Origin of the sequence: Bacillus sp. YKCMOAS1, assembly GCF_030268125.1 — a bacterium.
Lineage (GTDB): Bacteria > Bacillota > Bacilli > Bacillales > Bacillaceae > Bacillus > Bacillus safensis.
In genome coordinates, this window is sequence record NZ_BSEI01000001.1 from 169,829 (window position 1) to 227,335 (window position 57,507).

Consider the following 57,507-nt stretch of genomic DNA (forward strand, 5'->3'; position numbering starts at 1 on the left):
ATGAAAATTACAACATGCTTGTTTTTAATAATAGCATCAGCAAACCTCCTAATTAATTTGCTGATCTTAATCAAGCAATTGTAAGTTCATCTAGTCTGAAGAATGGTCCAGTTGGGCCATTTTTTGTTTTTCCTCCGTCTTCAAATTAGAAGACCTCATCGGATATATATGTTATTTGTCGTTTATTAACGCATTGCTTATTTCTTCTCTTCCGTTCTTTATCGATGGAAAACGACCAGAAACACAAGATTAGATGTGTGTTATTTGTTATTTATTAATGCCATACTTACGCTTTTATTTCACCCTTAGCTTCAAAAAACAAAATGTAAACACATCATTTTGTAATTATTTATTGCGCCTCGTGTATAATCTTTCGTTTAATACCGCCATGCTGCCGCCTTCTCACCGTCCTTTATCGATGGAAAACGACCAGAAACCCAGAGAAGATGTGTATTAATTGCAATACTTTTGTTTAATGCTGTGCTTTGTGTATAATTTTTATTTTAATGCTCTAATTCATTGCAATGGTTTTGTTTAATAAAATTTTAAAAAAACTCGTGTAACCTCGTGTAGTACACTGCAATTCCATTATACTGTAATTACAGTTTGCTGTATATATCATATTCCTGTATACATGTACTCAGAAGTATGACATTCCCGCCTCAAATCATCAATTGAAATAAAAATCACAAATACATTTCTTCCGCATATGCAACCTCACTTTTATTGATCGTTTCAAATGCCCCCATCCACTCATCAAACAAACATTCAATAGAAATTTTTGCAGTACGCCTGTAAATATCCTTGAATAAGCACTGACCTTGAAACATAGATTCAAGCATTTTTTTGTTTTCCTCACTCGGTTCAAGATTCATCCATTTCAAGACTTCTTCACGTTGTTTGGCTCATCGAAAGCAAAATCGACACCGAAATTCCCTGTGTCATCTTCATGTAGTGCGCCCTTAGTGGATTGAGAGATAAAGAACTCAGCATTCGCATAGGGTAGGACCCCAAACAGTACAATTTCACATCAAAGACACAACGATCTGACTACATACTTTTTATCCCACACTCTCATCTGCTAGTACGCTATTTTTTATGACCAATGCTGCCGTTTCACTCGGATGGCTAAGAGGAAAATGATGGCCATATGGAACAAAATCAACCTTACCAAGATGCAATGGAGCAGAATAGCCTTTGTCATACTCCCCCCAAATCATATGAAGATTATGCTTTGTTGCTTCATTGAAATCACCGTGATCGTTTTTCAATAGTAAATGGTTAAGTTGAACCGTCGTATTTAAAATTCTAGGAGAAGTAAAGCTGTTTCTGATTTTTTCAATATAATATTCAGGGATGCTCTCCATCCTTTGAAACAAACCATTACTTAATAAATAACGCTCTATCCTATTAGGAGTTGCTAATTTTAATGTCCATTTGTTCATCCATTGTGGAAGATTTAGCGATTTTGCATTTTCTTTAGCAACAGGCGGCTGAAGTAAAGTGATTGAATATTTCTTATCATCTATATACCCTTGTCCCAATGCTTCCAGTAAGATAAACGCACCGAATGAATGACCAATGAGATGTGCACCATTTGTCGCTTTCTCCAATAACTTTTTCACTACATTCAAGTAGATATCTAGAAGATGTTTCTCTCTTTTAAATGGAGAACGCCCCAAGCCAGGAAGATCCAAGATCCATACAGGCTGACCCGTTTTTTCATGAAGCTCTTCTGCTAAAGGGAATAAATCCTCTCCATCACTCAATAAACCATGTAATAAAATAAACGGTTTCCCCTCTCCTTGTAATTGGTAAAGGGTATTGTTATCGCATAATGTTCGCTCAAATAAATGATGATGCTCACCATGTTGATCCATCATTCGATAATCCAGATCAGCTACTACGGCAGGGAAAAAGTTCATGACACTCGTCTTCTTAAACCAATCCCCTCCCATTATGTTTTTCACTGAAACATTTGAAAATGTTCGTTTTGTCATAAAATTCAATCCATCAGAAGGAATGTTTGTTATTTTACTTACTCCACTTTTCATTATTGTTTTCATAAGCGGCAATGGGACAGAGATTTTTGGTGCTCTCATATTCATACTTTCCGACATCACACTTAATAATTCAGCAATGTTCTGATCATGCTCTTTGTCTTCAACAAGAGTATATGTTTGAATAGCCGGCTGTTCGATCCTGAGAACCTGCACAATAAATTTTGCAAACTCATCGTTTGAAATCAGTGGCAGCCTATATCCCTTACCTCCAGGAATCACCGGCATGAGCCCTCTTCGCATACTACTCACAAGCAAACCTAATCCTGCTATCTGCTCTGTACTCCCTGTTTTACTACTGCCGACGACAGTTGGCGGATTAATGACAGACAGCGGATAACCTAGTGCTGACGCCTGTTGACGGATATAAAGGTCTGCTAAAAATTTTGTTCTCTCATATGGATTTTTGATTTTCAAATAATTGTTTCCTTCTTTAAACACATCAATGGCAATTTTGCTATTTTCATCATCAAAGGGACTCATATAACCGACAACATGAATAAAATGCTGCAAGCCCTTCAATTGATGAATATTTTTAGCTAATTCACCAATATATTTGGCGCCATTTAAAAAGACAGAAGCTGCCTCGTTACTTGTCGCTTGAATATCCATGGGTCCTCCTGCGTGAATCATCACATCCGTTTTCAACACCATCTCCATATCTTTAGCACTTAGACCTAAATCTATTTTCGTCAAATCACCTTCAATAAAGTGCATCACTTCCTGTTTTAAAATGCCTCTTTCTTGAAAAATACGTGTTGCTTTACTTTTCGACCTCACTAAAAGAAGAATGTTCACATCCTCTTTGGCTAATTCTTCGACTAATTGCTTTCCGATAAAGCCTGTTCCACCTGTTAAAAATACTGTTTTCATATGAAGTCTCCTTTTAGTACTATTCAGTACTAATTTGATGTAAAAAAAAAAGCTTCTATTATCGAAGCAAGTTAAATAAATGATCTGCTGTTTTCGTGATGACAGTTGCATCCTTCAATGTTTCTGAAATAAATAACGCTCCTTCAAGATTTGTAATAAAAAGTGATGCCACCTCATCAATATGAATCGTATTTCGGAATTCCCCGTTCTCTACACCTTGTTTCAGTAATAGAGAAACTTTCTTTTGTAATCCTGTGAAAAAAAGACCTATTTTTTCTTTTATTTGCGTGGCCTGTGCAGGACTTTGAATATAAAGAGTAATAAATGGACAGCCGCCCTTATACTCTCTCGACTGAACTCCTTGTGATAATTGCTTTAAAAACAGTTGGATACGATCTTCAACTGAAAATTGGGTCTGAGAAATTACGTCGTCTATTGCAACTTGATACATGTCAATCCAATAATCAACGACCCCTGCTAATAATTCCTCCTTGTTAGAAAAGTGATAATACACATTAGACTTTGACACTTTGCTTACACGTACCAATTCATCCATACTTGTATAAGCGAACCCTTTTTCTAAAAATAATGTTGCAGCTACTTCAAGCACACGTTTTTGATTCATTAATTTTACCTTTGTCATAATTAGAACTATACAGTACTAATTTAAATGTTGCAAGTATTTATGTTCATTTAGAAATAAGTTTGATTCCACAGAAAAATATGATGGCTTTAATGATGATGATATTGGAGGGATGGATCTGACTTCACGAATTAAATACATCTGTCGTTTCATCATGAATGTGAGTAAGAGCCATTTGTTGAGGATGATGAACACTGTATACTTCTCCACATTCACATAAAAAAACACAACGCCATGAAGGCTTAATTAACAAGTGGTATCACTCGAAATTAAATGCCTTCAAAAAGCGTTGTGCATCAATGTTCTTTATTAACCAATAGAACCTTCCATCTCAAACTTAATCAAACGGTTCATTTCAACGGCGTATTCCATTGGCAGTTCTTTTGTGAATGGCTCAATGAAGCCCATGACGATCATTTCTGTTGCTTCTTCTTCAGAAATTCCGCGGCTCATTAAGTAGAATAGCTGTTCTTCTGATACTTTTGATACTTTCGCTTCGTGCTCTAATGAAATGTTGTCGTTTAAGATTTCATTGTAAGGAATTGTATCAGATGTTGATTTGTTATCCATGATGAGTGTATCACACTCGATGTTTGAGCGTGCACCTTCTGCTTTGCGTCCGAAGTGAACGATTCCACGGTACGTTACTTTACCGCCTTGTTTCGAAATTGATTTCGATACGATCGTTGAAGATGTGTTTGGTGCAAGGTGAATCATTTTCGCACCTGCATCTTGGTGCTGACCTTTACCTGCAAGGGCAATACTTAATGTCATACCACGAGCTCCTTCACCTTTTAGGATGACTGCTGGGTATTTCATTGTCAGCTTAGAACCGATGTTTCCATCAATCCATTCCATTGTTGCATTCTCTTCACAAATCGTACGTTTTGTCACAAGGTTGAAGACGTTGTTTGCCCAGTTTTGAATCGTCGTATAACGGCAGTAGCCGCCCTTTTTGACGATGATTTCAACAACCGCACTGTGAAGTGAGTTTGTTGTGTAAACTGGAGCTGTACAGCCTTCTACATAATGCACATGTGCGCCTTCGTCAACGATGATCAGTGTACGCTCGAACTGACCCATGTTTTCAGAGTTGATACGGAAGTATGCTTGAAGTGGAGTATCTACTTTTACGCCTTTTGGTACGTAGATAAATGAACCACCAGACCATACAGCCGAGTTAAGCGCAGCAAATTTGTTGTCAGTCGGAGGAATGACTTTTGCCCAGTGCTCACGGAAGATGTCTTCGTTCTCTTTTAATGCGCTGTCTGTATCTTTAAACACAATTCCTAGATCTTCAAGGTCTTGCTTCATGTTGTGATACACAACTTCAGATTCATACTGAGCAGATACACCAGCTAAATACTTTTGCTCTGCTTCTGGGATACCAAGCTTATCAAAGGTTTGTTTGATTTCTTCTGGTACTTCATCCCAAGAACGCTCAGAGCGCTCAGATGGCTTTACGTAGTACGTAATTTCATCAAAGTTTAATGCATTTAAATCTCCGCCCCATTGTGGCATCGGCATGTTGTAAAAGTGCTCAAGAGATTTCAAACGGAAGTCGAGCATCCACTGAGGCTCTTCTTTCATACGAGAAATTTCTTCAACGATCTCTTTTGTCAGTCCGCGCTCTGAACGGAAAATGGAAACGTCTTTATCAGAAAAGCCGTATTTATATTCACCAACATCTGGCATTTTTTTAGCCATCCATTTTCACTCCAATCTTATGATTTGCCGTTATCTTCGGCAGATGCGCCTTTTTCAAGCGCCTTCCAGGATAATGTTGCACATTTGATGCGGGCTGGGAATTTTGCCACTCCCTGCAGCGCTTCAATGTCACCAAGATCAATGGAATCGTCGTATTCTTTTCCTTGCATCATATCGGAGAAAATCCGAGACATTTTCAAAGCAGTTTCAATATCTTTCCCTTTAATCGCCTGCGTCATCATTGAGGCAGATGCCATCGAAATCGAGCATCCTTCTCCTTCAAATTTCGCATCAGTGACTTTTTCGTCTTCGATTTTCATCGTAAGACGAATACGGTCACCACACGTTGGGTTGTTCATATCGACGACAATACTGTCGTTTAACACACCTTTGTTTCTCGGATTTTTATAATGATCCATAATCACTTGTCTGTACAGTGTGTCTAAGTTTACATTAAAAGACATTCGTAAAATACTCCTTTGTCTTACGGAGCGCTGCAATAAGTTGGTCAATCTCTTCTTCTGTATTATACAGATAAAAGCTTGCTCTTGCAGTCGCTGATACACCAAGCCATTTCATAAGCGGCTGTGCACAGTGGTGTCCAGCACGAATGGCGACACCTTCCGTATCTAGAACAGTTGACGCATCATGCGGATGGACGTCGTCTAAGTTAAACGTCACAAGCCCAGCTCGGTGCTGCGGTCCATAAACAGTCGCACCGTCAAGCTCCTTAAAGCGCTCAAGCGCGTAAGTCGCAAGCTGATGCTCGTAACGGCTGACTTCCTCCATACCAATGTCATTTAAGAAGTCAATTGCTTTTCCTAGTCCAACTGCTCCAGCAATAATCGGTGTTCCCGCTTCAAATTTCCACGGCAGCTCTTTCCATGTGGAATCATATAGATCCACAAAGTCGATCATTTCACCGCCAAACTCAGCAGGCTCCATATTATTCAACAGGTCCTTCTTCCCGTAAAGCACACCGATGCCAGTCGGTCCACACATTTTATGCCCAGAGAATGCGAAAAAGTCACAATCTAGATCCTGAACATCAATTTGCATGTGCGGAGTGCTTTGTGCACCGTCGACGACAATGATTGCCCCATGTTCGTGGGCAATTTTGGCGATCTCTTTAATCGGGTTGATGGTTCCTAATACGTTTGAGACATGTGTGACAGCGACGATTTTCGTTTGATGTGTGATCGTTTGCTTCACATCTTCAAGCGATAGCGTGCCGTCTTCCTGTAACGGAATGTATTTCAATGTGGCGCCAGTTGCTTTCGCTGCTTGCTGCCAAGGGATGATATTCGCATGATGCTCCATATGCGTAATGACAATCTCATCGCCTTCTTTGAGGTTGGCTCTAGCATAGCTGATCGCCACTGTGTTTAGTGCAGTCGTTGTACCTCTAGTAAAAATAATCTCCTGGACAGATGAAGCACGGATGAATGCACGAACTTTCTCTCTCGCACCCTCGTATGCGTCCGTTGCTCTTGTGCCAAGGGTATGAACACCCCGGTGGACGTTCGAGTTGTAAGACCGGTAATACTCATTCATTGCATCAATGACCACTCTTGGTTTTTGAGAAGTCGCTGCACTGTCCAAATACACCAAATCATGTCCGTTCACTTGCTGATGAAGGATTGGAAATTGCTCACGAACGTCTTTGATATTCATTATTTTACTTTCCTTTCAATTACAGAAATCAGCTGCTTTTTAACTCCTTCAATCGGCAGTTCTTTCACAACTGGATTTAAGAAGCCGTAAATCACAAGTCTTTCTGCATCTTCTTTGGAAATTCCACGGCTCATGAGGTAGTACAATTGAATTGGATCGACACGTCCAACAGAAGCAGCGTGCCCTGCTGTCACATCATCTTCATCAATTAATAGAATTGGGTTTGCGTCACCGCGTGCTTTCTCACTCAGCATGAGGACACGTGATTCCTGCTCTGCATTTGACTTAGTTGCGCCATGCTCGATTTTACCAATTCCGTTAAAGATAGAGGATGCTTGATCCTTCATCACACCATGCTTCAAAATATATCCTTCAGAGTTTTTACCGAAGTGGATGATGCTTGTTGTGAAGTTTTCAGTTTGGTTTCCTCGGCCGACAACAACTGATTTCGTATCACCGAATGTACCGTCGCCCATTAGTTTTGTGATGTTTTCAGACACGACGTCTCCATCATTCATCAGGCCAAGCGCCCATTCGATTTTACTGTCACGGCCATTTGCCATACCACGTCTGTTTACATATACTGTGACACCTTCTGCAAGGTTATCTACAGCGCCGTATGTGACGCGGGCGTTTGCGCCTGTGAATACTTCAGAAACGATATTGAAGATTGCTTCTTCTGGTTTTGCTGTACTGATGTAGTTTTCTACATATGTCACAGCACTATGATCGTCTGCTACGACGATGACATGGTTGAACAATGTCGTTTCGTCATTTTCATGAAGATAAACAGCTTGAATTGGTGCTTCAAGCTCAACGTTTTTCGGAACATAGAGGAAAGCTCCGCCATTGACTAAAGCAGCGTGTAAAGCTGTTAGTTTATGCTCATCCACTTTCACTGCATCTGTCATGAAGTATTGTTTCACTAAATCTCCATGCTCACGAATCGCTGTATGAAGATCCGTGAAGATCACACCTTTGTCTTTCGCTTCAGCTGAAAGAGACAAATAGGCCGGCGTTTGATCACGCTGAATGTAAACTGTCTTATCTGTGTCCTCTAAATCAATAAGAGATTTCACTTCTTCTGGAAGCTCTTCTAATGATCCAAATGGTGCACTTTCGACTGTATGCTGTTTGAAATTCGTTAAATTCCATTTTGAAATATTCGTTTTGTCAGGCTTTGGCATTGGGAGGTCTTCTGCTTTTTCAAGAGCCTGTAAGCGAAGGGAGCTCATCCATGCCGGTTCCTGATGCTTCTCGGAGAAGCTTTTGACATAATCTTGATCTACTGATAATTTCGTTTCTAATGTCATCAATAATCCTCCTAACGCTTACGCTTCTTGACCAACAGTTTCGTCTTCAATTCCTAACTCTTTTTTAATCCAATCATAGCCTTCTGCTTCTAGACGCTGTGCGAGTTCTGGTCCGCCAGATTTCACGATACGACCTTGCATCATGACATGAACGTGATCTGGTGTGATGTAGTTCAGTAGACGCTGATAGTGAGTGATCATTAAGCAGCCGAAGCTTTCGCCGCGCATTTTGTTAATTCCTTTAGAAACAACTTTCAGGGCATCGATATCAAGACCAGAATCGATTTCGTCAAGGATGGCGATCTTTGGTTCAATCATCATTAATTGAAGAATTTCGTTGCGTTTTTTCTCCCCGCCTGAGAAACCTTCGTTTAAGTAGCGCTGTGCCATATCTGGGTCCATTTCAAGGAACTCCATGTTTTCGTCCATTTTGCGGATGAACTTCATAAGAGAGATTTCATCGCCTTCTTCTCTGCGTGCGTTAATAGCAGAACGAAGGAAGTCAGCATTTGTGACACCGCTGATTTCAGATGGGTATTGCATCGCAAGGAAAAGACCAGCTTGAGCGCGCTCATCTACTTCCATTTCAAGGACATCTTCGCCATCAAGCAAGATGCTACCTTTTGTTACTTCATATTTAGGGTGACCCATAATTGCAGCAGATAAAGTAGATTTACCTGTTCCGTTTGGTCCCATTACTGCGTGGAATTCTCCACCTTTTATCTCGAGGTTTACACCCTTTAAGATTTCTTTCCCTTCAATCTCAACGTGCAAGTCCTTAATTGTTAATGTCGAAGCAGTCATATATCGATACCTCCAAAATAATCATTATTCTCAATTTATTCTCATTCTAATTTTATAACAAATTAAAACTGAATACAACACATTCACGATAAGCGTGAGAGGATGCTCTCAAAATTCTAACAAAAAAAGCAGGTAGATAAAAGGATTTATGTCGAAAAGACTGTTTTCATAAAGAAAGGGCGGGAAACTGTTCTCCCCGCCCCTCAGCTATTATTAGCCTCTTATATTCATTTTTGCGAGCTGTCTTTTCTCATCTCGATAGGACTGCTCTCGTTTATATTCCACTTTCATCCTTAAGTCATGGTCTCTTTCGTACTCTGCATAGCTCATGCCATGAGCTTGATGCATGGCCTTTTCCATCTCGGCGGTATAGTCCAATCCCAGTGTACTATGGTCCGAACAAATAATAAACCATTCCCTTCCTTGAGTGTAGCTTTATTGTAGCAAACGTATGCGGCTTCACTCAAAAGGGATATGACGCTCTATGACGTCATATTTTCTCACACATTCGGTTGAGAAGTACTCAACTCTTTGATATGGAAAAATACCTTGTTTTCCTTCTTTTAATGCGTCTGTCCTCCAAATTCATCAATACATTGCTGAACGACAGTGATTCCTTGGCTTAGTGCTGCCCCGCCGCCAAAAGCTGCCGCCACGCTCACAACCTCTAGCAGATTCTCTTCTGTCGCCCCTTGATCGAGCGCTCCCTTTGTATGATAAATCATGCAGTATTCATCCTGCGCGTGAATACTGATGCCAAGGGCAATCATTTGTTTTTCCTTTTGCGTTAATGAATCGCTTTGAAAGCACTGCTCCGTAAATTCATTGAATTTCTTTCCAAACACCGGCATTTTCTTCTGGAATTCACCCATTGCGGTTTTATAATCAGTCAGTGATTGCTGCATGGATCCGCTCATATGCTGTTCATTCATTTTGATTCCATCCCTTCAGGTCATTTGTACGTTTTTATTATGAGCGAGATTTGAAAAAATACACAAAAAACCTCGCTTTGATAGAAGCGAGGTTGAAATGTTGTTATTCAGATACAGGCAATACTGCACCGTCATATTTTTTGTCGATGAATTCTTTGATTTTATCAGAGTGAAGAACTTCCATTAATGCCTTGATCTTATCTGATTTTTCGTCACCTTTGCGAACTGCAACGATGTTTGCATATGGGTTGTTCTTTGTTTGCTCAAGTTCGATTGAATCTTTTTTCGGATTCAATTTATTTTGGATCGCATAGTTGACGTTGATAAATACAGCATCGCCTTCACTGTTTTCATAAGCTTTCGCAGTTAATTCAGGTGCGATTTTTTTGAATTTTAGGTTCTTTGGGTTTTCTTTAATGTTCTTTACTGTTGCGTTGATTGTATCAACCTTTGGATCAAGCTTGATGACACCAGCATTTTGCAGAAGGGCAAGCATACGGCCTTGTTCAGCTACGTTGTTTGTCATGATGATTGTTCCGCCGTTTGGAATATCTTTTACTGATTTGTATTTCTTAGAGTAGATACCGAAAGGCTCAAGGTGAACCGCACCAGCACTCACTAGGTTATAATCTTTGTTTGATTTATTTTCTTCGTTTAAGTAAGGGATATGTTGGAAAAAGTTCGCATCCACTTCTTTTTCAGCTAACGCTTTGTTGTACATTTTATAATCGCTAAGCACTTTCACTTTTAAATCGTAGCCTTTTTCTTTTAGAAGTGGTTTTGCTTCTTCAAGAATTTCGGCATGCGGCGTTTTTGATGCGGCAACCGTAATGGTTTTGCTTTCACTAGCGTTATTAGATGAACCGCACGCAGCTAAAATACCTGCAAATGCTAGAAATAGTGCACTTAAAATCAATTTCTTCATGAATAAATCCTCCCTTAACGTTTATCAATTTTATTTGTAATCAAATCACCGATTATTTGAATAATAAAGACGATGATCAGAATAAATACAGTGGCTACAAGTGTGACATCTGTATTACCAGATTGGTACCCTTCCACATAGGCGAGGTCACCAAGTCCGCCTGCTCCAATTGCACCTGCAATCGCAGTAGAGCCAATTAGAGCAATGGCTGTTACGGTAATACCTGAAATAAGGGCTGGCAATGATTCTGGCAGCAATACTTTGAAAATGATTGTCGACGTTTTCGCTCCCATTGATCGTGCTGCTTCAATGACTCCTTTGTCTACCTCACGCAGTGCAATTTCGACAAGACGTGCATAGAATGGAGCTGACCCTATGACAAGGGCAGGGAGTGCTGCATTTGGACCTAGAATCGTATGCATTAAGAATTTCGTAAACCCTAGTAAAAGAATAATTAAAATAATAAAAGGAATCGATCTGAAAATGTTGACGACAGCGCCGATGACAGTATTAATCGGTTTATTTTCCCAAAGACCGCCTTTTCCTGTAAGGAAGAGCAGGAGCCCTAGGATAATCCCAATGACAAAGGCAAATGCCAATGAAATCAGTGTCATATACACCGTTTCACCTGTTGCACTCCAGATGACGTCTAAATCAACGTTCGGAAACCATTTCTCAAACATGTGTCATCACCTCGATTTCAACCTGTTTGCTTTGGATATAGGCGATGGCTTTTTCTACCTCAGTCTCTTCTCCATTAATGTGGATAAAGAGTGTTCCAAACGCGCCTTCCTGCGTTTGAGAAATCTTCCCTTGAAGGATATTCACATCGACATTGAAGGATCGAATGATTTCAGTGATCAGCGGCTGCTCGGCAGAGTCTCCAATAAAGGACAACCGTACGACCTGACCTTCTTTTACTCGTTCTAAGACGTGCTCGATTGTTTCTTTCGCTTCTTCTGGTTCCGCAAGCTGTTTCACAAATCGCTTCGTCATTTCTTCCTTCGGCTGTCTGAAGACGCGCAATACTTCGCCTTCTTCGACAATACGTCCATTTTCCATGACCGCGACTCGATGACAAATTTTGCGAATGACGTGCATTTCGTGTGTAATGAGCACAATCGTGAGCCCTAGCCGTTTATTGATATCCGCCAAAAGCTCAAGGATTGAATCGGTCGTTTGCGGATCTAGCGCAGATGTCGCTTCGTCACATAGAAGAACCTTTGGATCATTCGCTAATGCTCTCGCAATGCCGACACGCTGTTTTTGCCCACCGCTTAGCTGAGACGGATACGCATTTTCTTTTCCTTCTAAACCGACCAATTTAATCAGTTCATTCGCACGTTCTCTCCGTTTTGATGTCGGTACCCCTGCGATCTCAAGCGGGAACATAATGTTTTGTCTCACCGTTCTTGACCAAAGTAAATTAAAGTGCTGGAAGATCATGCTGATTTCTTGTCTTGCTTTCCGAAGTTTCGCATTCGATACTTCATTGATCCGGTTGCCTGCCACTTCAACAATTCCTTCTGTTGGCAGCTCCAGACCGTTTAATAGGCGAATAAGCGAGCTTTTTCCTGCACCGCTATACCCGATAATTCCGAATATTTCACCTTTATCAATATCCAAGTTGACGTCTTTCACGGCATCAACATTTCCGCTTTTTGAATGATACGTTTTTGATACATTCTGTAAATGGATCACAGTCTGATCACCTGCTTTCTTGCTGAATCTATAGGTTTCCATCACATACGTTATTTATTCTTCTTTCTGTCATGACTCTAGCCTGACGCCAGGTCAGTAAAAAAGACCTAACTGCAACGCAAGCAGAAAGGCCTTTTATGTCAATTACGCCTTTCTCTCATCTTTCAAAGCGCTGCGGCTTTGAGTGAATTGGCACCAATTTCAGCTATGCTGACGGTTGCCGGGTTTCATAGGGCACGTCCCTCCACCTCTCTTAATAAGAGAAAATATGTTGTTTTATGTGATGTTCATGTTTTTACTAACGTAGAATATCATGCTATCTGAGATATGTCAACGCTGTAAATCGCTAATTTCCAAGTAAACAACTACGTTATCATTTTTCGAAAAAAACCGTTCGTCAGCCAAAGCACTGCCTCTAGTCTAAGGAGCGCACGGAATGACCCTTTGACTTTGACTTGTCCCCTGCTGATTAACTGCTGTAAGGACATATCTCCATCTAATAATTGTAGAATCTCTTTCCTCTCACCATAAAAGATGAGATCCGATAACTCAATTGCAGGTAGTTTCTTCACTTCACCACGTTCATCCACAATCAATGTACAAGAGTCAGTTTCCGCCTCAAATGTAATCTTCAAGGATGATGATGAGAGCAGCGGTTTTAATAGTAAACGCTGCCCTGTGTTACCATGGGCTTTCACATTTTCCACATGTATAACCTCCCTGTCATTTGGTTATACATAACATTTCTCTACAAACATCTTCTTGTCCTTTATAAATAACTCGACAAATTTTCAAATGAATTTCTTGAAATATGACAAAAAACCGCTTTATTTAGCGGTTTCAATCATTTCATGAAGATATGGAACTGAGTGAAAGGCATAGCCTTTTTGCACCAATTCTCCTTTTTTAAACAGTAGAAAGCAAGGAACACTCTCGATCTCAAATGCTTTTGCAAAACCTGGTGAATAGTTTAAATTGTTTTCGTAAAATGGTACATCCGGCTGCATGGCGTCTACGACTGCCAGCATTTTCTTTGCCAGCTGGCATGTTCCGCAAAACGGTGTATATAAGTATAAAAGAAATAAATCGTCCTCTATCTCTTTGAATTCGTGTTCTTCAATCTCTTTCATAATACGTCCACCCTCATAAATATTTCGAATGAACATCAATGTTTGCAGCTAATAGGATAGATGCAATGTGGGCTGACGGTGAAGCGGCCACTTCGCGGTACGTTCTGTCGACAAAAAGATGAAGTGCTTCAGGGAATTCTTTTCGAAATTGCTTCCGCAGTTTGTCGCCTGCATCGTCACTGTCTGCTAATATGTAAACGTCTTTCCCCAATAAATCGTCCACAAGCTGGTCCAGCTTCGATGTACTGATCGTGCCATTGGTGCAAATGATGGTAACAGGTTCACTTATGACTTCTTTTAGCTTTTGTTTATCTGTTTTACCTTCTACAATGATGACCTTTTCAATCTCGACATTCATCACGATCACCCGGCCCTTTTGACGTTGATTCACTTCTTCCTTAGATTACAATCTTTCATTCAGGTTGTAAAGATTGGGCGCCTCGTCATCAAAAAGACTGCAGTTTTTGTTCACTGCAGTCTCCTCTGTGATTAGCACCATCCATTTTCATCGTCACAGTCTACATATTTTTCTGTCCCATCGGTCAATGTATCCGTTAGACGATAAAAACGATTTTGATCATAGGAATATCCCGATTTCAGCTCATATTGGTTTTCACTAATCATTGTGCCAATCTCTTCATTTTGATGATAAAGCACCATGCCGCTTTCTTTGAATCGTCCAGTGACATGCTCTGTTATATCCACCTGTTCTTTTTGAAAAGACAAATTGGACACCCCCCATAAAGGTAGAGTGTCCAATTTCACATGAATTAGTCTTCTTTTGTCATTTCTTCATATTGCTCAGCAGTCATTAAGTTCTCGATTTCAGATGCATCAGCTGGTTCTACAACGATCATCCATGCTTTTTCATATGGAGAGTCGTTGACGAATTCTGGGCTGTCGTCCAGCTCATCGTTCACTTCGACGATTGTGCCATTGATCGGTGCATAAAGTTCAGAAACTGTTTTCACTGATTCTACACTTCCGAAAGGCTCGTCCGCTGTGATTTTGTCTCCTACTTCAGGAAGCTCAACGAACACGATATCGCCCAGCTCAGATTGAGCAAAATGCGTAATACCGATACGCACCTTATCTCCTTCTACTTTGACCCATTCATGTTCTTCTGAATAACGTAAATCTTTTGGTGTGCTCATTCAATACCCCTCCAGTCTTTTCTTACAATCTATATTGAAGATACCACAATTTGAATGAAAGTTACATCATTTCCAGACGCTTTTAAATGTATCTTCGTTAAATCCAACTGTTACTCGTTTACCGTCTGTTGTAATCGGGCGCTTGATCAGCATTCCGTTAGACGCGAGTAATTCTAGCTGCTCGTCCTCTGACATTGCAGGAAGTTGATCTTTCAGCTGCAGCTCCCGGTATTTTTGTCCGCTTGTATTAAAGAATTTCTTCAGCTCTAAACCGCTTTTTTCGTAAAGGGCTTTTAATGTTTCTTTATCAGGCGTCTCTTCGACGATATGTATGCTGTTGATGTCTTTATTGTGTGCTTCAAGCCATTTTTTTGCTTTTCGGCATGTACCGCAAGATGGGTATTCGTAAAAATCTAAAGCCACCATTTTCACCTCCTGCAAATTGTGACAACATTTTATCACAAAATATTTTAAAAACCTAAATGTATGCTTACAAAAAGGTGCGGAGTGATATCCGCACCTTTTAAGCCATCCTTATACGATATATTTCTCTGCTTCAAAGATTCGTTTTGCCACTTCACGCTTTTTGGCGATGACATTGATTGGAGTAAATCTTGTCAGCTTGCGAAGGGCTGACAGGCTCATGCGGAGTGAATCTCCTTCCTCCATCGCAATCAAGGATTCTTTTGCATGGGCTTCAATCTTTAAGAAAGCCTCCTGCGTGAAAATTTGTGTGTAAGCCAGCTTTTGAGCGTTCTTTTCTGCGCCTGATGCAGCGATTGCCTTTTCCGTACGCAAAATTGCTGATTCAGCAGCAAAAATTTCATTGACGATATCGGCTATGTTCACAAGAATTTCTTGCTCTTTGTCTAAGGCTTTCCCGTATTTCATGGCTGCCATACCAGCTACCATTAAGGCGACCTTTTTCGCATGGGCGAGCAAATATTTTTCTTGATCGAGCGGCTGATCGCCTGGCTCTTCCGGCATCATCATCATCAGCTCTTCCTGTAAGGTCTGCGCTTTTTGAAGCAGCGGAAGCTCTCCTTTCATCGCTTTCTTCAAGAATGTACCTGGTACAAGCAAACGGTTGATTTCGTTTGTCCCTTCAAAGATCCGGTTAATTCGTGAATCGCGATAGGCTCTTTCGACCTCGTATTCTTGCATGAATCCATATCCGCCGTGAATCTGCACGCCTTCATCCACAATATAATCTAACGTTTCAGAGCCAAGGACTTTACAGAGAGAGCATTCAATCGCATATTCCGCAATGGATTGAGCAATTTGTTTGCCGTCTTTTTGCTCTTCGTCACTTAATAGACCCATCCGCTGTTCAAATAATCCAACCGTGCGGTAAACAGCACTTTCCATCGCATAGAGCTTTGCTGACATATTGGCTGCTTTTTCACCAATTAAGCTGAATTGAGAAATTGGTGTTTTGAACTGCTTACGCTGGTTCGCATATTCGGCCGACAATTGAATGACGCGCTTTGATGCACCGATTGTGCCGACTGCAAGCTTATAGCGTCCGATATTTAAAATGTTAAAGGCAATCACATGTCCTCTGCCGGCTTCACCAAGCAAATTCTCCTTCGGTACTTGGGCATCTTCAAGAATTAATGTTCTTGTCGATGACCCTTTAATGCCCATCTTTTTCTCTTCAGGTCCCGTTTTGACACCTGGAAAATCCTTTTCGACAATAAAAGCAGAGAAGTGTTCACCATCAATCTTCGCATACACAACAAAGACATCGGCAAATGCGGAGTTTGTGATCCACTGCTTTTCTCCATTGAGGACATAATGGGTACCTGCTTCATTCAGAACCGCAGTTGTTTTTGCTCCAAGAGCGTCAGAGCCTGATCCTGGCTCAGTGAGTGCGTACGCCGCAATGGTTTCACCAGAGGCGAGTCCTGGCAGGTACGTTTCCTTTTGCGCTTGATTTCCGAAGAGCACGATCGGCAGAGAACCAATACCGACATGAGCGCCATAGGAAAGTGAGAAGCTGCCTGCTCTAGCGAATTTTTCAGTAATGATAGCTGAACTGATTTTATCCAATCCAAGCCCGCCGAATTCTTCAGGTACATCGGCTCCTAAAAGTCCAAGCTCACCAGCCTTTTTGAGAAGCCTGACCGAATGCTCGAACTCATGATTTTCAATTTGATCTATATGCGGAACCACATCTTGTAAAATATAATCCTCTGTGGTCTTTCCAATCATTTGATGTTCATCAGAGAAATCCTCCGGTGTAAAGATATGCTCATAATTCGTCTCATCAATTAAAAAGCTTCCACCCTTTTTTACATCTTCCAATGCTTTCATCCTGATTTCCCCCTTTAGATCAATTCAAAAATTCCTGCTGCTCCCATGCCCCCGCCGATACACATTGTGACAATACCAAATTGCTCGTTTCGCCGTTTCATTTCATGAATAAGTGACAGCGTTAGTTTTGTTCCTGTACAGCCGAGCGGATGTCCGAGCGCAATTGCCCCGCCGTTGACATTCACTTTTTCTTCATCAATTCCTAAATGGCGAATGACTTGAATTGCCTGAGAGGCAAACGCTTCGTTTAATTCAAACAGTCCAATATCCTTCAGCTCAAGTCCAGCAATCTTCAGCGCACGCGGTATGGCTTCAACCGGACCGATCCCCATCACCTCAGGCGGTACACCGCCAACAGCAAATGCTCTGAATTTAGCGAGCGGCTGAAGAGAAAGTGATGATGCTTTCTCGCGGTCCATCATCATCACACACGCAGCCCCGTCACTTGTTTGAGACGAGTTCCCTGCGGTCACCGTGCCTTTTGTCGAAAAGGCTGGACGCAAAGTGGAAAGAATCTCTTCCGTTGTGCCTGCTCTCACACCTTCATCCTGTGAGAACGTGAATTGATGCTCTTCTAATTGATATTGCTCTCCTACCCGTCGCTCTGTTACATCAACGGGCACAATTTCATCAGAAAACTTCCCTTCTTGAAGTGCCTTTGCTGCCTTTTGATGACTCCTCACCGCAAAGGCGTCCTGATCTTGACGTGTGACCTGATACTTTTGCGCCACTTGCTCTGCCGTGTGCCCCATGCTCATGTAGTATTCAGGTGCTTGCCCTGCCAAGAGAGCATTCGGACGAATGGAATGCCCCATCATCGGCACCTGCGACATCGATTCGACTCCTCCGGCTAAAATCGTGTCTGCCTGACCGAGCATAATTCGTTCACCCGCATAAGCGATAGACTGAAGACCTGACGAGCAGTAACGGTTTATGGTGATGGCAGGTACCGTATAAGGCAGTCCCGCTAGTGCTCCAATATTTCGGGCTACATTTAACCCCTGCTCTGCTTCTGGCGTTGCACAGCCGATGATCAAATCATCTATTTGACCGTCGTATTCACCGGCACGCTTTAACGTTTCTTTTACACATAATGCGCCCATATCATCAGGCCGGACATGTTTTAACGATCCCTTTTTCGCCTTCCCTACTGGTGTTCTTGCGCCAGCGACAATGACTGCTTCTCTCATTTTGACTCCCCCTTAGTTACGTAAAGGTTTTCCTTTGACGAGCATGTGCTGCATACGTGCCTGTGATTTCACTTCTCCTACAAGACTTAAAAAGGCTTCTCTTTCAAGCTCTAATAAGTATTGCTCTTCTACCTCTGTTCCAAATGGCAGTTTCCCGCCGGAAATGACATGAGCTAATTTTTTTACGATGGTCATGTCATGCTCTGAAATGTATCCTGACAGTCTCATATTTTCAGCAGCCAAAATCATCGCTGCATAGCCTGTTTCTCCCATGACCGGCACCTTTTGCTTGAGCGGCGCACGATAACCGGCTTCATCAAGAGAGAGCACCAGTTGTTTTGCATCATAGATCAGGTGATCCCCGTTCATACTAATCCGGTCGCTCACGCGGAGCATGTTCATATCCTGCGCTTCCTCAGCTGAAGTTGACACTTTTGCCATTGCAATTGTTTCAAATGTTTTCAGCGTGGCATCCTGTATAGCCGTCTGCGACGGCTTCGCTGACCCTTGCAGGTGACGAAGATATAATTCTTTATTTCCACCGCCTCCTGGAATCAGTCCTACTCCCGCTTCCACGAGTCCCATGTAAGTTTCGCTGGACGCCTGTATAGCCGCTGCCGGAAGACAAACCTCCGTTCCGCCTCCTAATGTCATACCAAACGGTGCTGCAACGACTGGACGCTCGCTATATTTCACCTTCATCATCGCCTGCTGGAAGCGCCTGATCACAAAGTCAATTTCAAAGAAATTATCGTCCTGTGCTTCCATTAAAATCAGGGCAAGGTTGGCACCAACACAGAAGTTCTTCCCTTGGTTTCCGATGACAAGTCCTTTATAATTCTTTTCCGTTTCATCTACAGCGCGATTGATCATATCAATGACATCAAGCCCAATCGCATTGCTTTTTGAATGGAATTCAAGCAAGGCGACATCATCACCAATATCAATCAAGCTCGCACCCGTATTTTTGAAGATGACACCATGTTTCTTTTTCAATCTAGCTAAAAAAATATGTTTGGCGTTCCCTTTTTCCTGTTCATAAGCGCCATTCTGATAAAACGCTCGCTCTCCTTCCGCATTCTCTTGATAGAATGTATCGTGTCCTTTTGAGAGCATGTCTTGCACCCACGCCGGGATGCTGTGACCTTCTGCTTCCATGCGCTCTACCGCTTTTTTCACACCGATCGCATCCCACAGCTCGAATGGGCCGTGCTGCCAGCCAAATCCCCATTTCATCGCAAGATCGATAGACTGAATATCATCCGCAATTTCACCTTTTAAATGGGCTGAATAAAGAAGAACAGGCGCTGTCATATTCCAGAGCAATTGCCCTGCACGGCCATCCTGATAAATAAGCGCTTTCAATTTCGCTTTTGTTCCCTTTTGCTGCTTTGCCAGCTCAATGCCCGGATCTTTTAGCTTCGTGCGCTCTCCATATGTGAGCGTCACAGGATCAAGCTCTAAAATGGCCTTCCCATTTTTTTGATAAAATCCTTGTCCCGCCTTGCTGCCAATCCATCCTTTTTCGAGCATTCTTTCAATAAACTCAGGCAGCTGGAAAATCTCTTTTTCCTTCCCTTCTACTTGTTCATATACGTTTCGGGCCACATGAAAAAACGTATCGAGCCCGACGACATCAAGCGTACGGAAGGTTGCACTTTTCGGTCGCCCAATGAGAGGGCCTGTGACAGAATCCACTTCTCCGATGGTGTATTTGTTCTCAAGCATTTCACGTACTGTGACAAGAAGCCCATAAGTGCCAATGCGGTTTGCAATAAAGTTCGGTGTGTCTTTTGCTTCAACCACACCTTTGCCGAGTACATCCTCGCCAAATGTTTTCATAAATGAAAGTACTTCTGGATCTGTTTCTTGAATAGGAATGATTTCTAAGAGCTTTAAATAACGAGCTGGGTTAAAAAAATGTGTGCCTAAAAAATGGCGTTTAAAATCATCTGATCGGCCTTCAGCCATCTTTTCAACCGAAATACCAGATGTATTGCTTGAAACGATGCTTCCTTCTTTGCGGTGTTCGTCGATGAGAGAAAATACGTGTTGTTTGATGCTGAGTTTTTCAGTGACGACTTCAATGATCCAGTCAGCATCGTGTAATAAGGAAAGGTGGTCTGTGAGATTTCCCGGTGTGATGTATGATAGGTTTTTTGCTGAAGTAAGAGGTGCTGGCTTTTGCTTTAACAATTTTTTCATCGCTTCTTGACTTAGTCGATTCCGAACACTAGGGTGATCAAGCGTTCGCTTTTTCGCCGTTTCTTCTTTTGTCAGTTCATTTGGCACAATATCTAGCAGTGTTACTGGTATCCCGATATTGGCTAGATGCGCAGCTATGCCTGAGCCCATGACACCTGAACCAATGACAGCCGCCTTGCGAATATGTTTGCCCATAAATATCCCCCTAAACATTTTGAATGAACAGTCATTCATTTTTTGTCCAAAAAAAAGCAATGCCTCTTTCTTTATCTTAAAAGATTTTCCGAAACAGTTCAATAGCGGATTTCAAAAATTTACACATTCTCATGTGCCTTATTTTGCGGCGTATGAATTAAAGATCAGAGGGAATTGTAAGAATGGAGGTGATGTCCACATGTCTCGTTTGAAGAAAAACCCATCGAAAGCAGGCGTAAGTGCTGCAAGTGTAAAAGGAAACGCAGGTCCATCACAGGAAGCAGACCTAGGCGGGAAAAAAACTAGTCAAAATCAGCAATATAAAAAGAATCAGTAAGGAAACAAAATCGTAAGGAGGGACACATGTTGAACAATCAGCCAATGAATATGCCCCCAGAAGTCATTTCAGTGAAGGATTCCTTGTACTTAGAGGATATGCTCAACTGGAACTTGATCGCCATGAAAAAGGCTCATTTTATGGCCGAGCATTGCCAGGACCAAACATTGAAACAAGAATTAAATCAAGTTGGCCAAATGCATCATCAGCATTACACACAAATTCTTCAGCATTTAGGCAGCTCAGGGCAAGGCCAGTCTACTGGCTTTATGCAATAGGAGGAAAAAACATGGAACAGCAAAACCAACAAAAAATCGGGAATCCACAAACTCCGGTTCCCACTACTACAAACATGAATGATCGTGATTTCGTTACAGATCTCTTGTCGACTGAAAAATATATGACAAACGGATACAACACAGCGCTCAATGAATTCAGTCATGAATCTCTTTACCAGGATATTCAGCGAATTGCGCTCGAAACACAGAAAACACAAAGACATTTATATGATGTCATGTTCCGATATGGCTGGTATTCTGTTGAAGCCGCAGATCAGCAAAAGCTCCAGCAGGCACACCAGAAATTCCAGCAAACACTGACAGATCAATCTCCGTACGGATCATCACAAATGTCATAAGAAAAAAACTGCCAGTCTGATGCTGGCAGTTTTTTAACGGTCTTTATTGGCGCGATGAGCTTCGTTCAACTGTTTGATTCGTTGAATTGTTTCTTTGATTTCTTCTTTTGCTTCTGGATACGTTTCATTGAAATGCTTTGCTAGCGGCGGCATGCTCTTGGCAATATGAGAGTAGATCACCCATTGTTTCACATCTTGTTTCAGCTCGTCTGTTGATTCACCGAGCAGCAGCTCTGTATATTTATCAAGCAGGCCTTCCAGCTTTTCTTCTAATTCTTTTCCCATTGACATTCCGCTCCTTTTTCAGAAAAAAGCCTGACTCTGTGAGACACAGATGTCAGGCTTTTGACATACGATTATCTTGCAGCAAGAAATGTTTCAGCTTGCGCTTGCTGCACAATACAGCGTCCTCTACCGTGCGGAATACATAATGGTGTTCCAAATAGAGGATCTGTTGTCACTTGGCAATTCATATCAAAGACATTTTTCACGAGATCACAATTAATCACTGTTTCTGGTCTGCCTTCTGCATAGATTGACTTGTCTTTAATCGCGACAAGATGATGAGCATACCTGCATGCGAGATTGAGATCATGAAGAACCATCACAATCGTGCGCTGCTCTTTCTCATTTAAATCAAACAGAAGGTCCAAAATTTCGATTTGATGCGTCATGTCTAAATATGTCGTCGGCTCATCTAACAAAATGATATCGGTCTCTTGGGCCAGCGTCATCGCAATCCATGCACGCTGCCTTTGTCCACCTGATAATGAATCAACGGTCCGATCAGCAAGGTCTTCCATCTTTGTTGACTTCAATGCGCGATTCACTGCTTCTTCATCTTGCTTCGACCACTGCTTCAGCCAATTTTGATAAGGATATCTTCCTTGCTTCACTAACTGATGCACAGTTAATCCTTCTGGCGCTTCTGGTCCTTGTGGAAGAATAGCGAGCTGTTTCGCTACTTCTTTTGTTGGTAATTTTGCAATGGAATGACCTTCAAGCAGGACAGAACCACCCATTGGCTTCATAAGACGCGCCAAAGAGCGAAGTAGCGTGGATTTACCGCATCCATTACTGCCAATAAATACTGTGATTTCACCCTTAGGGATTGATACATTTAGTTCATCGATGATCATTGTTTCTCCGTAGCCTAAGCTTAAACCTTCAGTAGAAATGGCACTCATTCCGCTCAAACGCTCCTTTTCTCATCCAAATTTTTATATGAAATATCGTCTATGTACAGACGTAAAAGATCACTTATCTCAATTTAGTGTATCAGATTTAAGTGATCTTGAAAATCATTTTCAATTAAAAAATGAGAAAGTCTCGTTTATTTCTTCCTTTGGAATGTACGTTTGGTCCCATCCTCGAGCTTCAGATCGATCTGAATCCGCTGATAATCATCATCTAAATTAAAAGCAGCTAATAGTTCATTTACATACGCTTCATTGATCTTTGCACTAGGAATCGACATATCATTCAGCTTCATCTTCATCTCGCGCAAGGCTTCTTCCCCTTCATAGCGGACCCCATTCATATGATCACGAATGATTGCTTCCTCTTTGCCTCTTGCCTGACGGTAGGTCGCTTCGTATAATTCGTTTTTCTGTCCATATTGTACATGGAGATGCATATGCTGAAATGGCAGTTTCTTCATTTGAACAACTGACAGACTTTCTGCCTCTGCTTCATGTGTTTGTTGTAACGGTTCAATTGATTGACAGCCGGACAGCATAAAGAGTAGCACTCCTATTTGTCCCGCCTTCTTCCAACACATCATGTGCTTCCTCCTATTTCACAGCATCGCTTTTTATTCTTCTCCAGGCTCCTTTTTGTTATTCAATAAAACATCTCACTATGATAAATTTAAACAAAAAGGAGAACCGGATGATGAAAAAAACAGCCATTGTAACTGGTGCCAATAGCGGCTTTGGCAAGCTCATCACGATACGTCTCGCCAAGCAGGGCTATACAGTGATTGCCGGCGTCAGACAGGAAGCCAATGCAAAAAAGCTTGCTGAAGAAATCGAGCAAGCCTCTTTATCCGGCATGATACATATTGAAGCATTAGATGTGACTGATACGCAGTCGATCCAAGCATTTCAGAAGAAACTTCATGCCTATGCACCCATTACCCTGCTTGTGAACAATGCGGGAACAGCCTTTGCTGGTTTTGCGGAGGAGGTTCCTGTTGACACGTACCGCCAGCAATTTGAAGTGAATGTCTTCGGTGTGATGGAAATGACCCAAGCGGTGCTGCCGTTTATGACGAGCGGCGCAAAGATTTTCAATATGAGCAGTATCAGCGGATTAATGGGAATGCCTGCACTTTCTCCATATGTATCCTCTAAGTTTGCGTTGGAAGGCTATACAGAAAGCCTACGGATTGAACTAGCTTCGTTCGGTATCCAGGCGGCTTTAATTGAGCCAGGCTCTTTCCAAACAAATATTTGGAACACCTCCATGAACGAGCAAATGATTCAGCCAGCAGAAGGATCGAAATACACAAAACTCTATCAAAAGATGATGGCCCATATTGATACCCAGAAATCAAACTATGGAGATCCTTGTGAAGTGGCGGAGCTTGTTGTTCGGTTAGCAGAGAAGAAGCGGCTGAAACGGCTGAGATATCTTGTTGGAAAAGGCGTACGACTTTCATTCACAGCAAAACAGCTTCTGCCGTGGAACATGTGGGAACACCTCATACTGCGTACACTCTCTTCAAAAAAATAAGCACAAAAAAACAGGTGGATATGTTAACCTCCACCTGTTTTTTTCATTTATTCGCTATCTGACTGTCCAAGGGTAATATCTAGATTTTTGTTCTTTCCTTCACGGATGACAGTCATTGTGGTTTTATCGCCGACTTTTGTTTCTTTGTAAAGAATTTCTTTCAACTGAGAGCTGTTCACTACATCTTTCCCTTTGAACTTGATGATGACATCCCCAGATTTCAAGCCTGCTTTTTGAGCAGGTGAACCTTTTGAAACATCCTTTACGTAAATGCCTTTGCCAATTTGTTTATCAAATAAGCCGAGCGTATTTTCCTGATACGTCTCAGGCACTTGCTCAAGGTCAATCATTTGTACGCCAAGGTATGGACGTTCAACTTTTCCATTTTTCAACAGCTCATCTACAATCGGTTTGACATCGTTACTTGGGATCGCAAATCCGAGTGATTCCACACCGCTTTCGCTGATTTTCAAGCTGTTAATACCAATGACTTGACCATCTGTATTGATCAGTGGCCCTCCGCTGTTTCCTGGGTTAATGGCTGCATCTGTTTGCAGTACATTCATCTCCACTGTACCAGATGACGTATTTGCTTCAACAGTACGATCAAGACCACTAATGATTCCTTCTGTCACAGTACCTGAAAACTGTGCACCTAGAGGATTCCCAATGGCAATGACTTTATCTCCAGCACGAAGCTTAGAAGAATCACCAAAGCTCGCCACTTTATCAATGCCGTCTGCATTGATTTCAACAACGGCTAAATCTGTCATGACATCACTGCCGACAAGCTTTGCGTCTTTTGTTTTTCCATCGTATAGTGTGACCTTTAATTTATTGGCCCCTTCGACAACGTGGTTATTTGTAATAATGTACGCTTTTTTGCCATCTTTTTTGAAAATGACACCAGAGCCTGTTCCAGCTTCAGCTTCTGTTTGATCACCGCTCAAGCCAAACGAATTTTGTGTAGATTGATAGTTTGAGACCCCTACAATAGTGGGCTCTAAATCTTCTACCATATCAGCAACATTTGTGGCATTGGTGATTTGTTTTGTCGAGAAATTATCTGAGGCTGCCGGCTCACTTGATGCGGTTTGCGTTTGCGTGTTGGCAGCTGTATCCTGTGACTGCGGCAAAAGCGGTGTAATGCCAAGTACAAGACCCCCGCCAATAATTCCTCCAAGAATCGGACTGAGCCATGCCGCCTTCCGCTTTTTCTCCTTTTTTGACGCACGGTCATCCACCATTTGAGGAGAATGATTCGTCACACTCTCCTGCGCGGCAGATGCTTCGTTTTCATGCTGGTGTAAAACGAGTTCCTTCTCTTTTTCTGGTGCGTCTATTTGTTTCTCATTCTCTTGATGGGTATCTTCTTGATGATTCATTTCATTGTCTTGATTCGTGTTTTCTGGATGATTCATCTTATTCTCTTCATCTTCTCTTCGGAAATCCATCGCTTGCACTCCTTTACATCATGTTTCATTTCATATGTCTAGATAGGACTCAGGTCCTCTTAATGGAAAGATCATTGAAAAATACTTTATGGCAATATGTCAAATTATATAATACTTATTCATAGAAAAAAAGCAAGGTGCGCACATTGATGAAAAGCACCTATTCATCCGCCTTTTGTCTATGCCCTTTTTTCCCTTGACCTTATCATAATCAAACATTATGGGATAATGATGAGAAGAATATGTGAAATTGTGAAAAAAGCGTGTGATTGTTGACATGCCGCCTTTGTATCCCGTTATAATGACGTTGAGAGGATGTGGAAGACTTTGTCGTACACCATTTATTTAGTTGAAGATGAACAAAACTTAAATGAACTGTTAACCAAATATTTAGAGAGTGAGGATTGGAATGTCTCCTCTTTTTTAACCGGAGAAGCGGCACGCGAGGCAATGAACAAGCCGCCGCATCTATGGATTTTAGATATCATGCTGCCTGATACAGACGGCTACACCCTCATTAAAGAAATCAAAGCCGCATCACCTGACGTACCGGTCATTTTCATTTCAGCACGTGATGCCGATATCGACCGTGTCCTCGGCTTAGAGCTGGGAAGCAGTGATTATATTGCGAAGCCGTTTCTTCCGCGTGAGCTGATCATTCGGGTACAAAAGCTGCTGGAGCTTGTGTATAAAAACAATGATACTCCGCAGCAGCAAAGCGTCACAACCGTTTCTTCTTATGTCATTCATGAGGATGTAAGAGAGGTGTATGAAGAGGGTCAGCTCATTAACTTAACTTCTAAGGAATTTGACTTGCTGCTTTTATTTACACATCACCAAGGACATGCTTTTTCTCGTGAAGATATCCTCGTCAAAATTTGGGGACACGATTACTTCGGGACAGATCGTGTAGTCGATGACCTTGTTAGACGGCTGCGCAAAAAAATGCCCGACTTAAAGGTCGAGACCATCTATGGATTCGGTTATAGGATGCTGAAAGGATGAAGAACAAACCGCTCGCTTTTCAAATTTGGGTTGTGATCTCTGGCATTTTGCTCACCATTTCCATTGTCCTGATCATTCTATTTTCTAATACATTACGTGACTTCTTCACAAATGAAATTTATAAAAATATTGAAAATGAACAGCAAGTGCTGACAGAATATCCATTAAACCGAGACGGCTCGCCAAAGTCGACACCGGAAAACCGCTCCGTGCAGCACATTTTAATTCCGTCAAATGAATTAGATCAAATGGCGCAGTTTTTTCCGCATGCCTTTATTGAGAAAATCCAATCGTTTGTGAAAAAACAAAAAAGCGCAACGAAACGTTATTCTGAAGAGGTGAACGGCCAGCATATCTTTTTTGTCATCAAAAAGGTATCATCAGGCAATACACCATATATTCTTCTATCCTATGCACCAGATTCTTATCGAGACGACCTGTCCTTTACGCTGTTTAAACAGCTGATCTTTATCTTAGGCACCGTTATTTTACTAAGCTGGATTCCATCGATTTGGCTTGCCCGCTATTTATCCCGACCAATCGTTGCGTTTGAAAAACACGTCAAACGGATTGCACAAGAGGACTGGGACGATCCTGTCATCGTTGACCGGCAAGATGAAATTGGCAAGCTTGGTCATACCATTGAAGAAATGAGACAAAAACTCATTCAAAAGGATGAAACAGAACGGACACTTTTGCAGAATATTTCACATGACTTAAAAACACCTGTCATGGTCATCCGCGGCTACACGCAGTCCATTAAAGATGGTATTTTTCCTAAGGGAGATCTTGAACAAACGGTGGAAGTCATTGAAGGTGAAGCGGAAAAGCTTGAGAAGAAAATCAAGGATCTGCTGTACTTAACTAAGCTTGATTATTTATCAAAACAACATCCCGCACATTCTTCCTTCCTAATCAGTAATACGATGCTGGAAGTGGTCGACCGAATACGCTGGTCGAAAAATGAATTGCAGTGGAACGTGGACTTAGATGATGAGGCTGCTCTTGAAGGCGATCCAGAACAATGGAGCAAATTATTTGAGAATGTACTAGAAAATCAACTTCGCTACGCAAAAAGTAAGATTGATATTCAGATGAAACAGGAAGAGGATCAAATCCGCATTGTTATTCGAAATGACGGTCCTCCAATTGAAGAACATATGCTGTCCAACCTATACGAACCTTTTAGTAAGGGAAAAAAGGGCGAATTCGGTATTGGATTAAGCATTGTCAAAAGAATCCTTTCAATGCATCAAGCGTCCATATCTATTGAAAATGATGATCTAGGTGTACGTTATACAATCATAGTTCCAAAGAAGAGACTGTAGGTTTTTGACCGCAGTCTTTTTTAGATGAATGAATACCCATTGAAATCACGGTATGTGGCTTTGATCTTTTTGCCAGCTTGATACATCCATTTCTTTTCAATGGTTGTCTCTTTCGGCATTTTGACTTTTTCTACTTGAATCCCTTTTGTTCGCAAGCGTCTAATCATATCATCGATTTCTCTCATGGAACATCATCCTTTCACATATTTTGACCAGTTGGTCACCTTACTTTATAATATAAAGAATTACACTGTAAAAAACAAGTTACAATCTGATTAATTTTTGAAAACTTTCGTCGTTTATGACCGATAAGTCATATCTCTTTGCGCACGTTTCCTAAGACATTTGTCTCTCGGTAAGAAAGGATGACATTCATATTGAAAAAGAAAGAAAAAATGATCATTGAGGCTGGCATGAAATTATTTGCCAGCAAAGGCTACAACACAACGTCTGTTCAGGAAATTGCGGATGAATGCCACATGTCAAAGGGTGCTTTTTATCTTTATTTTAAATCAAAGGAAGCATTGCTCATTTCGATCCTTCATTACTATTACGATAAGGTATTTACCCGGATTCATGAGGTTCAAACAGAGGGCGGCACACCAAAAGAAGCCTACCGCAAACAGCTCACTGTCTATTACGATAATATTTTGCAGCAAAAGGATTTTATTAAAATGCAGCTGAGCGACAGGGCGCTTCCACTGAATGAAGAAACGCAGCAGCTTGCAAAACAAATTAGGCTTGCGACCATCCAGCTTCACATTGATAACATTAAACAAGTATATGGAGATGCTGCTATTCCTTATATGGCTGATTTATGTTTGACGATTGAGGGCATGAGCCATGTTTATTTCGAGCTGGCGATTTTATATGATTTTCAGCTGGAAGCAGAAGAACTTGCCACAACCATGATTCATCGTATCGATGATTTGATGGGCGGTATGATGAAGCGAAATGACCTTCCTCTCATTTCTGTAGATCAAGCGAGCGATTGGTTTGGCCCGATTTATGAACGGTCATTCGATCCGCTCACAGAATCTCTTTTAAAGGAGTTAAGAGAGATTGCTGAATCACACTATGAAGTGAAGGACGAACCCGATTTATTTGAAGCGCTTGGCATTCTAGAAAATGAATTAAACAAACAAAAACCAAGACAAGTCATTGTCAAAGGCATGCTGTACCAATTGAAATTACACGTACCGCTGCAAAGCAACTCTGAGTCACTTTTGCGTATTTTGAAAGAGGATCATTTGTAGAACCCAGGGCATATCCTAAAGACATTTAGGCAATAAAGTTGTGGATTAGAATCTATGTTAAACTCTTGTCATTGGAGTAGAAAAATCGCGAGAATGTAGCTCTTCAAGAAGATACAAAATAAAGATATATAAGATTGAGAGGGCTATTATAATGTCCAAAAAAAATAGGAATTGTCTTTTTTGTGGGAACTCAAATTTAACTAGAGAGCATATTTTCGCTCAATGGTTGCTTGATGAGTTGAATATTCGGAAAATAAAAATGGGCATGCAGCACACCACTTTTTATGGTTCTACTATTAGTAGACGACCTTTGACTCCTAATACATTAATTAACGGATTGATCTGTCAAGAATGCAATAATGGATGGTTAAGCCAGATAGAAAATAAAGTAAAACCAATCTTGACTGCGATTTTGAAGTATCCCAATTCTAATCTTAGTACATTTTTAAAAGAACAACACGAATTACTATCCATATGGTCTTTAAAAACCGCTATGATACTAAATCATGCGAGTAATTTTCATAAAATTGTACCAAAAAGACATTTTAAATATATTTATAAACATCGTAAAATTCCTGAAAATATTACCGTTCTGATGGGTTTTGCAGAAAATACAGCTGAATTAGATTGGGTGCAAAGTCAAGTTGTAATGCATATTGGCGATGAAAATATAATTAAAAACCCTAGATTAAAAGATATATATAAAATAACAATTCAAATTGATTACCTTTTATTAAAAATTATTTACAGCCCCTTTTACGATTTTGAGTATTATCATAATGATAATACTCATCTAATGCTATATCCTAATCTGCAAGCATTTCATACATTCGAAATGGCAGAAGATCTACATTCTTTTGATATACAAGGTTCTATTTATTCTAAACGTTAGAGAGTAAAGAGCAACAAAAAAAGAATTAAAATTATAAATCTTGTCTAAACATTCTCAAATGTAGCTCACCTCATCACTTCCCCAAATAAAAAACCAGGGGCAGCCGCCCCTGGTTTCTTATTTTGCTTTCGGTGTCACCATTTCTTCTGGTTTCACAAATTGCTCGAACTGCTCCTCTGTTAGCAGCTCTAATTGAAGTGCTGCTTCTTTTAATGTTAATCCTTCTTTGTGAGCAAGCTTAGCAATTTTCGCTGCATTTTCATATCCGATGTGCGGGTTAAGTGCCGTCACAAGCATCAATGAATTGTTCAAGTTTTTCTCAATTGTTTCTAGGTTTGGTTCGATTCCAACTGCACACTTGTCATGGAATGAGTTCATGCCGTCAGCAAGTAGTTCAACTGATTGCAGGAAGTTATAAATGATGACTGGCTTGAATACGTTCAGCTCAAAGTTTCCTTGGCTTGCCGCAAAACCGATTGTGGCATCATTCCCCATGATTTGTGCTGCAATCATAGTTAAAGCTTCACTTTGAGTTGGGTTGACTTTTCCTGGCATAATAGAGCTTCCCGGCTCATTTTCAGGAATGATCAATTCGCCAATTCCACAGCGTGGGCCACTTGCGAGCCATCTGACATCATTGGCAATTTTCATTAAATCAGCTGCAAGTGCTTTTAAGGCACCGTGTGCATACGTAATTTCATCATGGCTTGTCAGCGCATGGAATTTGTTTGGTGAAGAATTGAATGTTTGACCTGTCAGCTGGCTGATTTCCTCAGCAACATATTGACCGAACTCAGGATGTGCGTTAATGCCTGTACCAACAGCAGTTCCGCCAATGGCTAATTCTCTCATTTTTTCAGTTGATTCGAGAATCATTTCTTTTGAACGGTCCAGCATGTATACCCAGCCGCTAATTTCTTGGCCTACTGTCAGCGGTGTTGCATCCTGCAAGTGCGTACGGCCGATTTTCACAATCTCTTGATACGCTTTTGCTTTCTCATCAAGAGTTGTTCTTAACTGGTCAATAGCAGGCAACAATTTTTTGTACACAGCTAAAACAGCTGCCACATGCATAGCCGTTGGGAATGTATCGTTTGAGCTTTGGCTGCGGTTAACGTCATCATTCGGGTGAATGCTGAACTCACTATTTTTATCTTTCAAATAAGCAGTTGCTCTATTTGCAACGACTTCGTTCATGTTCATGTTACTTTGTGTTCCACTGCCTGTCTGCCAAACAACAAGCGGGAAATGCTCGTCATACTTACCGCTGATGATGTCATCACATACAGCAGCAATGGCTTCTGCTTTTTCGCTTTCAAGGTTGCCAAGACGCTCGTTGGCAATCGCTGTGCTACGTTTCAAAATTGCAAACGCATTCACAACTTCCTTTGGCATTTTCTCAGAACCGATTTTGAAATTTTCTTTGCTTCGTTGTGTTTGTGCACCCCAGAACTTGTCCTTCGGCACTTTGATTTCGCCCATTGTATCTTTTTCGATTCTAAATTCCGTCATTATGTATCCCTCCATAGCTTCTCATCACTCAACTCTATTCTATACAAAAAACGAAAATCCTTTAAGCGTTTTCAATTAAAATTTTATCTTTATTTTAATTTTAGTTCAATATAAACGCGAACATCCTTCGAATATTTGTATTTTGGGTTCGTTTTTCCGTAGTCCTTTGATGTATATGTCACCTCATAATGCTTGTCAAACGACTGTAGAATACGGTCGATCTCCTCTTTTGTTCCTGCTAAACGAATCTGTGCCATCTTATTTCCTCCAAAACCCTCATTCTTTCTTTTACCACAAAATAATGTAACACAGAATATTGTTTTTTCAAGCAGGTAATGCTAAGAAAAAGATTTGAGGCGGGTGATCCGAATGAATCAAACTCCATTAAAAGAGCACTTATACGATAACCTCTCCGTCATCCTTCCACAATTAAAAGAAATGGACGACTTGGTTCATGAGAAAAAAACGCTACCTCACGGACTGGTTGTTTACTATTTATACATAAAAGAAATGAACGAAACGATGGAGATTCAAACCTTTTTAAAGCTGCTTCTCCAAGATCATACGTCTCTCACAAAAGAGAAGCTGGAATCCAATTTATCGATGATGACCACCCGTTCGGTAAAGACTTCTGAGGAATTGGTCGCTGCGATTTTTGATGGGCATTGCGTGGTACTGATTAACGGGTTTCAGCATGCGTACATTTTAGAAACGCATGGAACGAAGAAACGCAGTATAGGGGATGCTACCTCTGAAACAGTTGTGAGAGGACCGAAAATTGGCTTTATTGAAGATTTAAATACGAACTTAGCTCTTGTAAGACAGCGCTTGAAAAATCCCAATCTTAAAACCGTCGACATGAAGATTGGTCAAAAAAAGTACACCCAAGTGACCATCATGTACATTGACGGTATGGCTCAATCGTCTGTTTTAAAAGAAGTGAAAAAACGGCTCAAGCAAGTCACCATTGATGATATACAAGATTCTGGTGTTCTTGAGGAACTGATTGAAGACAATGTGTACTCGCCTTTCCCGCAAGTCCAAAACACAGAACGGCCGGATAAAGTGGCATCTGCTTTAAATAATGGACGTGTCGCCATTTTTGTTGATCATTCACCTTTTGTGTTAATTGTACCTGCTTCTCTCGCGACGATTATGCAATCACCTGATGATTATTATGAAAGGTGGATCGCCGCCTCTCTCATTCGGATGCTGCGGTTTACCTCTATCTTTCTGACCTTATTTTTATCAGCCATTTATATTGCGCTTGTGTCCTTCCATCAAGGACTTTTACCAACAACACTGGCTATTTCGATCTCAAGTACAAGAGAAAATGTCCCATTTCCGCCTATTGTGGAGGCACTCATTATGGAAATAACGATTGAACTGCTGCGGGAAGCGGGTTTAAGGCTGCCAAATCCGCTCGGTCAAACGATTGGACTTGTAGGTGGAGTTGTCATCGGACAGGCGGCCGTTCAGGCTCATATTGTGAGCTCAATCATGGTGATTATCGTCAGTGTGATTGCCCTTGCGTCCTTTACTGTTCCTCAATACGGGATGGGCATGTCGTTCCGCGTGCTCCGGTTTGTGTCTATGTTTACGGCAGCTACTTTGGGTTTATATGGGATTGTGCTGTTCATGCTCGTGCTCCTTACTCATTTAACACGGCAAAAAAGTTTTGGTACGCCTTATTTTTCACCAGATTTTGTGTTCAGCTATAAAAATGAAGACAATTCCATCATTCGATTGCCTTTGAAAAATCAAAAGAAAGGAGAACGATATGGTCAATCATAAAGAGTCGATTACCAGCTATCAGGCAAGTGCGATTATTGCCAATACAACATTAGGTGCAAGTATGATGATTCTGCCAAGAGCAATGGCTCAAGCTGCAGCTACACCTGACGGCTGGATTGCGCTCTTACTCATGAGTGCCATTTACATTGTATTTATTTTTGCGAATGTCCTTATGATGAAAAAAGTCCCTTTCTCCTCTTACTATGATTATACAAAGGAGGGGCTTGGAAAGTGGATTGGTGCTCTTGCTAACATATTGATTATTATTTATTTTCTTGGCGTTGCCAGCTATGAAGTACGGGCGATGTCGGAAATGGTGAGGTTTTTTTTACTTCAAAACACACCTGTAGCGGTGACAATGATCAGCTTTATTTTGGTTGGCCTTTATCTCGTAGTCGGCGGGATTGGTGATTTTGCCAGACTGTGCCCCTTTTTCCTCATTGTCACCTTGATTATCTTATTTGTTGCATACGGACTCAGTGTTCAAGAATTTAAGTTAGATAACCTCCGGCCTGTTTTAGGAGAGGGTTTCTCCCCTGTCTTCAAATCCCTTAACGCATCAGCCATTTCGTTTGTTGGCATTGAAATGATACTGTTTATGCCTGCCTATATGAACACGCAAAAACACACCTTTGCTTATGGCGCAGTCGGCTTTTTGATTCCTGCGATCATCTATATTTTCACCTATATTCTTGTCGTTGGTGCGTTCACGGTGAAAGAAACAGCGACTTTGACTTGGCCGACGATTGCCTTATTTCAATCGTTTGATATACAAGGAATCTTTATTGAGCGAATCGAATCCTTTTTGCTCATCGTTTGGCTTGTTCAACTTTATACGAGCTTTGTAGGATATACGTTTTTTGCTGCAATGGGGTTATCAAAACTCACAAAATTCCCCAAAAAGATCGTGCTCGCGCTGATGGGAATTGTCATTTACTTTGCCGCCATTTTCCCAAAGGATGTTGATACAGTACGTGATTATTTAACGTATGTGAACCATTTATTTTTCCTTTTATTCGGTATCCTCCCGTTTCTCTTATTTATCATCGTGTTTTTGAAAAGGAGGCGGAAAGCAGCATGAAAAAGAAGACAGTCTTTGCATTACTCGCCCTTGTTCTATTAAGTGGATGCTGGGATAGTACCAATATTGAAGAACTCAACATGGCGATTGGTTATGGCTTAGATAAAGGAGATGACGGTCATAAGCTGAAAATATCTATGCAAGTCCTTGTGCCTCAAAAAATTGAACAAGAATCCAGCGTAAAAGACCCAACAAAGATTATTGAAACTAGCGGTGATTCCGTGCATCAAATATTCCGAACAACGACTCTCAAAAGTCACCGTATTTTCGCCCAGCAGCTGAGGGTGTATTTATTTTCTGAGGAGCTTATCAATGAAAATAATTTCGACCTCGTCATCAATCAATTTATTCGCGACAATGAAACGCGGAGAGGAAGCCTTGTCTTTATGACCGCTGAAAAGCCTGGAGACTTGCTAAAAATCAATGACGATGGGCAGCCTGCTTCTTCTACATTATATGATATTTCTGGGAATACAAAATCGACCATCCGTATGTTAAAGCCTGTTTCATTAGGAGATATTTCTACTGCTATGCAAAACAACGTATCTTTTGCTGTTCCGAAAGTCAGTGTGGATCAAGGGAAATTAATACTCGACGGTGCCTCTATTATTAAAAACAAACGATTTCTCACCGACATCTCTCCGTTAGCCGTGCAGTCATACAACCTATTGACAGGGGAAGGAAAAGGCGGAGTCATTGAATTTAAATATGACCACAGCATCTATTCTTATGAAATATTTAAACTGAAACACAAAATTGAAACGAAGAAAACAGCCAGCGGAAGATATCAATTTGATGTATCCGTAGAGCTTGATGGAAGATTATCTGAGGATTGGAATGAGCGTGAGAATGCATTTAATGAGAAGTATCTTCAAGAGATTGAGGGTGCAGTGGAGCGTCAATTAAAGAAAACTGTAAAAGATTTCATTGGGGAATTACAGCATGAGATCAAAGCAGATATTTGCGGGTTTTCTCAAAAAGCGAGTATTGCGTATCCGAAGGATTTTCGAAAAGAAGCGAAGCATTGGGATGAGATTTTTAGTGAATCGGACATTCGTTACAAGGCAAATGTGAAAATCCGTGACTTCGGGACTAAGGGCGCAACACAATCTTTATAGAGTATGTTAAAATGGTAAGAAAAAAAGGGTGTCAATCATGAAACGAGCTTTACTTTCGGCCGGCATTCTATTTTTGATTCTAGGGATACTTCTGTTAATCGTTGTATTCATGCAATCAAAAGAAGATTTCTTCATTGAAGCCGACAGCTTTTCAAGCACATTTTTGATCGTGGTTTATTATGGACAAACCCCTGCGCTCCTTCTGTTGGGAGGCGGATTATTCGTCGGACTTTCACAGATCATTGATTTGCAGGAAAAAAAAGCGGCAGCAGCAAAGGAGAGCGTAAAGCTTTTATCCGAAATGAAGAAAACCCTGGAAGAAAAATCGGCCAAGGAGCAGGAGGCTTTTCCAGTTCCTGAGCTCCATCAACTATCCGAACGTCCGATCACAGGACAGAAGGACTAATTTTACGCATGTTCTAGCAGCTTTCACTTGAAAGCTGTTTTTTTATTGAATCAGCTTATGGCGGTGGGCATACACAGCCGCTTGCGTTCGATCTTCCACATCAAGTTTGGAAAGAATGTTGGTAATATGGGTCTTCACCGTTTTAATTGTAATAAATAATTCCTCGGCAATGACCTTATTCGATTTCCCATCCGCAATCAGCTTCAAGATCTCCATTTCTCTTGCTGTTAATGAATCGTGAAGGATAGACCCATTTGATGAATGACGGAGTTTATTCATGACCTTTCCAGCCACTTTCGATTCAAGTCTTGGTTCGCCGATACTTGCAGATCTGATAGCATCCGCAATTTCTCCTGCCTTGGATGTTTTTAATAAATAGCTTAAAGCACCCGCCTCAATCACAGGATAGACTTTATCATCATCAATAAAGCTCGTCAGAACAATGATCTTCGCATCTTCAATTTCCTGACAAATTCTTTTCGTTGCTTCGATGCCATCCATCCCTTCCATGACAAGATCCATTAAAATCACATCTGGCTTTAATTCAACGGCTAGCTCTACACCTTTTTGTCCATCTGACGCTTCACCAATGACTTCAATATCAGCCTGCGCCTCTAAAAAGGCCGCAAGCCCCATTCTCACCATTTCGTGATCGTCGATTAAAAGCACTCGAATCATCGAACGTTCTCTCCTTTTCCTTCATCAAAAATGGGAACCTTCACATCAATTTGTGTGCCTTTTCCCTCAAATGACATAATCTCTGCGACACCGCCTACCTCACTTGTTCTTTCTCGAATCGATTCAAGTCCGTAGGAGGCCGTCTTCACATGTTCTGTTTGAAAGCCGATACCATTATCAATAATCTTTAGCTGCACTTGCCGGTTTCTTATGAGCAGGCGCACTGTCACCTTTGTCGCCTTTGCATGCCTAAACACATTCGACAGTGCTTCTTGCACAATTCGGAAGAGGTGGTCCTCTACTCCTTTAGATAACGGAGCATCATCTTCGATTTCCCAATCAATATCAATCGGCTGCTTTGCTTGGAATTCATTTAGTAGCTCAATTAAGCCTTTTTTCAGGTCTTTTCCTTCTAGAGTGATCGGTCTTAGATGAAGCAGCAGAGCACGCATCTCATTTTGTGCATCGCCTGCCATTCGTTCGACAAGCTGCATTTGTTTTAATATCTTTTCGTCCTTTTCCTTCATGCCTTCAAGAATAGCTGAAGTCATCATCGAAATCGCAAATAACTGCTGACTGACCGCATCATGAAGCTCTCTTGCTAGTCGCTGGCGTTCTTCTGAGACGACCGATTTCTTCATTTGAACCTGCCATTCAGCCCGTTCATTCGAAAGCTTTTGCAAAGAGGCTACTTGCCCTTCCACCCGCTTCGCCATTTCATTTAATTGATCGGCGGCTAAGCCAATTTCATCATCGCCAAGCGACGGCAGTCTGTATGCAAAGTTTCCATTTTCAAACTTCAAAATCGACTCTACAAGCTGATCGAGGCGCTTCTTATGCTGATAGCCAAATACACTCCCGGCAAAAATTCCAATCGCAAGACTAACGATGAGTAAAATACAAAAAAACGGTATGCCAAACCAGCGGGTAGAAAGCAGGATCATCGGATCAAGCTGATAATAAAAAAACATGAGCAGTGTCGTCATCGTTACAACACCGAGCGAGATGCCGACTCCAAGACGAACAGATTGCCACTGGATACCTAAATGCAATTTCCTCATAAGTATCTCACATCCACATCTCCGATCAGTAGAGAGATGGAGATTTTCACTTTTCGTTTGCTCTCATCATAATCGTTGGTCATCACATACACTTTACTGCCGAATCCGCTTCTTTTTTCATCTATGATTTTCATATCACCAATCGCGGCTGAAGCACTCACACATACTTCAATATCCTGCGGTACGTAAATATCCACATCGCCGATCAGTCCGCTAATCACGATTGTGCTCTCTTCTTCTGCAATGATCGCCTTTGATAAATCGATTTTAACATCGCCAATAAAACCTGAAATCGTCAAATCACTTAATTGAAACGGCTTTTTCATCAGTCTGACTTCACCGATAAAAAAGTCATGCTCTTTGCGCGGCTTTGTCTGGCTTTTTGTTTTCTTCTGATCGCCCTCTTTTTCAAGATTGACTTTCAGTGAAGGCTTCCCATCGTCTGATGTTTCCTTTTTATCTACATCAAAAACAGGTTTATTTTTCAATAAGCGATAGCCGGCATAAATCAAAAAGGCCGCAAATAAGTAACCTGTTAAACTAAATGTAATATTGAGCAGAAATTTTAAGAAGAGAAAGCCGGCAAAAATATAGGAAACTGAACCGAGCCAACGTTTGGATCGTGAGTGCAGCCAATAACCCGCCAGCGCAAAAAACACAGGCCAAAACAGATCTGCTCCGATCCCAATAATTTTGAGAAATAAATTAATACCAAAAATCACAACAATGATGCCTAATATTTGATTCCTTGTAAAACGCAGTTGACTCGCCTCCTTCCTTTCTTTCATTCATTACCGCAGCTTGAGGTTACCACTTGTCATTTCAATATCGACTAAATGTGTCCCTTTTCCCCGCGTACCTGTAAAGCCTCGACCTTCATTCTCCACTTGATCAAAGTCATACGAGTGATCGACGCTTCCACTTGTTTTTTTCACCTGAACGTTGAAATCTCCGTCATCTGGCAAATTAAATTTCGCGCTCCCTGATGTCATCTGAAAGGAGACAGGTGACTCAATTGTATCAAAACTTGCCGTCATTCGGCCGCTTGTCATGCCCAATTGCAGTTTGCCTTTTACATCATTAATATCGGCACGCCCTGAAGTTGCCCCAATATCACTATCCTTCGCATCGATGTGCGATACTGCCATCCTGCCAGAGGTTGCTTTGATTTCTACATTTTTTGCTGAAAAATTCTCGGCTGTGAGGTTTCCACTCGTTGATTTGAGTATCACATCTTGAAGGGACAGCTTTCCTCCTCCGTCAATCTCACTGACGCCGCTTCCACCCGTAATCTTCACATTTTTATGATAATCTGTTGGAATTTTAACTAAAAGCTCTCCTTTTTCAAATTGAGTGAAAAACAAGAAGCTTTTATTTTCAGCACGAATTTTGAAGGTACCACCTGTTTGCTCCGCATACATTTTCCCTTTTCCATTGACAGCAGTCACGGAAATATCAGAACGATTTTCAGGTTTTACCTTCACGCGAAACCCAGAAAGAGAAATATCTAATTGATCAATCTCCTCTGTCTTTGCTGAAGCTGTTGTCACTGGTTTTTCACGGGAAAAACTTAAATGAAAGAGACCTTCATTTTTGAAAAGCATGCCAATCATTAAAAAGATACCTACAAGTATACAAATTAGACCGATTAATCGCTTCATTCATACCATCCCTTTATCTTCTGACCTTTTCATTATAAGGAAAAGCGAAACAGAAAGAAATCAAATATCGGAAGAAAAAGCCTGCTTTTCTTCCGATGTGATCTCTATACGTTTGCTTGCTGCTGTTCAGGCTTTTTCTCGAGCTTCAGCTTCTGCCATTCTTTTTCAACCTCATCGGCATAGTCTAAATGAGCATATGCCCCTTGATCCGCAAATTGTGCATAGCTGCCTGCTTTTGTTTCCATTTCTTCAATACGGTTCTCCATTCGAAGAAACTCTTTATATGCACTTTCACTGTCTACTTTATTGATGGAATCGTTCATATGCTGCTTTGCCTGTGCGGCATTGGCTCTTGCAATCAGTGCCTGTTTCTTGTCTTTTATATCACGCAGCTTCGTTTCTAAGTGCTGTAATTGCTCTTTCAGCTCTTTTAATTGTTTCACAGATTGCTGGTACGCTTCCTGATATTCGTTGTGCTTTTCTTCAAAATACTTCATTTCTGTGAGCGCTTTTCGTGCAAGCTCCTCTTCTCCCGCATGGTATGCAAGCTCCGCCTGCTTCTTTCGCTTTTCAGCAAATGCTTCCGTCTCTTCTGCTTTTCTCAGGAAGCCTTGCTGAATCGTTTGCTGTTTGATGATGGCATGTTTCGCTTTCGCAACATCATCCTCCATATCACGAACGTATTGATTCAGCATGACACGCGGACTCTCCAATTTATCTAACCCTTCATTGACAGTTGCAACAAACATATCTCTTACTCTTCTTAATACCATTTGATGTTCCTCCTTTTATTTTTTCTTTAAAAAGTCTTCCCATTCTTGATCAAATGACGTGTGAATCGGTTCCTCCGTATTGGGTGCCGTGTTTGGCTCCATATAGGCTCTGCTTGATGATTTTTTGGTAGATTCACCACTAATCATCGACCAGCCAAAATAAAGAAGTACCCCTGCAAATGCGATGCCGAGTAAAAACGGCAGGAATTGCACGACGATCAGTACACCAATGACTGCTAGAATGATCCCTGAGGTTTTACTGCCTTTTTCATATTTTTTAACACCTACATAGATGAGCCATGCCCCAATCAAAACCGGAATCAGTCCACCTAATGAACCACCAAAGAAGATGGATAAACCGACAAACAATAAAATTGAACCGATAATGGTTTTACTTGTTATTTTCATCTTCATGCCTCCTTTCTTGCTCCTTGCTTTAACTATAGTCAAAAAAGAAAGCCGGCAAAACGTGTCACAGATTGATCTTTGATTGCGACTAGAGTCGTAACAATGCTCAGACTGAACGGTTGAATCAAACAAAAAACACTCTTCGAAAAGAAGAGTGTTGTTAAACGTATGGTAGAATCACAGAATAAGTTGTATCTAAATCAAGTCAGAGGCAGGTGTCATACATTGATAAATAGAGATCAACTAGCTGACCTATTTGCTAGTTATTCTTTTCACATACAAGAAATCTATCGTTTAGTCATCCAGCCCCATAGTACATTAAGGGAGTTTAAGACAGAAAGTGCTGGCTTTCTTTTCAGTATTCGCGGGGAAGCTAGACTGAATGTCAATGGAAAAAGCTACAATTTGCAGCCAGGGTCCGTCATCCATGTAACACCAGGATGCCAGCTTGCCCTGCAGGTGATCAGTCAATCAGAATACGAGTATCATTCGCTTTTCTATCATTTGGATTGCGATAAGAAATCTGACTGTGACACTGTTTTCAAGCTGGAAACGGGAGCAAATCCGAGAATCATTGAAATACTCACCATGCTCCATCAGAATGTCCATACACCTGGCGGAATGGGGAAACTTCGAGTCAAAGAATTATTTTTACGCATCCTATATCAAATACTAATGGGCTGTAAGCAGGAAGAGAGCTCTCCTCATGAAAGGGTCATTGAGGAAGCCATCGCTTATATTAGAGGACAATATATGATTCCATTAACACTTCAGGATCTCGCTGAACTGTTCGATATGAACCCTAAAAGCTTCTCATACTTTTTCCATAAATATACCGGACTTCACCCAATTGACTATGTCATCCAGTATCGTATGGAAAGAGCGCTTGAAATACTAAAGGCAGGCAATATTTCGATTCGTGACGTTGCTATGACTGTCGGCTATCCCAATCCGCTATATTTTAGCAGACTATTTAAAAAGAAATTCGGAGTGCCGCCTAGCGCATATATCGCTAAATAAATCTGTCGTATTTCTTCTCAAAACGATAGACGCCAGCCTCATTCCTTAAAGGAATTCCACAGCTCTCTATGAAATAACCAGCCTAACTGCCTCAGAAATTGAAGTCGATCAAGATCACCTCTCTTCTGTCAGTCCAGATTAGATAATAATGCATATGATATTCGCTATTTGTGTATTCGCATTTCACGAGGTCCTTGCTATACTATTCAATGATAATGATTATCAATATCGATTATTACTGACTAATAATCAGCAACGACTGGGAGGCAGATGATGTGAACAAAAAAAGGCAGCTTTGTATCGGATTGTCCTTGTCAGCGACCTGGTTGAAGGGAAAAGGCTGGCAGCATCCGAGCAGCATGGTAGAACACTTATTTTCAACCAACTTTTACGTTGAGCTTGCAAAGAGAGCAGAGATGGCCAAGCTTGACTTTCTTTTTAAGCCGGATTCACTGACCCTCCACATAGAGTCATTGAATCACTCCCCTGGCTTTGGCGGTCTTGACCCAACCGTTCTGCTTTCTTCGATTGCTCATGAGACGGATCGAATCGGACTTGTTTCAACCGCCTCGACTACGTTCAATCCTCCCTATATAGTGGCGAGACAGCTTCAGTCCTTGCACTCGATCAGCAATGGGCGTGCCGGCTGGAATATTGTCACTTCGATCGACGGGGCCGATAATTTTAGCCATTCACCCATGCCAACCTCAGAAGAACGGTATAAGAAGGCGATGGAATTTACGGATGTTGTACGCAAGCTTTGGGAGAGCTATCCAAATGAGGCGCTGCTCATCAATCGAACGACAGGACAGTTTGCTGACAAGGAGAGAATTTCTTCTATTCAACATGAGGGTCATTTCTTTCAAATTAAGGGGCCGCTTAATGTGCCGGCTCATCCGTCAGGAACTATTCCTTTGTTTCAGGCAGGTGCTTCGGAAACGGGTCGGGATTTTGCCGCTTCAACTGCAGATGCGATGTTTGCAGCAACCCCTGATATGGCCTCAGGCATTGAATTACGGAAAGACATGAGGAGAAGAGCATGCAAGCATGGCCGCCAGCCGGATGAGATCCGTGTGCTGCCTGGCTTGTACTTTTTTATAGGAAAAACACGTGATGAGGCGCATGAAATGTATCGAGAAGCTCATTCCCATTTAAGCACTGCACAAGGTTATGCAGCGATACAATCGATTCTAGGTCTCGATATTCGTCACCTTCCCTTAGATCAACCCGTTCCTGCCGATATGCTGCAAGGATTGGATGAGCAGGTACGCAGTCAGACTCATGCTGATTTGCTGCGCAGGTTAATTGTACAAACGCAGCCTACCGTAAGAGAAGTACTCTCCAGACCAGAGGTCATTGGATCGGCACACTGGGTCATCGTGGGAACAGCTGAGGATGCACAGAGAGAAATAACCAGATGGTTTGAAGCAGGCGCTTTAGACGGTTTCATTGCTCTTCCGGGCTCATTACAATCACTAGAATTATTTTTTGATGAATTGGTCCCCTTACTCATCCAACATGGCTTATTTAGAAGTGAATATACAGGATCCACCTTACGTGAACATCTGGGGATGAAATAAAGCACGACTACAATAGACAGTTTGAGAGGAGTTTTGAAAAGATGAATAAGAAATTAATGATCATCGGCTTCATTTCCTTATTGATGCTGATCATGGCGGCATGCGGAGGAGGAGACAAGCCTAAGCAATCAACTACAGCCTCCGGAAGCAAAAATGCCGGAATTGAAAATTCAGGTGATGCTGCAACGAAAACAATAGAGTATCTTGGGAAAAAGTATACCATCCCGAAAAAAGCCGAAAAAATCGTCATTACTGGGGCAATGGAAGCGATGGAAGATGCCGTTGTACTTGATGTTCATCCGGCAGGGGCAATATCAGTAGGAGGAAAGTTTCCGAAAATATTTGCTTCAATCACAAGCGATTCCGAATCAATCGGTGAAAAACAGCAGCCAAATTTTGAGAAAATATTAAGTTTGAAACCTGACGTTATTTTAGGCTCCTCTAAATTTCAACAAGTCGTACTGAACAAGTTAGAGAAAATTGCGCCGACCATTCCAATCTCCCATATCGCGACAAATTGGGAAGCTAATTTAGAGCTAATGGCCGAATTAACAGGAAAACAAACGACAGCAGACAAAATCCTCACTCAATACAAAACAGATGTAAAAGACGCAAAAGCTTCGTTAAAGGAAAAGCTCAAGGATAAAAAAGTAGCCATCATTCGCATTCGGGGAGCACAAGCCTTCGTATATCCAGAAGATGTGTATTTCAATCCTGTCTTGTATAACGAATTGGGTCTCGCCGTTCCTCAGCCGATTAGTTTGGCAAAGACACAAGAAGCAATCTCTGTCGAGCAGCTAGGGGAAATGAATCCGGATTATCTATTTGTACAATTTTCTACGGATGAAAATCAAGAGGCAAGGCAGGCATTTGATGACATGAAAAAGAATCCTGTTATTCGAAACATGACGGCCTTTAAAAAGGATCAGGTTTATATCAATGTGGTACATCCACTCCTTGAAGGAGGACCTGCTCATAGCCGCATCCAGTTTTTAGAAGCCTTGCAGCAGCAATTAGAAAGTAAATGAGACTGCATGAATCAGCTATGAAATCATGACTATGGTCATTTTTAAAAATATATGAAGCAAAAGAAGTGGGGCGAATTGTACGATGAAGGACATGGATGTATATGATGTAACCATTATTGGCGGCGGACCTGCTGGATTGTTTTCCGCCTTTTATAGTGGATTGCGTGAAATGAAAACGAAACTGATTGAATTCCAGCCTTTCCTTGGAGGAAAGGTTCATGTTTATCCAGAAAAGATGATCTGGGATATAGGCGGATTAACGCCAGTTCCAGGCTCGCAGCTGATTGAACAAATTGTTACTCAAGGACTGACCTTTGATCCAAAGGTCGTACTCGGAGAAAAGGTGACCTCTATTTCTCAAGACGAAACAGGTCAATTTGTTCTCCACACCGCGTCCAATCAAAAACATTACTCCAAAACCGTCATTTTAGCTGTTGGAGGAGGTATCCTCAAGCCGATTAAATTGGATATTGAGGGGGCAGAACGATTTGAGGTTCAAAATTTGCATTATACGGTCAAATCCCTTGCACGTTTTAAAGATAAAACCGTGTTGATCTCAGGAGGTGGTAATTCAGCCATTGACTGGGCGAATGAGCTGGAGCCGATTGCCAAGCAAGTGTATTTAACCTACCGGAAAGATGCTTTGAAAGGACATGAAGCCGAAATATCGCGCCTTAAAAATAGCTCTGTCCAATGTCTGCTTCATACCTCGATTGAAAAGCTCATCGCAGCAGACGATCATGAGCGGATTGAAACGGTTGTTCTCAAAAATAATCAGGACGATACTTTATTTAAGCTAGCCATAGATGAAGTCATTATCAATCATGGATACGAACGAGACAAAGAATTACTTGCGAATAGTACCATTAAACTAGAGCAGAAGGATTACTGGATTGCAGGAACTCCACTGAGTGAGACGTCAGTCCGGGGCATTTATGCAGCAGGCGATATTTTGCATCATGAAGGAAAATTACATTTGATTGCTGGGGCTTTCCAGGATGCTGCGAATGCAGTAAACCAAGCGAAGCAATACGTAATGCCTGATGCAAGCGCTCGTGGAATGGTTTCTTCGCACAATGACATATTTATTCAAAAAAACAAAGAGCTAATGAAGCATTTGTATACGAAATAAAGTGTTCATTGCACAAGCAAGACCTGGAATCCCTTTTGTGCTTATAGAACGAAGACGTTTAGCACTCTTCTCATTCGAAGAGTGCTTTTTCTTATTTAGAACGAAACACGTCTGCACTTCGTTCATATTCAACATCAGCTTCACCAAGCCGATGATTCACGATTCGGGCGGCAGCAAATAAATAATCGGATAGACGGTTTACATATGTGAGCGCAACGGCTGGAATCTCCTCTTGTTTCGCAAGCGTCACAATATGCCGCTCTGCTCTTCTGACGACTGTCCGCGCCACATGTAAAAGAGCAGCACCTTCCTGACCGCCCGGTAAAATAAACTTGGTGAGCGGCGCAGCTTCTTCTACATAGACATCCATTCTTTCCTCAAGTACTGCCACAGAGGCTTCTGTTAATTTGCCTACTTTACGTGGTTTCACTGCTGCCAAATCACCGCCGCAGTCAAACAGCTCATGCTGTATAACGATCAGCTCTGACAAAAGGTCCTGAAACAATTCGCCATGCTGCCGTAATTTTGCATGCGCGAGTCCAATAAAGCTATTCGCCTCATCTAACGTACCATATGCCTCTACTCTCACATCATCTTTATCAGCTCTTCCTCCGATCAAGCCTGTTTGTCCCTGATCCCCGGTTTTCGTATAAAGTTTCAACGGTATTCCCCCCTTTTCTACTGCTTTGTCCTTTTAGTATAACCCGAACTAAATAGGATGTAGTTGTTTTACTAAAACATGGTGAATGAATGTCATCAATGAAATAGAAAAGTGAACCATTTGTTAAATTAAGATATTAAATAATAGGATAGATAGTCCATTATGAAGCCCAACCATCCTTTTTATTTCCTTATAAAATAATGATTGAAGATATAGTTTATAGTGTCTAAAATGTGATTAAGACAAAATGAAGGAGGATGGTATGAGTAAATTTAGTTTATTTAACAAGTTTATGGTACAAGAAGGCGAAAAAGAAAAAATGGTTGATATTCTGTTAGAAGCAGCAGAATCAATGAAGAATTTGGATGAATGTGAAATATATCTTGTGAATATTTCCGAGAATGAACCAAGTTCTGTTTATGTTTATGAAGTGTGGGCAAATGAAGATGCCCATCAAGCGTCTCTAGGTCTTGAAGCTACCCAAACTTTAATAAGTCGTGCGAAACCAATTATTACTGGTATGGAAAGAATCAATACTTTAATAACACAAGGCGGAAAGGGCATTTCATCTAACTAGAATTCAACCGTCTTAGATATAAAATTAGAACTGGCTGTCATTGTGGCAGCTTTTTTTCTTAAGAACAATTGTAAGGACTACACATATCTAAAATGTGTAGTCCTTACAATATCAACTGTTTTACTCAACTAACCTAAATATAACTGTACGTTTACTTTTGAATGACTTTCAACTTATGAAGAAGCCCATGCACCTTTTGTCCTAATCTTTCGTGTAAAAGGTCAACATCTTCCGTTTCCTGCGTATTGGGTGCAGCAATACAAAGATGATGGATTGGAATGCTTGTTTCTTGCTTTATGATGTGCATAAGCTGACCTATGAGCTGAACAGCTGCGCCGTCTGATAAAGATCGTTTCAGGATAAGCCAAATGGTCAACTCTTCTTGCTGAAGCATGCTGTAAAGGATCATATCGTCTTCGGCGTCTTCTGCGGCGTATTTCGCTAATCCTTTAGCTTGCTCGAAAAACAGCATATCTTCAGTTGGCTCTAACTGATGATGAAGCGTCTTCGTTCCCGTTCCAATCGACCTTTTCCAAAAGAACCCGCCGTTTTCCTTATGTGAGGTAAGAATGCGAAGAGGCTGATTAATGGAAAATATCATTCCTTCTGAGCCATATGTCCTCCAGCCATCCGCTATGTTTACAATTGATGCATTAGAAGAGACCGCAGGTTCAACCATCAACTGAGGGTTTGCCCTAATTGGATGCTGGAGCGGTGTCACATTTGTTTCATACACACGGTTGATTCGTTCGGTGGTCAAGACGTGATGGGGGAGTCCTAACATGTCAGTCTTTCCTTCATGAAGCAGCAGCAGCCGATCACAATATAAACTAGCAATGTTCACATCATGGAATACGCCAATGACCGTTAACCTAGAGGAAGTCGTTTCTTCTTTAATTAAATCAAGCAAATCTTTTTGATAGGCTAAGTCAAGGAAACTGGTTGGTTCATCCAGCAATAAATATTCAGGTTGCTGCGCCAATGCCTGTGCCAAATACACACGCTGCTGTTCTCCTCCGCTTAACTCATGGATGGGTTGATCCTTAAACTGTGCTACACCCGTTTGTTCCATTACTTTTCTGACGACCAGCACATCTTCTTGCGTGACAGATTGCAGCCACCCTTTTTGATATGGATAACGGCCGAATTGGACGGTTTCTTCCACCGTAAATGAAAAAGCTTGGTCCGTTTTCTGCGGCAGAACTGCCATCTTTTGCGCAAGCGCCTTTGGCTGATAGGATTGAACAAGGTGACCGCCGAGGCGCACTTCACCGCTCTCAGGTGCTAAAACTCCTGCCATCATTTTAAGCAGGGTTGTCTTACCGCTCCCGTTTGGGCCGAGTATACCGAGAAATTCTCCTTGCTTTACTTCAAGGCTAATGCCACGAATAATCTCTTTCTCACCATATCCACCTCTGATTTCCTTCACTTGAATCATACGTGCGTCCCCCCTCTATATTGACGAATGAGGATGATGCCAAATACAGGTGCACCAATTAACGCAGTAATGATGCCAATCGGTAATTCAGTCGGCTCAATGATGGTACGGGATAACATATCTGCTAATACGAGAAAGGAAGCACCGTTCAACATAGACAAAGGCAGCAGATGCCGATGATCCGTGATAGTTAAGAGGCGGATAAAATGTGGAATCACAAGTCCTACAAAACCGATCGTCCCTGATACGGCTACTGCACTTCCGGTCAGAATCGAGCCTGCCAGAAGCACAATATATTTGCTCCTTTTCACATGGACACCTAATAGCTTTGCCTTCTCCTCGCCATACGTCATGACATTTAAATCTCGCCCCATCAACATTAACGCAAAGGTCCCAATTAAAAAGAAAGGAAGAAAAAGCACAATATAACGCCAGCCTCTCATGGACACACTGCCAAGCAGCCAATGAATGATCTCTTTTAGATCATCACCTGTTAAAGCAATCATCAATGAAATGAGCGCACCCAAAAAAGAGCTGAAAATCACTCCTGTCAAAATTAAAGAAGAAATGCTCATCCCCCGATGAACAAGACGCGCAAAAAAGAGAACGAGACACAGGGTCACAAGCGCTGTTGTCATACTGAATAATGGCAGTGTGAAACTGCCAACAAGCGGGAGCTGCCAGCTAAAAAACAGGGTCGCTACGGCTCCAACTGATGCCCCTTGAGATACCCCCAGCGTATAAGGGTCAGCGAGAGGATTTTTTAATAAACCTTGAAAAGCTGCACCAGATAACGCCAGTGCTGCTCCGACTAATGCCGCTAATATGACTCTTGGCAGCCGAATGTTCATCATAATATTGCGATCGATGGAATCAATGGTTCCAAACTGTACTCCGAATAGTTCATGAACAAATATACGAAGAATAGAAGGAATGGGAATCCCTAAGCTTCCAAAGGAGATTCCCATTCCAATGCTCATCACAAGAAGTAAAGAACTTAGTGTATATGCGATGATCAATTTATTTGAACGTGTCAGGATAGACGCTTTTCGCAAGAGCCTCGACTCCTTCAACCAATCGCGGTCCCGGTCTTGATGCGAGATCCGTATTCAATTGAAAGACTTGTTTTTCTTTCACTGCTTTCATTGCATTCCAGCCGTCTCTTTTTTTCAAATCAGCTAAGCTGGAACCATCAATTGTCACGATAACATCAGGATTTCGTTTGATGATCGATTCTTCTGTCATTTGCACCCAGCCAGTTTGATCGCCAGCAGCATTTTTGGCATGGATAACAGAAAGCATTTCATCCATAAATGTATTTTTACCAGTTGTATAGATTTCAGGCGCACCTGACACTTCGACAAAGACAGTTTTTTGTTTGTCTTTTGAAATCGTCTCTGCTTGTTTCTTGATGTCATTCAATTTTGTTTTCATCTCATCTACAAGCTTTGTTGATGCTTCTTTCACGCCAGTTGCTTCACCGATCATATGGATTGATTTGTACACATCCTTAAAGGAGGTTGCATCATTTATAGTCAGCACTTGGATCCCTGCATCTTCAAGCTGTTTAAATCCTTCTTTTGATCCCATTTGAGATGCATGTGCTAACACAAGATCTGGCTTTAAGGAAATGACCTTCTCGACATTAAATTTAAGTCCGCCAATCTTCTCTACCTTTTCGACTTCCTTTGGATAATTATCAAAGTCTGATCGTCCAACCATTTTATCTCCAAGACCGAGTGCATAAGCAACTTCCGTATTACTTGGAATTAACGAAACAATTCGTTTAGGCTGTTCTTTGATTTCGACTGTTTTGCCAGCTGCATCTTTAATCGATACTGGAAATGCCGCAGTGGCCGTTTCTTTATTTTGTGACCCTGTTGCTTTATGATCTGTCTCAGCGCCTGCACATCCTGCTAAAACACCCATCACAAGCAATAACGATAGCCAAATAGCTGTTAACTTTTTCATGAGTGAACCCCCTGGTTTATGTACTGCTTAACGAAATCTCTTTCGTCAATTCTTTTCTAATTTCGGGAATATTATACTACAGTGCAGATAGGTTGTATATGTGATTTCTAAAAGCGTCTTTTCTGTTCATAAAACAAAAAAACAGCCTCTAAAAAGACTGTTTTTCACTCTTCTATTGATTGATTGGTTCTCCATTGATGACGACTTTCTGAAAAGCAGGAGAAACTGCATGCTCTAAAGATAAGGGGTACGCCACTTCATCTATGACACAATCTATCATTTTAAAATGAGTAACAGGAGAATGTGCGTATGCGGCTATTTTCACACCATATCGTCCGCCGCTGCTTTTGAGTCCTTCTACTTCAATATAACGTACAACAGGACGATGCGGACCAGCATCTCCTTCCTCATACATCATGTCGATACAGATCACTTCATGCTTTAGACTTTTGACTGTATTGTTTTTAAAATAAATATGTTCAATCGTACCGCCTCTGACAGAGTTGGTTTTAATACGTAGTGCCCGGTCAAGGTTCGGACTGTCCATTACATTATTTTCTGCATAAACATACTTTACCCCGCCAGAAATCTCGCTCCCGATCGTCACACCGCCGTGTCCATCCCGCATCTCATTTCTACGAATGACGATGTTTTCAGATGGAACCCCTATTCTCCGTCCATCCTCGTTTCTGCCCGATTTGATGGCAATACAATCATCTCCGTTATCAAAGTAACAATCTTCAATGAGCACATTCCGGCAAGACTCCGGATTGACACCATCTGTGTTTGGTCCATGCCCAATGATTTTAACACCGCGGACGATGACGTTACTACTTAATACAGGATGAATTTGCCACATTGGTGAATCCTTCACTGTCACTCCTTCGATTAGAACTTGCTGACATTGGTATGGCTGAATAAAGCTCGATCTTAAATAATGGCCTTCTCCAAACACCCTTTCTTCTACCGGTATTCTCTTTTCCGCCATTTCAAACAAGAGCTGACGATCCCGATCCTGAGAGGGCTGGCCATTTGTCCCATACTTCCAAGGCCACCAATGATGCTCATCCCCTCTGCCATCAAGCGTTCCGGCTCCAGTAATAGCGATATTTTCTGCATGGTGTGCATAAATGAGAGGTGAATAATTATAAAGCTCAATCCCTTCATATCTTGTCAGTACAAGAGGCAGATAATCCTTTGGGTCTTGACTGAATGTCACATAGGCTTTCTCATGCAGATGAAGTTCTACATTGCTTTTCAATTCTAAAGCACCTGTCACAAACGTCCCTGCTGGGATCAGCACCCTTCCTCCTTTCAACCGATGTGCTTCATCGATGGCAGACTGAATGGCATTTGTAGATAACTCTTTCCCTTCCGCATCTGCTCCATAATGAACCACATTCAATTCACGATCTGGGAACTGCGGCGCTTTTATCTGCTTTAACACTTGATCGATCCCGTTTGCTTTTTTATCTTTCTTCCCTTGCTTTGCTAATCGAGCAATTCCGACTCCAGTTAGTACCGTTCCTGCTGTGATATACATCAAATCCCGCTTTTTAGACACTTTCTCATCCCCCAGTCGCCTTAAAGTGTGACACCTGTTTTGAAAATAGCCAGCTCTCTAAAATTGTTTTTCTCATGATTTAACAGCTTCCCACTCGCCACATCAATAACCGTTGAAATGAATTTTTCTAACACAACATCTTCCGGTACATCTTCAAGCAGTTCTCCGGCATTAAAGTCAATCCAGTGCTTTTTTGTTTCATATAAAGCTGTGTTGGTCGAGATCTTCATTGTTGGCACAAACGTACCAAATGGTGTCCCCCTGCCTGTTGTAAAAAGCACCATTTGACAACCGGAAGCAGCAAGAGCAGATGAAGCAACCAAATCATTACCAGGTGCACTTAATAAGTTCAATCCCTTTTGTTTCAGCAGCTCTCCATATTTCAATACATCTTTAATATCAGAAGTACCTGCTTTTTGTGTACAGCCAAGAGACTTATCCTCTAATGTCGAAATTCCACCAGCTTTATTTCCCGGGGAAGGATTTTCATATACCGGCTGTCGATGATCCAAAAAGTATTGTTTAAAGTCATTGATCATTTGCACAATATTGTCGAAAGTCGCTTCTGATGCTGCTCTCTCCATTAAAATCGTTTCAGCACCAAACATTTCGGGCACTTCTGTCAGCACCGTCGTTCCGCCTTGCGCGACAATAAAATCGGACAGTCTGCCTAAAAGCGGATTTGCAGTAATACCGGAAAATCCATCTGATCCTCCGCACTTCAAACCAATTTTCAGCTCAGATAACGGAATGTCTTCACGATGATCTTCTTTCGCCGCATCATAAATTTCCTTGAGTAAAGCCACTCCCGTCTCAATCTCATCTCCTACTTCTTGGCTTCTTAAAAATTTCACTCTCGTACGGTCATATTCACCTAATGTGGACTGAAAATCCTCAATATCATTATTTTCACACCCAAGTCCAAGAACAAGTACTCCTCCAGCGTTAGGGTGCTTCACCGCATTTTGTAAAATGGTTTTGGTATTTTCATGATCGTCCCCAAGCTGTGAGCATCCATAATTGTGCTTTAATACGAGGGCTGTTTCAAAAGGATGGATGTTTCCACCCATTTCAGCGGTGAATATTTGGATCATTTGATCGGCGATGCCATTCACACATCCAACGGTAGGAACAATCCAAAGCTCATTGCGGATTCCGCTTTCGCCATTTTTTCGTTTATATCCTTTAAATGTAAGATTTGTTTTTTCATAGGGGTTTTCTGATAATGAAGGCTGGTATTCGTATTCTAGCTTGCCAGATAGATTGGTTTTAATATTATGCGTATGCACCCATTCTCCAGCAGAAATGGCAGTCACTGCATGACCAATGGGATAGCCATATTTGATAATATTCTCTCTTTGCTTGATATCAGCCAATGCAAACTTATGACCTTTGCCAACGGTCTCTTTTAAGATAATCGTATGTCCTTGATGCTGCAGCTCTTCCCCTTGTTCCAATCCTTTTAAAGCAATACCGACATTATCTGAAGGGTGGATGACAATAAAGTCTTTCATGCCTTCTCCCCCTGATTTTCATATTGATGACGCATCATTTGGTGAACAGCCGCACTCATCCCGTGCTTCTGTATGAGGGTAAGCTGATCAGCTACAGCTTGACTCAATCCATTTACATCCGTTAAATCTCTGCCCCATAATGATTCGTATGAAAGGATCCTCGCTGCAACCGCTTCATTGGAACGGTTTTCCCATGCTTCCTTCATGAGCGTGAGCACAGTTTCATCATCCTTTACCCTTCCTGCATGTGCTCTGTAGAAATAAATGAGACTGCTAAGTGAAAACACAAGTTTCATTGGCAGCTGTTTCTTTTGCTCGACATAATCAAGCAATGACGGAAGATTACGGGTTCGGAATTTGGATACCCCATTCAGTGCAATATCCAGCAATTGATGCTTTACAAATGGATTGCAAAAACGATCCCAAACGGATTGTGTATAAAGAAGAAGCTCATCTTTAGGAAGTTCAAGTCCTGGAAGTACTTCCTCCTCCAGCATACGCCGGATGAACGGACCAACATGCTCATCATCCACAGCTTCTTTTACAGTTTCTATACCGCATGAGTAAGCAATCGGCACCATCGCTGTATGTGCACCGTTTAAAATTCGTACCTTGCTCATACGATAAGGCGCAATATCCTCTACAAAAAGAACATTTAACCCTGCTTCTTGAAACGGGAGCTCCTTTTGCACGAACGCAGGTGCTTCAATGACAAAAAGGTGATAATATTCTGCCGTGACAAGCAATTCGTCAATATACCCTTCTTCCTTTTCTACGATTTCAGCCGCTTCCTTAGAAAATCCAGGAACAATCCGGTCCACAAGCGTATTACAAAACGTGTTGGTCTCTTTTATCCATGTCATAAACGCAGGCGGCAATTTCCACTCAGCTGCCATACTAATCACATATTCCTTCAATCGATCACCATTTTGTTCAACCAATTCACAAGGCAGAATGATCAGTCCTTTCTGCTCATCTCCAGCAAATGCTTTAAACCGGTGATACAAGAACGCTGTCAGCTTTCCTGGAAAACTGGCTTGTGGCCGATCCTCCAAACGGTCCTCCTTTTTGAGCACAAGTCCTGCCTCCGTCGTGTTTGAGAAGACAAAGCGGAGATCCGGGTTTTTCGCTACGTGTAAAAACTCCTCGTAATCCGTATACGTACTAATTCCTCTGCTAATCGATTGGATGATCATACGTTCATTCATTTCTTGCCGTTCATGATATCCCTGAATACATAATGTGTACAAGCCATCTTGTTCATTTAAGGCTGCCACTGATCCTTTTCGAGGAGGGACAACAACCGCTCTTCCTTTAAAATCTGTGCAGTCGTTCAGCTTCTGGATATGCCAATTGATAAATCCTCGCATAAAATTTCCTTCGCCAATCTGCAAAATCGTTTCCGGATACTCAGGTGCCGGGTATATGGCTTTTGATAATCGTTTCAAATGGATTCCCCTCTCCAAGTAATATGCACACGTGAACATTTTTCTGAAAAGGTGCTGATTACTGCACCTTTTTAACTGAGTCTCTGATCATCAGCTCTGTGTGAACATACACTTTTTCCATATGATCTTCTTCCTGCTCTTCACCGTTTATTACTGAAAGAATGGCTTCTGCTCCAAGTGCACACATTTTTTCAATCGGCTTTTTCACCGTTGTCAATGCAGGTGTGGTATAGGATGAAAATGCAATATCATCAAAACCAATAATAGAAATATCATTTGGACACGTTTTGCCTTTTGCAAATAAAGCATTCATTGCACCGATCGCCATGTCATCATTTGAGCAAAAGAGCGCTGTTGGCGGTTCATCAAGGGCCAGCAGCGATTCCATTGATTCATAGCCGCTTTTCATGTGATAATCGCCTTTCATCATATATTCTTTCTTCATAGGTATTTGGTGATCAATTAACGCTTGCAGGAAACCAGCTTTTCTTTCTTGAGTTGATTTAAAGCCTTCTTTCCCTTCAATGATGGCGATTTGTTCATGACCTTGGTGAATGAAATGTTGTGCAGCCTGGTAAGCTCCTTGACTATCATCTGCTAATATATTCATGACTTCATGACTTTCTACACGGCGATTCAGCACAATGATGGGAATGCCCTGTTTCTTCACATGATGGATAAACGCCTCATCGTGCTCGCTTTGACTCATGAGCAAAATGCCATCATAGCGTTGTTTATGAATGGTTGTATAATCGTGAAAATCATCAATTCCTCTTACAAAGAGATTATAATACTCTGTCATGACGCTATTGACACCTTTTAACGCATCCACAAAGAAGCTTGAAGATGTGCCCTCTGTTAAACTCGTAAAAAACAGACCGATTGTAAATGATTTTTGTGATACAAGGCCTCTCGCATGGACATTCGGTGAATAATTCAGCTGTTTTGCAATCGACAAAATCTTTTGTTTTGTCTTCTCTTTAATAAAAGGACTGTTATTCAAAGCCCTTGATACCGTGGTATGAGAGACGTTTGCTAATTTTGCTATGTCTTTAATTGTGACTGTCATGCTATTCCGCCTTTTATGATTTTTTACCATCTTATCATAAAACCGCTTTCATTTTCTTCATGTCATTTTGTTCGGGTGCTGGAGCTGCTTCGCCCGGTCAAATTGGAAATACAGTCTGGCATTTTCATAGCTGATTCCTTTCACGATTCCCCCTAACAGATCAAGATCATATGGAACTTCCCCTTTTTCTACCCAATCTCCGATGATATCGCAAAGCAGTCTTCGAAAATATTCATGCCTTGTATACGACAAAAAGCTTCTTGAATCTGTCAGCATCCCAATGAAACGGCTGATCAGTCCAATACTGGATAGAGCCATCATCTGCTCTGTCATCCCTTGTTTCGTATCATTAAACCACCAAGCTGTACCGTGCTGAATCTTCCCAGGTGCCGTCCCGTCTTGAAAGCTTCCAGCCAATGTGGAAATCACAACATTATCCCTAGGATTCAAGGAATATAGAATGGTTTTTGGCAGTGCCTGTTCTTGTTGTAAACGATCCAATATTCGGCAAAGTGGCTTGGCAATGTCCTCATCATTCATCGCATCATACCCTGTATCTGGCCCAAGCCGCTCAAACATTTTCGTATTGTTGTTCCTAAGTGCATTGATATGAAGCTGCATCGCCCAGCCCCGCTCATAGTAAGCCTGACCAAGCTTAATGAATGTTTGTGTTTTAAATTTAATCTTCTCTTTTTCCGTCAATGCATGACCCGACATTTTTTTATGAAAGATGGCTTCCACTTCTTCTTCCGTCGTTTCTTCAAACGTCATTTCGTTAATGGCATGATCTGAGATCAGGCAGCCCTGTTCATGGAAAAAATCAATTCTTGCACGGAGTGCTGTTAAAAAGTCTTGATAGGATTGGATTGGAGTAGATGAAGCCTCTGCCAGTTCGCGAACATACGCTGTAAATAGGTGATTTGTTATATCAAGAGCCTTATCAGGCCGAAATCCGGGCAGTACTTGCACAGTGAATCCTTCTTCCCGCAGTTTTTGATGATAGCAAAGCGAATCGACTGGATCATCTGTAGTCACGACTGTTTCAACGTTCGATTTCACAATGAAGTCTCTCGCACCAAAACCCTCTCCTTGCAGCTTTTCATTTACTTTTTGCCAGATGATGTGTGCGGTTTTTTCGTTTAAAAGTTCCTCAACTCCAAAATATCGTCTCAGTTCTAAATGAGTCCAGTGATAGAGCGGGTTTCCAATGGTCATGGGAACGGTCTTCGCCCACGCCAGAAATTTCTCATAGTCTGAGGCATTCCCTGTGACGTGTGATTCTGGTATGCCGTTTGCTCTCATGGCACGCCATTTGTAATGATCTCCGTAAAGCCATGCTTCGGTGATATTATGGAAGGTTTTATTTTCATAGATTTCTTTGGGGCTTAAATGACAATGGTAATCTATAATTGGAAGGTCCTTAGCAAACTCATGATATAGCTTTTCCGCCGTTTGACTGTTGAGTAAAAACTGATCATCTAAAAAGGCTTTCATCAAACTCCCCCATCTCTCTTATAAATAAAAATGATTTGTTCACGTTAACAAT

Annotated in this window: 60 protein-coding genes, 1 pseudogene and 1 riboswitch; of the genes and pseudogenes, 17 read left to right on the forward strand and 44 right to left on the reverse strand. The window is 41.4% G+C overall.

Annotated elements, in window-relative coordinates; translation table 11 throughout:
• Positions 1-686 precede the first annotated feature (686 nt).
• The 22 genes and pseudogenes from QSJ46_RS00940 to QSJ46_RS01045 form a co-directional block, all read right to left on the reverse strand.
• Positions 687-1,000, reverse strand: a pseudogene (locus QSJ46_RS00940) (ATP-binding protein); the annotation flags it as partial.
• A gap of 61 nt (positions 1,001-1,061) precedes the next feature.
• Positions 1,062-2,933: an alpha/beta fold hydrolase gene (locus tag QSJ46_RS00945; RefSeq protein ID WP_285604153.1), complete on the reverse strand. Its 1,872-nt coding sequence runs from the start codon at positions 2,931-2,933 to the stop codon at positions 1,062-1,064.
• Between the two features lie 58 nt (positions 2,934-2,991).
• Positions 2,992-3,558: a TetR/AcrR family transcriptional regulator gene (locus QSJ46_RS00950; RefSeq protein ID WP_285604154.1), complete on the reverse strand. Its 567-nt coding sequence runs from the start codon at positions 3,556-3,558 to the stop codon at positions 2,992-2,994.
• Positions 3,559-3,885: 327 nt separating this feature from the next.
• Positions 3,886-5,283: a Fe-S cluster assembly protein SufB gene (sufB, locus tag QSJ46_RS00955; protein WP_017368012.1), complete on the reverse strand. Its 1,398-nt coding sequence runs from the start codon at positions 5,281-5,283 to the stop codon at positions 3,886-3,888.
• A 17-nt stretch (positions 5,284-5,300) separates the two neighbouring features.
• Positions 5,301-5,747 (reverse strand): Fe-S cluster assembly sulfur transfer protein SufU, encoded by a 447-nt coding sequence (gene sufU / locus QSJ46_RS00960; RefSeq protein ID WP_039181277.1) that lies wholly within the window; start codon positions 5,745-5,747, stop codon positions 5,301-5,303.
• Positions 5,737-6,957 carry a cysteine desulfurase gene (locus tag QSJ46_RS00965; protein WP_047202434.1) on the reverse strand — a complete coding sequence of 407 codons (1,221 nt, stop codon included), beginning with the start codon at positions 6,955-6,957 and terminating at the stop codon, positions 5,737-5,739. The genes sufU and QSJ46_RS00965 overlap by 11 nt, the downstream gene beginning before the upstream one ends.
• Positions 6,957-8,270 carry a Fe-S cluster assembly protein SufD gene (gene sufD, locus QSJ46_RS00970; RefSeq protein WP_024423399.1) on the reverse strand — a complete coding sequence of 438 codons (1,314 nt, stop codon included), beginning with the start codon at positions 8,268-8,270 and terminating at the stop codon, positions 6,957-6,959. Before sufD ends, QSJ46_RS00965 begins: the two co-directional genes overlap by 1 nt.
• Before the next feature lie 18 nt (positions 8,271-8,288).
• Positions 8,289-9,074 carry a Fe-S cluster assembly ATPase SufC gene (sufC, locus tag QSJ46_RS00975; RefSeq protein ID WP_007500355.1) on the reverse strand — a complete coding sequence of 262 codons (786 nt, stop codon included), beginning with the start codon at positions 9,072-9,074 and terminating at the stop codon, positions 8,289-8,291.
• A 213-nt stretch (positions 9,075-9,287) separates the two neighbouring features.
• Positions 9,288-9,422, reverse strand: a complete 135-nt coding sequence (locus QSJ46_RS00980; RefSeq protein WP_254965641.1) for a YuzK family famiily protein — start codon at positions 9,420-9,422, stop codon at positions 9,288-9,290.
• Between the two features lie 215 nt (positions 9,423-9,637).
• Entirely contained in the window at positions 9,638-10,006 is a 369-nt protein-coding gene (locus QSJ46_RS00985) for a carboxymuconolactone decarboxylase family protein (RefSeq protein ID WP_003212803.1), read from the reverse strand.
• A gap of 103 nt (positions 10,007-10,109) precedes the next feature.
• On the reverse strand, positions 10,110-10,931 hold the full coding sequence (metQ, locus tag QSJ46_RS00990) for a methionine ABC transporter substrate-binding lipoprotein MetQ (RefSeq protein WP_024423400.1): 822 nt from the start codon (positions 10,929-10,931) through the stop codon (positions 10,110-10,112).
• 14 nt (positions 10,932-10,945) lie between these two features.
• Positions 10,946-11,614: a methionine ABC transporter permease gene (locus QSJ46_RS00995; RefSeq protein ID WP_285604155.1), complete on the reverse strand. Its 669-nt coding sequence runs from the start codon at positions 11,612-11,614 to the stop codon at positions 10,946-10,948.
• Positions 11,607-12,632 carry a methionine ABC transporter ATP-binding protein gene (locus QSJ46_RS01000; protein WP_024423402.1) on the reverse strand — a complete coding sequence of 342 codons (1,026 nt, stop codon included), beginning with the start codon at positions 12,630-12,632 and terminating at the stop codon, positions 11,607-11,609. Before QSJ46_RS01000 ends, QSJ46_RS00995 begins: the two co-directional genes overlap by 8 nt.
• Before the next feature lie 154 nt (positions 12,633-12,786).
• A riboswitch (SAM riboswitch) is annotated at positions 12,787-12,895 on the reverse strand.
• 102 nt (positions 12,896-12,997) lie between these two features.
• Positions 12,998-13,339, reverse strand: coding sequence for an SCP2 sterol-binding domain-containing protein (locus QSJ46_RS01005; protein ID WP_024423403.1), 342 nt, complete (start codon positions 13,337-13,339; stop codon positions 12,998-13,000).
• A 120-nt stretch (positions 13,340-13,459) separates the two neighbouring features.
• Positions 13,460-13,762: a thioredoxin family protein gene (locus QSJ46_RS01010; RefSeq protein WP_024426005.1), complete on the reverse strand. Its 303-nt coding sequence runs from the start codon at positions 13,760-13,762 to the stop codon at positions 13,460-13,462.
• A 13-nt stretch (positions 13,763-13,775) separates the two neighbouring features.
• Entirely contained in the window at positions 13,776-14,120 is a 345-nt protein-coding gene (locus tag QSJ46_RS01015; RefSeq protein WP_034281437.1) for a ribonuclease M5, read from the reverse strand.
• 131 nt (positions 14,121-14,251) lie between these two features.
• The gene (locus QSJ46_RS01020) at positions 14,252-14,488 is read right to left on the reverse strand and encodes a YusG family protein (RefSeq protein WP_039181284.1); all 237 of its coding nucleotides are present in this window, start codon (positions 14,486-14,488) and stop codon (positions 14,252-14,254) included.
• Between the two features lie 44 nt (positions 14,489-14,532).
• The gene (gcvH, locus tag QSJ46_RS01025; protein WP_008347039.1) at positions 14,533-14,916 is read right to left on the reverse strand and encodes a glycine cleavage system protein GcvH; all 384 of its coding nucleotides are present in this window, start codon (positions 14,914-14,916) and stop codon (positions 14,533-14,535) included.
• Positions 14,917-14,982: 66 nt separating this feature from the next.
• Positions 14,983-15,339: an arsenate reductase family protein gene (locus QSJ46_RS01030; protein WP_024423406.1), complete on the reverse strand. Its 357-nt coding sequence runs from the start codon at positions 15,337-15,339 to the stop codon at positions 14,983-14,985.
• Positions 15,340-15,450: 111 nt separating this feature from the next.
• Complete coding sequence (locus tag QSJ46_RS01035; protein WP_039181287.1) at positions 15,451-17,232, reverse strand: acyl-CoA dehydrogenase family protein; 1,782 nt, start codon at positions 17,230-17,232, stop codon at positions 15,451-15,453.
• Positions 17,233-17,246: 14 nt separating this feature from the next.
• Entirely contained in the window at positions 17,247-18,422 is a 1,176-nt protein-coding gene (locus QSJ46_RS01040) for an acetyl-CoA C-acetyltransferase (protein WP_285604156.1), read from the reverse strand.
• Positions 18,423-18,434: 12 nt separating this feature from the next.
• Complete coding sequence (locus QSJ46_RS01045; RefSeq protein ID WP_285604157.1) at positions 18,435-20,822, reverse strand: 3-hydroxyacyl-CoA dehydrogenase/enoyl-CoA hydratase family protein; 2,388 nt, start codon at positions 20,820-20,822, stop codon at positions 18,435-18,437.
• A gap of 199 nt (positions 20,823-21,021) precedes the next feature.
• Between QSJ46_RS01045 and QSJ46_RS01050 the strand changes: the two genes are divergently transcribed.
• The 3 genes from QSJ46_RS01050 to QSJ46_RS01060 are packed head-to-tail and all read left to right on the forward strand — an operon-like array spanning position 21,022 to position 21,796.
• Complete coding sequence (locus QSJ46_RS01050) at positions 21,022-21,159, forward strand: YuzL family protein (protein WP_003212904.1); 138 nt, start codon at positions 21,022-21,024, stop codon at positions 21,157-21,159.
• A 26-nt stretch (positions 21,160-21,185) separates the two neighbouring features.
• Positions 21,186-21,437: a hypothetical protein gene (locus QSJ46_RS01055; protein ID WP_047202428.1), complete on the forward strand. Its 252-nt coding sequence runs from the start codon at positions 21,186-21,188 to the stop codon at positions 21,435-21,437.
• Positions 21,438-21,448: 11 nt separating this feature from the next.
• Positions 21,449-21,796, forward strand: a complete 348-nt coding sequence (locus QSJ46_RS01060) for a spore coat protein (RefSeq protein ID WP_041088340.1) — start codon at positions 21,449-21,451, stop codon at positions 21,794-21,796.
• A 33-nt stretch (positions 21,797-21,829) separates the two neighbouring features.
• On the opposite strand, the gene QSJ46_RS01065 is transcribed toward QSJ46_RS01060, so the two are convergent.
• The 3 genes from QSJ46_RS01065 to QSJ46_RS01075 all read right to left on the reverse strand — a co-directional run bounded on the left by QSJ46_RS01065 (position 21,830) and on the right by QSJ46_RS01075 (position 23,576).
• Positions 21,830-22,081 carry a DUF2573 family protein gene (locus QSJ46_RS01065; protein ID WP_047202427.1) on the reverse strand — a complete coding sequence of 84 codons (252 nt, stop codon included), beginning with the start codon at positions 22,079-22,081 and terminating at the stop codon, positions 21,830-21,832.
• 71 nt (positions 22,082-22,152) lie between these two features.
• The gene (locus QSJ46_RS01070; protein ID WP_008347057.1) at positions 22,153-22,983 is read right to left on the reverse strand and encodes an ABC transporter ATP-binding protein; all 831 of its coding nucleotides are present in this window, start codon (positions 22,981-22,983) and stop codon (positions 22,153-22,155) included.
• A gap of 146 nt (positions 22,984-23,129) precedes the next feature.
• Positions 23,130-23,576, reverse strand: a complete 447-nt coding sequence (locus QSJ46_RS01075; RefSeq protein WP_352230638.1) for a YusW family protein — start codon at positions 23,574-23,576, stop codon at positions 23,130-23,132.
• A gap of 113 nt (positions 23,577-23,689) precedes the next feature.
• Between QSJ46_RS01075 and QSJ46_RS01080 the strand changes: the two genes are divergently transcribed.
• A complete protein-coding gene (locus QSJ46_RS01080; protein WP_285604375.1) occupies positions 23,690-24,532 on the forward strand; it encodes an oxidoreductase in 843 nt (280 codons plus the stop codon).
• Between the two features lie 47 nt (positions 24,533-24,579).
• Here the strand turns inward: QSJ46_RS01080 and QSJ46_RS01085 are convergent, their stop codons facing one another.
• Positions 24,580-25,986: a S1C family serine protease gene (locus QSJ46_RS01085; protein ID WP_047202424.1), complete on the reverse strand. Its 1,407-nt coding sequence runs from the start codon at positions 25,984-25,986 to the stop codon at positions 24,580-24,582.
• A 327-nt stretch (positions 25,987-26,313) separates the two neighbouring features.
• On the opposite strand from QSJ46_RS01085, the gene QSJ46_RS01090 reads away from it, so the two are divergent.
• Both QSJ46_RS01090 and QSJ46_RS01095 read left to right on the forward strand, forming a co-directional pair.
• Positions 26,314-26,991, forward strand: coding sequence for a response regulator transcription factor (locus QSJ46_RS01090; protein WP_047202423.1), 678 nt, complete (start codon positions 26,314-26,316; stop codon positions 26,989-26,991).
• Entirely contained in the window at positions 26,988-28,319 is a 1,332-nt protein-coding gene (locus QSJ46_RS01095; RefSeq protein WP_039181308.1) for a HAMP domain-containing sensor histidine kinase, read from the forward strand. Before QSJ46_RS01090 ends, QSJ46_RS01095 begins: the two co-directional genes overlap by 4 nt.
• Before the next feature lie 20 nt (positions 28,320-28,339).
• Here QSJ46_RS01095 and spxO read toward each other — a convergent pair whose 3' ends face one another.
• Positions 28,340-28,504: an anti-adapter protein SpxO gene (gene spxO, locus QSJ46_RS01100; RefSeq protein WP_003212782.1), complete on the reverse strand. Its 165-nt coding sequence runs from the start codon at positions 28,502-28,504 to the stop codon at positions 28,340-28,342.
• Positions 28,505-28,696: 192 nt separating this feature from the next.
• Here spxO and QSJ46_RS01105 point away from each other — a divergent pair, with 192 nt between their 5' ends.
• Together QSJ46_RS01105 and QSJ46_RS01110 are read left to right on the forward strand one after the other, a co-directional pair.
• Positions 28,697-29,575: a TetR/AcrR family transcriptional regulator gene (locus QSJ46_RS01105; RefSeq protein WP_268464295.1), complete on the forward strand. Its 879-nt coding sequence runs from the start codon at positions 28,697-28,699 to the stop codon at positions 29,573-29,575.
• Between the two features lie 151 nt (positions 29,576-29,726).
• Entirely contained in the window at positions 29,727-30,467 is a 741-nt protein-coding gene (locus QSJ46_RS01110; RefSeq protein ID WP_285604159.1) for a hypothetical protein, read from the forward strand.
• A 117-nt stretch (positions 30,468-30,584) separates the two neighbouring features.
• On the opposite strand, the gene fumC is transcribed toward QSJ46_RS01110, so the two are convergent.
• Complete coding sequence (gene fumC / locus QSJ46_RS01115) at positions 30,585-31,979, reverse strand: class II fumarate hydratase (RefSeq protein WP_024423418.1); 1,395 nt, start codon at positions 31,977-31,979, stop codon at positions 30,585-30,587.
• 89 nt (positions 31,980-32,068) lie between these two features.
• Positions 32,069-32,236 carry a YvzF family protein gene (locus tag QSJ46_RS01120; RefSeq protein ID WP_003213147.1) on the reverse strand — a complete coding sequence of 56 codons (168 nt, stop codon included), beginning with the start codon at positions 32,234-32,236 and terminating at the stop codon, positions 32,069-32,071.
• 112 nt (positions 32,237-32,348) lie between these two features.
• On the opposite strand from QSJ46_RS01120, the gene QSJ46_RS01125 reads away from it, so the two are divergent.
• From QSJ46_RS01125 to QSJ46_RS01140, 4 genes are read left to right on the forward strand one after another with little or no spacing between them, the layout of a single operon-like run.
• The gene (locus QSJ46_RS01125; protein ID WP_285604160.1) at positions 32,349-33,773 is read left to right on the forward strand and encodes a spore germination protein; all 1,425 of its coding nucleotides are present in this window, start codon (positions 32,349-32,351) and stop codon (positions 33,771-33,773) included.
• Positions 33,760-34,854: a GerAB/ArcD/ProY family transporter gene (locus tag QSJ46_RS01130; RefSeq protein ID WP_047202420.1), complete on the forward strand. Its 1,095-nt coding sequence runs from the start codon at positions 33,760-33,762 to the stop codon at positions 34,852-34,854. Before QSJ46_RS01125 ends, QSJ46_RS01130 begins: the two co-directional genes overlap by 14 nt.
• Positions 34,851-35,972, forward strand: coding sequence for a Ger(x)C family spore germination protein (locus QSJ46_RS01135; protein ID WP_285604161.1), 1,122 nt, complete (start codon positions 34,851-34,853; stop codon positions 35,970-35,972). The genes QSJ46_RS01130 and QSJ46_RS01135 overlap by 4 nt, the downstream gene beginning before the upstream one ends.
• A 37-nt stretch (positions 35,973-36,009) precedes the next feature.
• Positions 36,010-36,378, forward strand: a complete 369-nt coding sequence (locus QSJ46_RS01140) for a hypothetical protein (protein WP_039181321.1) — start codon at positions 36,010-36,012, stop codon at positions 36,376-36,378.
• Between the two features lie 42 nt (positions 36,379-36,420).
• Here QSJ46_RS01140 and liaR read toward each other — a convergent pair whose 3' ends face one another.
• The 6 genes from liaR to QSJ46_RS01170 all read right to left on the reverse strand — a co-directional run bounded on the left by liaR (position 36,421) and on the right by QSJ46_RS01170 (position 40,959).
• Entirely contained in the window at positions 36,421-37,056 is a 636-nt protein-coding gene (gene liaR, locus QSJ46_RS01145) for a two-component system response regulator LiaR (RefSeq protein WP_024423423.1), read from the reverse strand.
• Complete coding sequence (gene liaS, locus QSJ46_RS01150; RefSeq protein ID WP_047202418.1) at positions 37,053-38,117, reverse strand: two-component system sensor histidine kinase LiaS; 1,065 nt, start codon at positions 38,115-38,117, stop codon at positions 37,053-37,055. The genes liaR and liaS overlap by 4 nt, the downstream gene beginning before the upstream one ends.
• Positions 38,114-38,905: a cell wall-active antibiotics response protein LiaF gene (liaF, locus tag QSJ46_RS01155; protein WP_185847158.1), complete on the reverse strand. Its 792-nt coding sequence runs from the start codon at positions 38,903-38,905 to the stop codon at positions 38,114-38,116. Before liaF ends, liaS begins: the two co-directional genes overlap by 4 nt.
• Before the next feature lie 3 nt (positions 38,906-38,908).
• Positions 38,909-39,778 carry a LiaG family protein gene (gene liaG / locus QSJ46_RS01160; protein WP_047202417.1) on the reverse strand — a complete coding sequence of 290 codons (870 nt, stop codon included), beginning with the start codon at positions 39,776-39,778 and terminating at the stop codon, positions 38,909-38,911.
• A 104-nt stretch (positions 39,779-39,882) separates the two neighbouring features.
• Positions 39,883-40,551, reverse strand: coding sequence for a stress responsive protein LiaH (gene liaH, locus QSJ46_RS01165; protein WP_047202416.1), 669 nt, complete (start codon positions 40,549-40,551; stop codon positions 39,883-39,885).
• A gap of 15 nt (positions 40,552-40,566) precedes the next feature.
• The gene (locus QSJ46_RS01170) at positions 40,567-40,959 is read right to left on the reverse strand and encodes a hypothetical protein (RefSeq protein ID WP_047202415.1); all 393 of its coding nucleotides are present in this window, start codon (positions 40,957-40,959) and stop codon (positions 40,567-40,569) included.
• 225 nt (positions 40,960-41,184) lie between these two features.
• Between QSJ46_RS01170 and QSJ46_RS01175 the strand changes: the two genes are divergently transcribed.
• The 4 genes from QSJ46_RS01175 (at position 41,185) to QSJ46_RS01190 (ending at position 45,719) form a co-directional block, all read left to right on the forward strand.
• Entirely contained in the window at positions 41,185-41,979 is a 795-nt protein-coding gene (locus QSJ46_RS01175) for an AraC family transcriptional regulator (protein ID WP_047202494.1), read from the forward strand.
• Between the two features lie 275 nt (positions 41,980-42,254).
• Entirely contained in the window at positions 42,255-43,559 is a 1,305-nt protein-coding gene (locus tag QSJ46_RS01180) for an NtaA/DmoA family FMN-dependent monooxygenase (RefSeq protein ID WP_285604162.1), read from the forward strand.
• Between the two features lie 41 nt (positions 43,560-43,600).
• Entirely contained in the window at positions 43,601-44,587 is a 987-nt protein-coding gene (locus tag QSJ46_RS01185) for an ABC transporter substrate-binding protein (protein ID WP_285604163.1), read from the forward strand.
• 82 nt (positions 44,588-44,669) lie between these two features.
• A complete protein-coding gene (locus QSJ46_RS01190; RefSeq protein WP_285604164.1) occupies positions 44,670-45,719 on the forward strand; it encodes an NAD(P)/FAD-dependent oxidoreductase in 1,050 nt (349 codons plus the stop codon).
• 91 nt (positions 45,720-45,810) lie between these two features.
• On the opposite strand, the gene QSJ46_RS01195 is transcribed toward QSJ46_RS01190, so the two are convergent.
• Positions 45,811-46,380 carry a cob(I)yrinic acid a,c-diamide adenosyltransferase gene (locus QSJ46_RS01195; protein WP_048237412.1) on the reverse strand — a complete coding sequence of 190 codons (570 nt, stop codon included), beginning with the start codon at positions 46,378-46,380 and terminating at the stop codon, positions 45,811-45,813.
• Between the two features lie 262 nt (positions 46,381-46,642).
• Here QSJ46_RS01195 and QSJ46_RS01200 point away from each other — a divergent pair, with 262 nt between their 5' ends.
• Positions 46,643-46,957, forward strand: a complete 315-nt coding sequence (locus QSJ46_RS01200; protein ID WP_047202410.1) for a putative quinol monooxygenase — start codon at positions 46,643-46,645, stop codon at positions 46,955-46,957.
• A 151-nt stretch (positions 46,958-47,108) separates the two neighbouring features.
• Here QSJ46_RS01200 and QSJ46_RS01205 read toward each other — a convergent pair whose 3' ends face one another.
• From QSJ46_RS01205 to uxaC, 8 genes are all read right to left on the reverse strand, one after another.
• On the reverse strand, positions 47,109-48,395 hold the full coding sequence (locus QSJ46_RS01205) for a heme ABC transporter ATP-binding protein (protein ID WP_285604165.1): 1,287 nt from the start codon (positions 48,393-48,395) through the stop codon (positions 47,109-47,111).
• Positions 48,392-49,450, reverse strand: a complete 1,059-nt coding sequence (locus QSJ46_RS01210) for a FecCD family ABC transporter permease (protein WP_285604166.1) — start codon at positions 49,448-49,450, stop codon at positions 48,392-48,394. Before QSJ46_RS01210 ends, QSJ46_RS01205 begins: the two co-directional genes overlap by 4 nt.
• Positions 49,416-50,366 (reverse strand): ABC transporter substrate-binding protein, encoded by a 951-nt coding sequence (locus tag QSJ46_RS01215; protein ID WP_285604167.1) that lies wholly within the window; start codon positions 50,364-50,366, stop codon positions 49,416-49,418. The genes QSJ46_RS01210 and QSJ46_RS01215 overlap by 35 nt, the downstream gene beginning before the upstream one ends.
• Before the next feature lie 172 nt (positions 50,367-50,538).
• On the reverse strand, positions 50,539-51,930 hold the full coding sequence (locus QSJ46_RS01220; RefSeq protein WP_285604168.1) for a glycoside hydrolase family 28 protein: 1,392 nt from the start codon (positions 51,928-51,930) through the stop codon (positions 50,539-50,541).
• 20 nt (positions 51,931-51,950) lie between these two features.
• Positions 51,951-53,444 (reverse strand): UxaA family hydrolase, encoded by a 1,494-nt coding sequence (locus QSJ46_RS01225; protein WP_047202405.1) that lies wholly within the window; start codon positions 53,442-53,444, stop codon positions 51,951-51,953.
• Positions 53,441-54,892: a tagaturonate reductase gene (locus QSJ46_RS01230; protein WP_285604169.1), complete on the reverse strand. Its 1,452-nt coding sequence runs from the start codon at positions 54,890-54,892 to the stop codon at positions 53,441-53,443. The genes QSJ46_RS01225 and QSJ46_RS01230 overlap by 4 nt, the downstream gene beginning before the upstream one ends.
• A gap of 58 nt (positions 54,893-54,950) precedes the next feature.
• On the reverse strand, positions 54,951-55,961 hold the full coding sequence (locus QSJ46_RS01235) for a LacI family DNA-binding transcriptional regulator (protein WP_047202403.1): 1,011 nt from the start codon (positions 55,959-55,961) through the stop codon (positions 54,951-54,953).
• 57 nt (positions 55,962-56,018) lie between these two features.
• Positions 56,019-57,455 (reverse strand): glucuronate isomerase, encoded by a 1,437-nt coding sequence (gene uxaC / locus QSJ46_RS01240; RefSeq protein ID WP_212042280.1) that lies wholly within the window; start codon positions 57,453-57,455, stop codon positions 56,019-56,021.
• Positions 57,456-57,507 lie beyond the last annotated feature (52 nt).

What these genes read in the sequence shown, in the direction of transcription:
- QSJ46_RS00950 (WP_285604154.1), bottom strand. Translation starts at nt 3,558, where the DNA reads ATGAATCAAAAACGTGTGCTTGAAGTAGCTGCAACATTATTTTTAGAA.
- QSJ46_RS01050 (WP_003212904.1), top strand. Translation starts at nt 21,022, where the DNA reads ATGTCTCGTTTGAAGAAAAACCCATCGAAAGCAGGCGTAAGTGCTGCA.
- QSJ46_RS01200 (WP_047202410.1), top strand. Translation starts at nt 46,643, where the DNA reads ATGAGTAAATTTAGTTTATTTAACAAGTTTATGGTACAAGAAGGCGAA.
- QSJ46_RS01205 (WP_285604165.1), bottom strand. Translation starts at nt 48,395, where the DNA reads ATGATTCAAGTGAAGGAAATCAGAGGTGGATATGGTGAGAAAGAGATT.
- QSJ46_RS01035 (WP_039181287.1), bottom strand. Translation starts at nt 17,232, where the DNA reads ATGAAAGCATTGGAAGATGTAAAAAAGGGTGGAAGCTTTTTAATTGAT.
- QSJ46_RS01095 (WP_039181308.1), top strand. Translation starts at nt 26,988, where the DNA reads ATGAAGAACAAACCGCTCGCTTTTCAAATTTGGGTTGTGATCTCTGGC.
- gcvH (WP_008347039.1), bottom strand. Translation starts at nt 14,916, where the DNA reads ATGAGCACACCAAAAGATTTACGTTATTCAGAAGAACATGAATGGGTC.
- QSJ46_RS01190 (WP_285604164.1), top strand. Translation starts at nt 44,670, where the DNA reads ATGAAGGACATGGATGTATATGATGTAACCATTATTGGCGGCGGACCT.
- sufU (WP_039181277.1), bottom strand. Translation starts at nt 5,747, where the DNA reads ATGTCTTTTAATGTAAACTTAGACACACTGTACAGACAAGTGATTATG.
- QSJ46_RS00980 (WP_254965641.1), bottom strand. Translation starts at nt 9,422, where the DNA reads ATGCATCAAGCTCATGGCATGAGCTATGCAGAGTACGAAAGAGACCAT.
- QSJ46_RS01065 (WP_047202427.1), bottom strand. Translation starts at nt 22,081, where the DNA reads ATGGGAAAAGAATTAGAAGAAAAGCTGGAAGGCCTGCTTGATAAATAT.
- QSJ46_RS01060 (WP_041088340.1), top strand. Translation starts at nt 21,449, where the DNA reads ATGGAACAGCAAAACCAACAAAAAATCGGGAATCCACAAACTCCGGTT.
- metQ (WP_024423400.1), bottom strand. Translation starts at nt 10,931, where the DNA reads ATGAAGAAATTGATTTTAAGTGCACTATTTCTAGCATTTGCAGGTATT.
- QSJ46_RS00965 (WP_047202434.1), bottom strand. Translation starts at nt 6,957, where the DNA reads ATGAATATCAAAGACGTTCGTGAGCAATTTCCAATCCTTCATCAGCAA.
- QSJ46_RS01225 (WP_047202405.1), bottom strand. Translation starts at nt 53,444, where the DNA reads ATGAAAGACTTTATTGTCATCCACCCTTCAGATAATGTCGGTATTGCT.
- liaS (WP_047202418.1), bottom strand. Translation starts at nt 38,117, where the DNA reads ATGAGGAAATTGCATTTAGGTATCCAGTGGCAATCTGTTCGTCTTGGA.
- uxaC (WP_212042280.1), bottom strand. Translation starts at nt 57,455, where the DNA reads ATGAAAGCCTTTTTAGATGATCAGTTTTTACTCAACAGTCAAACGGCG.
- QSJ46_RS00985 (WP_003212803.1), bottom strand. Translation starts at nt 10,006, where the DNA reads ATGAATGAACAGCATATGAGCGGATCCATGCAGCAATCACTGACTGAT.
- QSJ46_RS01140 (WP_039181321.1), top strand. Translation starts at nt 36,010, where the DNA reads ATGAAACGAGCTTTACTTTCGGCCGGCATTCTATTTTTGATTCTAGGG.
- spxO (WP_003212782.1), bottom strand. Translation starts at nt 28,504, where the DNA reads ATGAGAGAAATCGATGATATGATTAGACGCTTGCGAACAAAAGGGATT.
- QSJ46_RS01125 (WP_285604160.1), top strand. Translation starts at nt 32,349, where the DNA reads ATGAATCAAACTCCATTAAAAGAGCACTTATACGATAACCTCTCCGTC.
- sufB (WP_017368012.1), bottom strand. Translation starts at nt 5,283, where the DNA reads ATGGCTAAAAAAATGCCAGATGTTGGTGAATATAAATACGGCTTTTCT.
- liaF (WP_185847158.1), bottom strand. Translation starts at nt 38,905, where the DNA reads ATGAAAGAAAGGAAGGAGGCGAGTCAACTGCGTTTTACAAGGAATCAA.
- liaH (WP_047202416.1), bottom strand. Translation starts at nt 40,551, where the DNA reads ATGGTATTAAGAAGAGTAAGAGATATGTTTGTTGCAACTGTCAATGAA.
- QSJ46_RS01110 (WP_285604159.1), top strand. Translation starts at nt 29,727, where the DNA reads ATGTCCAAAAAAAATAGGAATTGTCTTTTTTGTGGGAACTCAAATTTA.
- QSJ46_RS01170 (WP_047202415.1), bottom strand. Translation starts at nt 40,959, where the DNA reads ATGAAAATAACAAGTAAAACCATTATCGGTTCAATTTTATTGTTTGTC.
- QSJ46_RS01130 (WP_047202420.1), top strand. Translation starts at nt 33,760, where the DNA reads ATGGTCAATCATAAAGAGTCGATTACCAGCTATCAGGCAAGTGCGATT.
- QSJ46_RS00945 (WP_285604153.1), bottom strand. Translation starts at nt 2,933, where the DNA reads ATGAAAACAGTATTTTTAACAGGTGGAACAGGCTTTATCGGAAAGCAA.
- liaR (WP_024423423.1), bottom strand. Translation starts at nt 37,056, where the DNA reads ATGATTCGAGTGCTTTTAATCGACGATCACGAAATGGTGAGAATGGGG.
- QSJ46_RS01080 (WP_285604375.1), top strand. Translation starts at nt 23,690, where the DNA reads ATGAAAAAAACAGCCATTGTAACTGGTGCCAATAGCGGCTTTGGCAAG.
- QSJ46_RS01135 (WP_285604161.1), top strand. Translation starts at nt 34,851, where the DNA reads ATGAAAAAGAAGACAGTCTTTGCATTACTCGCCCTTGTTCTATTAAGT.
- QSJ46_RS01045 (WP_285604157.1), bottom strand. Translation starts at nt 20,822, where the DNA reads ATGGGCAAACATATTCGCAAGGCGGCTGTCATTGGTTCAGGTGTCATG.
- QSJ46_RS00995 (WP_285604155.1), bottom strand. Translation starts at nt 11,614, where the DNA reads ATGTTTGAGAAATGGTTTCCGAACGTTGATTTAGACGTCATCTGGAGT.
- QSJ46_RS01055 (WP_047202428.1), top strand. Translation starts at nt 21,186, where the DNA reads ATGTTGAACAATCAGCCAATGAATATGCCCCCAGAAGTCATTTCAGTG.
- sufC (WP_007500355.1), bottom strand. Translation starts at nt 9,074, where the DNA reads ATGACTGCTTCGACATTAACAATTAAGGACTTGCACGTTGAGATTGAA.
- QSJ46_RS01075 (WP_352230638.1), bottom strand. Translation starts at nt 23,576, where the DNA reads ATGTGTTGGAAGAAGGCGGGACAAATAGGAGTGCTACTCTTTATGCTG.
- QSJ46_RS01215 (WP_285604167.1), bottom strand. Translation starts at nt 50,366, where the DNA reads ATGAAAAAGTTAACAGCTATTTGGCTATCGTTATTGCTTGTGATGGGT.
- fumC (WP_024423418.1), bottom strand. Translation starts at nt 31,979, where the DNA reads ATGACGGAATTTAGAATCGAAAAAGATACAATGGGCGAAATCAAAGTG.
- QSJ46_RS01235 (WP_047202403.1), bottom strand. Translation starts at nt 55,961, where the DNA reads ATGACAGTCACAATTAAAGACATAGCAAAATTAGCAAACGTCTCTCAT.
- QSJ46_RS01185 (WP_285604163.1), top strand. Translation starts at nt 43,601, where the DNA reads ATGAATAAGAAATTAATGATCATCGGCTTCATTTCCTTATTGATGCTG.
- QSJ46_RS01040 (WP_285604156.1), bottom strand. Translation starts at nt 18,422, where the DNA reads ATGAGAGAAGCAGTCATTGTCGCTGGCGCAAGAACACCAGTAGGGAAG.
- QSJ46_RS01010 (WP_024426005.1), bottom strand. Translation starts at nt 13,762, where the DNA reads ATGAAAGAGATTGAAGAACACGAATTCAAAGAGATAGAGGACGATTTA.
- sufD (WP_024423399.1), bottom strand. Translation starts at nt 8,270, where the DNA reads ATGACATTAGAAACGAAATTATCAGTAGATCAAGATTATGTCAAAAGC.
- QSJ46_RS01070 (WP_008347057.1), bottom strand. Translation starts at nt 22,983, where the DNA reads ATGAGTGCCATTTCTACTGAAGGTTTAAGCTTAGGCTACGGAGAAACA.
- QSJ46_RS01120 (WP_003213147.1), bottom strand. Translation starts at nt 32,236, where the DNA reads ATGGCACAGATTCGTTTAGCAGGAACAAAAGAGGAGATCGACCGTATT.
- liaG (WP_047202417.1), bottom strand. Translation starts at nt 39,778, where the DNA reads ATGAAGCGATTAATCGGTCTAATTTGTATACTTGTAGGTATCTTTTTA.
- QSJ46_RS01085 (WP_047202424.1), bottom strand. Translation starts at nt 25,986, where the DNA reads ATGGATTTCCGAAGAGAAGATGAAGAGAATAAGATGAATCATCCAGAA.
- QSJ46_RS01015 (WP_034281437.1), bottom strand. Translation starts at nt 14,120, where the DNA reads ATGAATGTCGAGATTGAAAAGGTCATCATTGTAGAAGGTAAAACAGAT.